The organism is Pseudomonas sp. NBRC 111123, from assembly GCF_001320205.1.
Lineage (GTDB): Bacteria > Pseudomonadota > Gammaproteobacteria > Pseudomonadales > Pseudomonadaceae > Aquipseudomonas > Aquipseudomonas putida_J.
In genome coordinates this window covers 1-55,728 of sequence record NZ_BCAZ01000010.1, presented here as the reverse complement: position 1 = coordinate 55,728, position 55,728 = coordinate 1, and the positions used below count along the sequence as shown (strand labels likewise).

59 protein-coding genes (1 of these 59 only partly in view) are annotated in these 55,728 nt (G+C 62.4%); 49 read left to right on the top strand and 10 right to left on the bottom strand.

Going from position 1 to position 55,728, the window contains the following annotated elements:
• From rseP to ispD, 15 genes are all read left to right on the top strand, one after another.
• Positions 1–149, top strand: partial view of a sigma E protease regulator RseP gene (rseP, locus tag APH27_RS07830; protein ID WP_060484490.1) — the final stretch only. It extends 1,204 nt beyond the left edge of the window; only the last 149 of its 1,353 coding nucleotides appear in the window; the start codon falls outside the window, past its left edge; it ends in the stop codon at positions 147–149.
• 74 nt (positions 150–223) lie between these two features.
• Positions 224–2,584, top strand: a complete 2,361-nt coding sequence (gene bamA, locus APH27_RS07825) for an outer membrane protein assembly factor BamA (protein ID WP_060484489.1) — start codon at positions 224–226, stop codon at positions 2,582–2,584.
• A gap of 44 nt (positions 2,585–2,628) precedes the next feature.
• Positions 2,629–3,132, top strand: a complete 504-nt coding sequence (locus APH27_RS07820; protein ID WP_003252311.1) for an OmpH family outer membrane protein — start codon at positions 2,629–2,631, stop codon at positions 3,130–3,132.
• A 1-nt stretch (position 3,133) separates the two neighbouring features.
• Positions 3,134–4,189, top strand: a complete 1,056-nt coding sequence (gene lpxD / locus APH27_RS07815; RefSeq protein WP_027920028.1) for a UDP-3-O-(3-hydroxymyristoyl)glucosamine N-acyltransferase — start codon at positions 3,134–3,136, stop codon at positions 4,187–4,189.
• A 113-nt stretch (positions 4,190–4,302) separates the two neighbouring features.
• The gene (fabZ, locus tag APH27_RS07810; RefSeq protein ID WP_003252314.1) at positions 4,303–4,743 is read left to right on the top strand and encodes a 3-hydroxyacyl-ACP dehydratase FabZ; all 441 of its coding nucleotides are present in this window, start codon (positions 4,303–4,305) and stop codon (positions 4,741–4,743) included.
• A complete protein-coding gene (gene lpxA / locus APH27_RS07805; protein ID WP_027920027.1) occupies positions 4,740–5,516 on the top strand; it encodes an acyl-ACP--UDP-N-acetylglucosamine O-acyltransferase in 777 nt (258 codons plus the stop codon). Before fabZ ends, lpxA begins: the two co-directional genes overlap by 4 nt.
• Before the next feature lies 1 nt (position 5,517).
• Positions 5,518–6,645 carry a lipid-A-disaccharide synthase gene (lpxB, locus tag APH27_RS07800; RefSeq protein WP_060484488.1) on the top strand — a complete coding sequence of 376 codons (1,128 nt, stop codon included), beginning with the start codon at positions 5,518–5,520 and terminating at the stop codon, positions 6,643–6,645.
• Between the two features lies 1 nt (position 6,646).
• Complete coding sequence (gene rnhB / locus APH27_RS07795) at positions 6,647–7,270, top strand: ribonuclease HII (protein WP_027920025.1); 624 nt, start codon at positions 6,647–6,649, stop codon at positions 7,268–7,270.
• Between the two features lie 206 nt (positions 7,271–7,476).
• Positions 7,477–11,001, top strand: a complete 3,525-nt coding sequence (dnaE, locus tag APH27_RS07790) for a DNA polymerase III subunit alpha (RefSeq protein ID WP_027920024.1) — start codon at positions 7,477–7,479, stop codon at positions 10,999–11,001.
• 105 nt (positions 11,002–11,106) lie between these two features.
• A complete protein-coding gene (accA, locus tag APH27_RS07785) occupies positions 11,107–12,054 on the top strand; it encodes an acetyl-CoA carboxylase carboxyl transferase subunit alpha (protein WP_027920023.1) in 948 nt (315 codons plus the stop codon).
• A gap of 144 nt (positions 12,055–12,198) precedes the next feature.
• Positions 12,199–13,482, top strand: a complete 1,284-nt coding sequence (gene tilS, locus APH27_RS07780) for a tRNA lysidine(34) synthetase TilS (RefSeq protein ID WP_060484487.1) — start codon at positions 12,199–12,201, stop codon at positions 13,480–13,482.
• Between the two features lie 269 nt (positions 13,483–13,751).
• The gene (locus tag APH27_RS07775; RefSeq protein WP_027920021.1) at positions 13,752–15,380 is read left to right on the top strand and encodes a CTP synthase; all 1,629 of its coding nucleotides are present in this window, start codon (positions 13,752–13,754) and stop codon (positions 15,378–15,380) included.
• A 199-nt stretch (positions 15,381–15,579) separates the two neighbouring features.
• Entirely contained in the window at positions 15,580–16,869 is a 1,290-nt protein-coding gene (eno, locus tag APH27_RS07770) for a phosphopyruvate hydratase (RefSeq protein WP_027920020.1), read from the top strand.
• Between the two features lie 156 nt (positions 16,870–17,025).
• A complete protein-coding gene (gene ftsB / locus APH27_RS07765; RefSeq protein ID WP_023534037.1) occupies positions 17,026–17,307 on the top strand; it encodes a cell division protein FtsB in 282 nt (93 codons plus the stop codon).
• The gene (gene ispD, locus APH27_RS07760; protein WP_027920019.1) at positions 17,304–18,011 is read left to right on the top strand and encodes a 2-C-methyl-D-erythritol 4-phosphate cytidylyltransferase; all 708 of its coding nucleotides are present in this window, start codon (positions 17,304–17,306) and stop codon (positions 18,009–18,011) included. The genes ftsB and ispD overlap by 4 nt, the downstream gene beginning before the upstream one ends.
• A 120-nt stretch (positions 18,012–18,131) precedes the next feature.
• On the opposite strand, the gene APH27_RS07755 is transcribed toward ispD, so the two are convergent.
• Positions 18,132–19,028, bottom strand: a complete 897-nt coding sequence (locus tag APH27_RS07755) for a LysR substrate-binding domain-containing protein (protein WP_027920018.1) — start codon at positions 19,026–19,028, stop codon at positions 18,132–18,134.
• Positions 19,029–19,138: 110 nt separating this feature from the next.
• Between APH27_RS07755 and APH27_RS07750 the strand changes: the two genes are divergently transcribed.
• The 8 genes from APH27_RS07750 to rpoS all read left to right on the top strand — a co-directional run bounded on the left by APH27_RS07750 (position 19,139) and on the right by rpoS (position 26,384).
• Entirely contained in the window at positions 19,139–20,251 is a 1,113-nt protein-coding gene (locus APH27_RS07750) for an S-(hydroxymethyl)glutathione dehydrogenase/class III alcohol dehydrogenase (RefSeq protein WP_060484486.1), read from the top strand.
• An 8-nt stretch (positions 20,252–20,259) separates the two neighbouring features.
• The gene (fghA, locus tag APH27_RS07745) at positions 20,260–21,114 is read left to right on the top strand and encodes an S-formylglutathione hydrolase (protein ID WP_060484485.1); all 855 of its coding nucleotides are present in this window, start codon (positions 20,260–20,262) and stop codon (positions 21,112–21,114) included.
• A gap of 190 nt (positions 21,115–21,304) precedes the next feature.
• Positions 21,305–21,778, top strand: a complete 474-nt coding sequence (ispF, locus tag APH27_RS07740; RefSeq protein ID WP_027920015.1) for a 2-C-methyl-D-erythritol 2,4-cyclodiphosphate synthase — start codon at positions 21,305–21,307, stop codon at positions 21,776–21,778.
• The gene (gene truD, locus APH27_RS07735) at positions 21,775–22,833 is read left to right on the top strand and encodes a tRNA pseudouridine(13) synthase TruD (RefSeq protein ID WP_060484484.1); all 1,059 of its coding nucleotides are present in this window, start codon (positions 21,775–21,777) and stop codon (positions 22,831–22,833) included. Before ispF ends, truD begins: the two co-directional genes overlap by 4 nt.
• The gene (surE, locus tag APH27_RS07730; RefSeq protein ID WP_027920013.1) at positions 22,821–23,570 is read left to right on the top strand and encodes a 5'/3'-nucleotidase SurE; all 750 of its coding nucleotides are present in this window, start codon (positions 22,821–22,823) and stop codon (positions 23,568–23,570) included. The genes truD and surE overlap by 13 nt, the downstream gene beginning before the upstream one ends.
• Positions 23,571–23,611: 41 nt before the next feature.
• Positions 23,612–24,250, top strand: coding sequence for a protein-L-isoaspartate(D-aspartate) O-methyltransferase (locus APH27_RS07725; protein ID WP_177326721.1), 639 nt, complete (start codon positions 23,612–23,614; stop codon positions 24,248–24,250).
• Between the two features lie 160 nt (positions 24,251–24,410).
• The gene (locus APH27_RS07720; RefSeq protein ID WP_027920011.1) at positions 24,411–25,268 is read left to right on the top strand and encodes a peptidoglycan DD-metalloendopeptidase family protein; all 858 of its coding nucleotides are present in this window, start codon (positions 24,411–24,413) and stop codon (positions 25,266–25,268) included.
• A 108-nt stretch (positions 25,269–25,376) separates the two neighbouring features.
• Positions 25,377–26,384, top strand: coding sequence for an RNA polymerase sigma factor RpoS (gene rpoS / locus APH27_RS07715; RefSeq protein ID WP_016392283.1), 1,008 nt, complete (start codon positions 25,377–25,379; stop codon positions 26,382–26,384).
• 609 nt (positions 26,385–26,993) lie between these two features.
• On the opposite strand, the gene fdxA is transcribed toward rpoS, so the two are convergent.
• Together fdxA and mutS are read right to left on the bottom strand one after the other, a co-directional pair.
• Positions 26,994–27,317 (bottom strand): ferredoxin FdxA, encoded by a 324-nt coding sequence (fdxA, locus tag APH27_RS07710; RefSeq protein WP_060484483.1) that lies wholly within the window; start codon positions 27,315–27,317, stop codon positions 26,994–26,996.
• Between the two features lie 140 nt (positions 27,318–27,457).
• Entirely contained in the window at positions 27,458–30,031 is a 2,574-nt protein-coding gene (mutS, locus tag APH27_RS07705) for a DNA mismatch repair protein MutS (protein WP_027920009.1), read from the bottom strand.
• Between the two features lie 140 nt (positions 30,032–30,171).
• Between mutS and APH27_RS07700 the strand changes: the two genes are divergently transcribed.
• The 21 genes from APH27_RS07700 to recX all read left to right on the top strand — a co-directional run bounded on the left by APH27_RS07700 (position 30,172) and on the right by recX (position 46,571).
• The gene (locus APH27_RS07700) at positions 30,172–30,918 is read left to right on the top strand and encodes a S24 family peptidase (RefSeq protein ID WP_027920008.1); all 747 of its coding nucleotides are present in this window, start codon (positions 30,172–30,174) and stop codon (positions 30,916–30,918) included.
• A 479-nt stretch (positions 30,919–31,397) separates the two neighbouring features.
• Positions 31,398–31,736, top strand: a complete 339-nt coding sequence (locus APH27_RS07695) for a phage holin family protein (protein ID WP_027920007.1) — start codon at positions 31,398–31,400, stop codon at positions 31,734–31,736.
• An 11-nt stretch (positions 31,737–31,747) separates the two neighbouring features.
• Positions 31,748–32,245 (top strand): hypothetical protein, encoded by a 498-nt coding sequence (locus APH27_RS07690; protein WP_027920006.1) that lies wholly within the window; start codon positions 31,748–31,750, stop codon positions 32,243–32,245.
• A complete protein-coding gene (locus APH27_RS07685; RefSeq protein WP_027920005.1) occupies positions 32,242–32,802 on the top strand; it encodes a phage baseplate assembly protein V in 561 nt (186 codons plus the stop codon). Before APH27_RS07690 ends, APH27_RS07685 begins: the two co-directional genes overlap by 4 nt.
• A gap of 72 nt (positions 32,803–32,874) precedes the next feature.
• The gene (locus tag APH27_RS07680; protein ID WP_027920004.1) at positions 32,875–33,201 is read left to right on the top strand and encodes a GPW/gp25 family protein; all 327 of its coding nucleotides are present in this window, start codon (positions 32,875–32,877) and stop codon (positions 33,199–33,201) included.
• Positions 33,198–34,079 (top strand): baseplate J/gp47 family protein, encoded by an 882-nt coding sequence (locus tag APH27_RS07675; protein WP_060484482.1) that lies wholly within the window; start codon positions 33,198–33,200, stop codon positions 34,077–34,079. The genes APH27_RS07680 and APH27_RS07675 overlap by 4 nt, the downstream gene beginning before the upstream one ends.
• A 1-nt stretch (position 34,080) precedes the next feature.
• Positions 34,081–34,689: a phage tail protein I gene (locus tag APH27_RS07670; RefSeq protein WP_060484481.1), complete on the top strand. Its 609-nt coding sequence runs from the start codon at positions 34,081–34,083 to the stop codon at positions 34,687–34,689.
• Positions 34,682–36,643: a phage tail protein gene (locus APH27_RS07665; protein WP_082435051.1), complete on the top strand. Its 1,962-nt coding sequence runs from the start codon at positions 34,682–34,684 to the stop codon at positions 36,641–36,643. Before APH27_RS07670 ends, APH27_RS07665 begins: the two co-directional genes overlap by 8 nt.
• A 16-nt stretch (positions 36,644–36,659) precedes the next feature.
• Complete coding sequence (locus tag APH27_RS26810; protein WP_256250565.1) at positions 36,660–37,067, top strand: phage tail assembly chaperone; 408 nt, start codon at positions 36,660–36,662, stop codon at positions 37,065–37,067.
• A gap of 86 nt (positions 37,068–37,153) precedes the next feature.
• Positions 37,154–38,320, top strand: a complete 1,167-nt coding sequence (locus APH27_RS07660; RefSeq protein ID WP_060484480.1) for a phage tail sheath family protein — start codon at positions 37,154–37,156, stop codon at positions 38,318–38,320.
• A 13-nt stretch (positions 38,321–38,333) separates the two neighbouring features.
• Entirely contained in the window at positions 38,334–38,843 is a 510-nt protein-coding gene (locus tag APH27_RS07655; protein WP_027920000.1) for a phage major tail tube protein, read from the top strand.
• 10 nt (positions 38,844–38,853) lie between these two features.
• Positions 38,854–39,156 carry a phage tail assembly protein gene (locus APH27_RS07650; RefSeq protein ID WP_060484479.1) on the top strand — a complete coding sequence of 101 codons (303 nt, stop codon included), beginning with the start codon at positions 38,854–38,856 and terminating at the stop codon, positions 39,154–39,156.
• A 125-nt stretch (positions 39,157–39,281) separates the two neighbouring features.
• Positions 39,282–41,084, top strand: a complete 1,803-nt coding sequence (locus APH27_RS07645) for a hypothetical protein (RefSeq protein ID WP_060484478.1) — start codon at positions 39,282–39,284, stop codon at positions 41,082–41,084.
• Positions 41,085–41,093: 9 nt separating this feature from the next.
• Positions 41,094–41,939: a phage tail protein gene (locus APH27_RS07640; RefSeq protein WP_060484477.1), complete on the top strand. Its 846-nt coding sequence runs from the start codon at positions 41,094–41,096 to the stop codon at positions 41,937–41,939.
• Positions 41,914–42,120: a tail protein X gene (locus APH27_RS07635; RefSeq protein WP_027919996.1), complete on the top strand. Its 207-nt coding sequence runs from the start codon at positions 41,914–41,916 to the stop codon at positions 42,118–42,120. The genes APH27_RS07640 and APH27_RS07635 overlap by 26 nt, the downstream gene beginning before the upstream one ends.
• A 4-nt stretch (positions 42,121–42,124) precedes the next feature.
• Positions 42,125–43,159 carry a phage late control D family protein gene (locus APH27_RS07630; RefSeq protein ID WP_060484476.1) on the top strand — a complete coding sequence of 345 codons (1,035 nt, stop codon included), beginning with the start codon at positions 42,125–42,127 and terminating at the stop codon, positions 43,157–43,159.
• A 28-nt stretch (positions 43,160–43,187) separates the two neighbouring features.
• Positions 43,188–43,736 (top strand): glycoside hydrolase family 19 protein, encoded by a 549-nt coding sequence (locus APH27_RS07625; RefSeq protein WP_060484475.1) that lies wholly within the window; start codon positions 43,188–43,190, stop codon positions 43,734–43,736.
• A 35-nt stretch (positions 43,737–43,771) separates the two neighbouring features.
• Positions 43,772–44,215, top strand: coding sequence for a lysis system i-spanin subunit Rz (locus APH27_RS25735; RefSeq protein ID WP_082435053.1), 444 nt, complete (start codon positions 43,772–43,774; stop codon positions 44,213–44,215).
• Between the two features lie 219 nt (positions 44,216–44,434).
• Positions 44,435–44,917: a CinA family protein gene (locus APH27_RS07610; RefSeq protein ID WP_060484472.1), complete on the top strand. Its 483-nt coding sequence runs from the start codon at positions 44,435–44,437 to the stop codon at positions 44,915–44,917.
• A gap of 104 nt (positions 44,918–45,021) precedes the next feature.
• A complete protein-coding gene (gene recA, locus APH27_RS07605) occupies positions 45,022–46,089 on the top strand; it encodes a recombinase RecA (RefSeq protein ID WP_027919991.1) in 1,068 nt (355 codons plus the stop codon).
• A gap of 11 nt (positions 46,090–46,100) precedes the next feature.
• Positions 46,101–46,571, top strand: coding sequence for a recombination regulator RecX (recX, locus tag APH27_RS07600; protein WP_027919990.1), 471 nt, complete (start codon positions 46,101–46,103; stop codon positions 46,569–46,571).
• A gap of 163 nt (positions 46,572–46,734) precedes the next feature.
• On the opposite strand, the gene APH27_RS07595 is transcribed toward recX, so the two are convergent.
• Positions 46,735–47,853, bottom strand: coding sequence for an LOG family protein (locus APH27_RS07595; RefSeq protein ID WP_027919989.1), 1,119 nt, complete (start codon positions 47,851–47,853; stop codon positions 46,735–46,737).
• Between the two features lie 292 nt (positions 47,854–48,145).
• Between APH27_RS07595 and APH27_RS07590 the strand changes: the two genes are divergently transcribed.
• Positions 48,146–48,349 (top strand): hypothetical protein, encoded by a 204-nt coding sequence (locus APH27_RS07590; RefSeq protein ID WP_027919988.1) that lies wholly within the window; start codon positions 48,146–48,148, stop codon positions 48,347–48,349.
• Here APH27_RS07590 and APH27_RS07585 read toward each other — a convergent pair whose 3' ends face one another.
• A complete protein-coding gene (locus APH27_RS07585; RefSeq protein ID WP_027919987.1) occupies positions 48,350–48,769 on the bottom strand; it encodes a quorum-sensing-regulated virulence factor family protein in 420 nt (139 codons plus the stop codon).
• 225 nt (positions 48,770–48,994) lie between these two features.
• Between APH27_RS07585 and APH27_RS07580 the strand changes: the two genes are divergently transcribed.
• The 3 genes from APH27_RS07580 to APH27_RS07570 all read left to right on the top strand — a co-directional run bounded on the left by APH27_RS07580 (position 48,995) and on the right by APH27_RS07570 (position 50,974).
• On the top strand, positions 48,995–49,705 hold the full coding sequence (locus APH27_RS07580) for a tRNA-uridine aminocarboxypropyltransferase (protein ID WP_060484471.1): 711 nt from the start codon (positions 48,995–48,997) through the stop codon (positions 49,703–49,705).
• A 179-nt stretch (positions 49,706–49,884) separates the two neighbouring features.
• On the top strand, positions 49,885–50,535 hold the full coding sequence (erdR, locus tag APH27_RS07575; protein WP_027919985.1) for a response regulator transcription factor ErdR: 651 nt from the start codon (positions 49,885–49,887) through the stop codon (positions 50,533–50,535).
• A gap of 73 nt (positions 50,536–50,608) precedes the next feature.
• Positions 50,609–50,974 (top strand): diacylglycerol kinase, encoded by a 366-nt coding sequence (locus APH27_RS07570; RefSeq protein ID WP_060484470.1) that lies wholly within the window; start codon positions 50,609–50,611, stop codon positions 50,972–50,974.
• Here APH27_RS07570 and finR read toward each other — a convergent pair.
• Positions 50,971–51,897, bottom strand: coding sequence for a LysR family transcriptional regulator FinR (finR, locus tag APH27_RS07565; RefSeq protein WP_027919983.1), 927 nt, complete (start codon positions 51,895–51,897; stop codon positions 50,971–50,973). The genes APH27_RS07570 and finR overlap by 4 nt on opposite strands.
• A gap of 118 nt (positions 51,898–52,015) precedes the next feature.
• Here finR and fpr point away from each other — a divergent pair, with 118 nt between their 5' ends.
• Entirely contained in the window at positions 52,016–52,795 is a 780-nt protein-coding gene (fpr, locus tag APH27_RS07560; protein ID WP_060484469.1) for a ferredoxin-NADP reductase, read from the top strand.
• 64 nt (positions 52,796–52,859) lie between these two features.
• Here fpr and tsaA read toward each other — a convergent pair whose 3' ends face one another.
• The 4 genes from tsaA to APH27_RS07540 all read right to left on the bottom strand — a co-directional run bounded on the left by tsaA (position 52,860) and on the right by APH27_RS07540 (position 55,356).
• Entirely contained in the window at positions 52,860–53,555 is a 696-nt protein-coding gene (gene tsaA / locus APH27_RS07555; protein ID WP_027919981.1) for a tRNA (N6-threonylcarbamoyladenosine(37)-N6)-methyltransferase TrmO, read from the bottom strand.
• A gap of 6 nt (positions 53,556–53,561) precedes the next feature.
• Positions 53,562–54,023 carry a DUF1456 family protein gene (locus APH27_RS07550; protein ID WP_027919980.1) on the bottom strand — a complete coding sequence of 154 codons (462 nt, stop codon included), beginning with the start codon at positions 54,021–54,023 and terminating at the stop codon, positions 53,562–53,564.
• Positions 54,024–54,070: 47 nt separating this feature from the next.
• Positions 54,071–54,781, bottom strand: a complete 711-nt coding sequence (locus tag APH27_RS07545) for an rRNA pseudouridine synthase (RefSeq protein WP_060484468.1) — start codon at positions 54,779–54,781, stop codon at positions 54,071–54,073.
• A gap of 119 nt (positions 54,782–54,900) precedes the next feature.
• The gene (locus APH27_RS07540; protein WP_060484467.1) at positions 54,901–55,356 is read right to left on the bottom strand and encodes a GNAT family N-acetyltransferase; all 456 of its coding nucleotides are present in this window, start codon (positions 55,354–55,356) and stop codon (positions 54,901–54,903) included.
• Positions 55,357–55,728 lie beyond the last annotated feature (372 nt).

Genomic DNA, 55,728 nt, shown 5'->3' with positions numbered 1-55,728 from the left:
ATGGGGGGCATTTGCTGTTTTACCTCGTCGAGTGGGCGCGCGGTCGTCCGCTGTCGGAACGGGTGCAAGGTTGGGGGATCCAGATCGGTATCAGTTTGGTCGTAGGGGTGATGTTGCTCGCCCTGATCAACGATCTGGGTCGACTTTAAAAGATTCGCTCAATTGCGAACCTGCCGCCTTCATGCGGCGGGTTGTTTATTGCCAGTTGGAATAAAAGGACTTCATGAAACGTCTGCTGCTAACTGCGGTCATGTCCGCACTGATGATCGCTGAAGTTCACGCCGAGTCCTTCACCATCTCCGATATTCGTGTCAACGGCCTGCAGCGGGTATCCGCTGGCAGCGTGTTCGGCGCGTTGCCGCTCAACGTCGGCGACCAGGCTGACGACCGCCGCCTGGTCGACTCCACCCGTTCGCTGTTCAAGACCGGCTTCTTCCAGGACATCCAGCTCAACCGCGATGGCAACGTCCTGATCATCAACGTGGTCGAGCGCCCATCGGTGTCGAGCATCGAGATCGAAGGCAACAAGGCGATCAGCACCGAAGACCTGATGAAAGGCCTGAAGCAGTCGGGCCTGGCCGAAGGCGAGATCTTCCAGCGTGCCACCCTCGAAGGCGTGCGCAACGAGCTGCAGCGCCAGTACGTGGCCCAGGGCCGCTACTCGGCCGAGGTCGACGCCGAGGTGGTGCCGCAGCCGCGCAACCGCGTGGCCTTGAAGATCAAGATCAACGAAGGCACCGTCGCTGCCATCCAGCACATCAACATCGTTGGCAACACCGTGTTCAGCGATGACGAGCTGCAGCAGCTGTTCGAGCTGAAGACCACCAACTGGCTGTCGTTCTTCAAGAACGATGACAAGTACGCCCGCGAAAAGCTTTCCGGTGACCTGGAACGCCTGCGTTCCTACTACCTGGACCGCGGCTACATCAATATGGACATCGCTTCCACCCAGGTGTCGATCACCCCGGACAAGAAGCACGTCTACATCACTGTCAACGTCAACGAAGGCGAGAAGTACACCGTTCGCGACGTCAAGCTCTCGGGTGACCTGAAGGTGCCGGAAGACCAGGTCAAGTCGCTGCTGCTGGTGCAGCCGGGCCAGGTGTTCTCGCGCAAGGTGATGACCACCACTTCCGAGCTGATCACTCGCCGCCTGGGCAACGAAGGCTATACCTTCGCCAACGTCAACGGCGTGCCACAGCCGAACGACCAAGACCACACCGTCGACATCATGTTCGTGGTCGACCCGGGCAAGCGAGCCTACGTCAACCGCATCAACTACCGCGGCAACACCAAGACCGAAGACGAAGTGCTGCGTCGCGAAATGCGCCAGATGGAAGGTGGCTGGGCTTCGACCTACCTGATCGACCAGTCCAAGACCCGCCTCGAGCGCCTGGGCTTCTTCAAGGAAGTCAACGTCGAGACCCCGGCGGTGCCAGGCACCGACGACCAGGTCGACGTCAACTACAGCGTCGAAGAGCAGGCCTCCGGCTCGATCACTGCCAGCGTCGGTTTTGCCCAGAGCGCCGGCTTGATCCTGGGTGGTTCGATCAGCCAGAGCAACTTCCTCGGTACCGGTAACAAGGTGTCCATCGGCCTGACCCGTTCGGAATACCAGACCCGCTACAACTTCGGCTTCGTTGACCCCTACTTCACTGCCGACGGCGTGAGCCTGGGTTACAACGCCTTCTACCGCAGCACCGACTACAGCGACCTTGATGTCGACGTGGCCAGCTATGCCGTAGACAGCCTGGGTGCCGGTGTGAGCCTTGGCTATCCAATCAGCGAAACCTCGCGTCTGACCTATGGCTTGAGCGTTCAGCAGGACAAGATCAAGACCGGTAGATACACCGTTGACGAGATCTTCGACTTCCTCCAGCAGGAAGGTGACAGCTTCACCAACTTCAAGGCATCGGTCGGCTGGTCCGAGTCGACCCTGAACAAAGGTGTGCTGGCGACCCGCGGTCACTCCCAGAGCCTGACGCTCGAGACCACCATCCCGGGCAGCGACCTGTCGTTCTACAAACTCGACTACCGCGGCCAGCTGTTCAAGCCAATCACCAACGACTACACCCTGCGCCTGCACACCGAACTGGGCTATGGTGATGGTTTCGGTAGCACTTCGGGCTTGCCGTTCTACGAGAACTACTTCGCGGGTGGCTTCAATTCTGTCCGTGGCTTCAAGGACAGCAGCCTGGGTCCACGCAGCACGCCTAGTCGTGGTGCCGCGGTTACTGGCAACCAAGGTACCATCGAGGACCCGGATCAGGATCCGCTGCCGTTCGGTGGTAACGTGCTCGTGCAAGGTGGTGTCGAGCTGCTGTTCCCGCTGCCGTTCGTCAAGGACCAGCGTTCCCTGCGCACCTCCGTGTTCTGGGATGTGGGTAACGTGTTCGACACCAACTGCGGCAGCAAACCGGATTGCGAAAAGGTCGGTTTCTCGGGCATGGCCAGTTCGGTCGGCCTGGGTGTGACCTGGATTACTGCTCTGGGCCCGTTGAGCTTCAGCCTGGCGATGCCGGTGAAGAAGCCGGACGATGCTGATACCCAGGTGTTCCAATTCTCTCTGGGCCAGACCTTCTAAGGTCGGCCCTTGCTTAACGACAACGGTTTTTCCAGGAGTGCATCGTGCGTAAATTGGCTCAACTGGCCGTAGTGGCCGCGGCGCTGGTCGCCACCCCGGCTTTCGCCGAAATGAAGGTCGCCGTGCTGAACTATCAGATGGCTCTGCTCGAATCCGATGCCGCCAAGAAGTACGCGGTCGATGCCGAGAAGAAGTTCGGCCCGCAACTGACCAAGCTGAAAAGCCTGGAAAGCAGCGCCAAGGGCATCCAGGACCGTCTGATCAAGGGCGGTGACAAGATGCAGCAGCAGGAGCGTGAACGCCTGGAGCTCGAATTCAAGCAGAAAGCCCGTGACTTCCAGTTCCAGTCCAAGGAACTGAACGAGGCCAAGGCCGTTGCCGACCGCGACATGCTCAAGCAGCTGAAGCCCAAGCTGGACGGTGCTGTCGAGGAAGTGATCAAGAAGGGCGGCTACGACCTGGTTCTCGAGCGCGGCGCGGTCATCGATGTCAAACCTCAGTACGACATCACCCGCCAAGTCATCGAGCGCATGAACCAAGCGCGTTGATATGACCGTGACCATGACGCTCGGCCAGCTGGCCGAGGCCCTCGGGGCCACACTCAAAGGCCCTGAGGCGCTGCCGATTACCGGGCTGGCCACCTTGCAGGAGGCCGGCCCCGGTCAATTGAGCTTCCTCGCCAACCCGCAGTACCGCAAATACCTGGACAACTGCCAGGCCGCTGCGGTGCTGCTCAAGGCTGCGGACGCCGAAGGCTTTGCCGGCAATGCCCTGATCGTGGCCGACCCGTACCTGGCGTATGCGCGCATTTCCCACCTGTTCGACCCCAAACCCAAGGCTGTGGCGGGTATACATCCCAGCGCCGTGGTGGCGGATGATGCCCAGGTGGATGCCAGCGCCAGTATCGGGCCGTTTGCGGTCATCGAAAGCGGTGCGCGCATCGGCGCCAATGTCAGCATTGGCGCACATTGCTTCGTCGGTGCCCGTTGTGTGGTCGGTGAAGGCGGCTGGCTGGCACCGCGGGTCACGCTGTATCACGACGTGACCATCGGCAAGCGTGTGGTCATTCAGTCGGGTGCCGTGATCGGTGGCGAGGGCTTCGGCTTCGCGAACGAAAAGGGCATCTGGCGCAAGATCGCCCAGATTGGCGGCGTCACCCTTGGTGATGACGTGGAAATCGGTGTCAATACTGCGGTTGACCGTGGCGCGCTGTCCGACACGCGGATCGGCGACGGGGTCAAGCTCGACAACCAGATCCAGATCGCCCACAACGTGCAGATCGGTGATCACACGGCCATGGCTGCTTGTGTGGGTATCTCCGGTAGCACGCGCATCGGCAAGCATTGCATGCTGGCAGGTGGCGTTGGCCTGGTGGGGCATATCGATATCTGCGATAACGTATTTGTCTCCGGGATGACCATGGTGACCCGCTCGATCACCGAACCAGGCTCCTATTCATCCGGCACGGCCATGCAGCCTTTGGCTGACTGGCGCAAGAGCGCGGCGCGTATCCGCCAGCTCGACGACATGGCCAAGCGTCTCCAGCAGCTGGAAAAACGTGTCGATACCGTGACCTCAGGTGGCCAGCCGACATCAGAAGGCTGATACCATTTCCTGAGCAAGAGTGAACAGTCGCTAGCTGGCTCCTCTTTGGACTGCAAAAGGAGCGTGTGGTCAGCACCTGCGCTCCCTATTCTTATTACAGGCTTCCCCCCGAAATGATGGACATCAACGAGATTCGCGAATACCTGCCTCACCGCTACCCGTTTCTGCTGGTAGATCGCGTGACGGATCTGGACTTCGAGGCCCAGAGCATTCGTGCCTACAAGAATGTCAGCATCAACGAGCCGTTCTTCAATGGCCATTTCCCGGCGCACCCGATCATGCCGGGCGTCCTGATCATCGAAGCCATGGCCCAGGCGGCCGGCATCCTTGGTTTCAAGATGCTCGATGCCAAGCCGGCCGATGGCACCCTGTACTACTTCGTCGGTTCCGACAAGCTGCGTTTCCGCCAACCGGTTCTGCCGGGTGACCAGTTGGTACTGGAAGCCAAGTTCCTCAGCCGCAAAAGCATGATCTGGAAGTTCGAGTGCCGTGCCCTGGTCGACGGCAAGCCGGTATGCTCGGCCGAGATCACCTGTGCGGAACGCTCCCTATGAGTTCGATTGATCCGCGGGCGATCATCGATCCGTCGGCCAAGCTGGCCGACGGCGTCGAGGTTGGCCCGTGGTCGATCGTCGGCCCGGATGTCGAAATCGGTGAGGGTACGGTCATTGGCCCGCACGTGGTGCTCAAAGGGCCGACCCGGATTGGCAAGCACAACCGCATCTACCAGTTTTCCTCGATTGGCGAAGACACCCCTGACCTCAAGTACAAGGGTGAGCCGACGCGTCTGGTGATCGGCGACCACAACGTCATCCGTGAAGGTGTGACCATTCACCGTGGTACGGTCCAGGATCGTGCGGAAACCACGCTGGGTGATCACAACCTGATCATGGCCTATGCCCACATTGGTCACGACAGCGTCATTGGCAACCACTGCATCCTGGTCAACAACACGGCGCTGGCCGGGCATGTGCACGTGGGCGACTGGGCGATCCTGTCCGGTTTCACCCTGGTGCACCAGTACTGCCATATTGGCGCCCATGCGTTCTCCGGCATGGGTACGGCGATTGGCAAGGATGTACCTGCCTTCGTCACGGTGTTCGGCAGCCCTGCCGAGGCCCGCAGCATGAACTTCGAAGGCATGCGCCGCCGTGGCTTCAGCGACGAGGTCATCCATGCCCTGCGTCGTTCCTACAAGATCGTCTATCGCCAGGGTTTGACCGTGGAAGAGGCAATCAAGGAACTGGACGAGCTGGCCGCCAAGTATGAGCAGGTCGAGCTGTTCCGCCAGTCGATCGTGAACTCCGCCCGCGGCATTACCCGCTGACATGGCGCAGCTTTGCGTAGCCCTGGTCGCGGGTGAGGCCAGCGGCGATATTCTCGGTTCCGGGCTTATGCGCGCCCTCAAGGCGCGCCATCCCGATGTCCGCTTTATCGGTGTGGGTGGCCCGTTGATGGAGGCCGAAGGCCTTCAGTCATACTTCCCCATGGAGCGCCTCGCGGTCATGGGGCTGGTCGAAGTGCTGGGGCGCCTGCGTGAGCTGCTAAAGCGCCGCAAGGCATTGATCCAGACCCTGATCGGCGAAAAGCCCGATGTGTTCATTGGTATCGACGCCCCCGATTTCACCCTCAATATCGAACTGAAACTGCGCCAGGCGGGGATCAAGACCGTCCATTACGTCAGCCCGTCGGTCTGGGCCTGGCGGCAGAAGCGCGTGCTGAAGATTCGCGAAGGTTGCGACCTGATGCTCACGCTGCTGCCGTTCGAAGCACGCTTCTATGAGGAACAGGGCGTACCGGTGCGGTTCGTCGGCCACCCGCTGGCCGATACCATTCCGTTGGCGGCAGACCGTCAGGCAGCGCGTAGCGAGTTGGGCCTGGCCGATGGGCCGCTGGTGGCTTTGATGCCGGGTAGCCGTGGTGGTGAGGTCGGGCGCCTGGGGGTACTGTTCCTCGACGCCGCCCAGCGCCTGCGCGAGCTGGTACCTGGCGTGCGTTTCGTATTGCCGTGCGCCAACGCGGCGCGGCGTGCCCAGGTCGAGCAGATGCTCGAAGGCCGCGATCTGCCGTTGACCTTGCTCGATGGTCAGTCGCACCGGGCGCTGGCTGCTTGTGACGCGGTGCTGATCGCCTCTGGTACCGCCACGCTGGAGGCGTTGCTGTACAAGCGCCCGATGGTCGTTGCCTATCGCCTGGCCCCGCTGACCTACTGGATTCTCAAGCGTCTGGTGAAAAGCCCTTACGTATCGCTGCCCAACCTGCTCGCCCAGCGCGAGCTGGTGCCTGAGCTGCTGCAGGAAGCCGCGACCAGCGAAGCCCTGGCACAGACCTTGGCACCGCTGGTCACCGACGGCGCCCAGCAAACCGAACGCTTCGACGCGATACACCGTACCCTGCGCCGCGACGCCTCCAATCAGGCGGCCGACGCGGTGCTGGCCCTGCTCAAGGACCGCTGACATGCAGATTGGACTGGACTTCAACCTGGTCGAAGACCTGGTTGCCGGCGTAGACGAAGTAGGCCGCGGCCCCCTGTGCGGTGCAGTGGTCACGGCTGCGGTGATTCTCGACCCGGCGCGGCCGATTGTCGGTCTCAACGATTCGAAGAAGCTCACCGAAGCCAGGCGCGAGGCGCTGTTCGACGAGATCTGCGAAAAAGCCCTGAGCTTCTGCATCGCCCGCGCCGAAGTCGAGGAAATCGACCGGCTCAACATCCTCCAGGCCACCATGCTGGCCATGCAGCGAGCGGTGGAAGGGCTGCACGTTACCCCGAAGCTGGCACTGATCGACGGCAACCGTTGCCCGAAACTGGCGGTCCCGGCAGCACCAGTGGTCAAGGGAGATAGCCAGGTGCCGGCGATTGCCGCAGCGTCGATCCTGGCCAAGGTTACCCGCGACCGGGAGATGAGCGCGTTCGAGCTGATCTATCCGGGGTATGGGATAGGCGGGCACAAGGGCTACCCTACGCCGGTGCACCTCGAAGCCCTGGCGCGCCTTGGGCCTACCCCCATTCATCGGCGTTCCTTCGCCCCGGTGCGGGCAGCCTGGGAAGCCCGCGAGAGCATCACCGATTCCCTGATCTGATTAACTGGGGCCGCTATGCGGCCCAATCGCTTTTGTAGGAGCGGCTTCAGCCGCGAACGCCGGCATAGCCGGTGCCAACCACCGCGCGCCTGATTCGCGGCTAAAGCCGCGCCTACAGAGATCGTGTTGCAAAGCAGCCGCCAAATCCCCCACTCAATTACGCTACAATCCCGCCCTTGTCGTTAAGCATTGCTACAGGACTTTCCATGTCGGTTCCCTTCGTTCACCTGCGCGTCCATTCCGAATTCTCGCTGGTAGACGGCCTGGTGCGGATCAAACCGCTGGCCAAGGCACTGGCGGGGATGAACATGCCGGCGGTGGCGATCACTGACCAGAGCAACATGTGCTCGCTGGTCAAGTTCTACAAGACCGCCATGGGCGCCGGGATCAAGCCGATCTGCGGTGCCGACCTGTGGCTGGCCGGGGCCGATCCGGAAGCACCGCTGTCGCGTATCTGCTTCCTGGCCATGGACCCCAAGGGCTACCGCAACCTCACCGAGCTGATTTCGCGCGGCTGGACCGACGGCCAGCGCAACGGCCTGGTGATCCTTCAGCGTGAGTGGATCGCCCCCGCCAGCGAAGGGCTGATTGCCCTGTCCGCGGGCAAGGAAGGCGATATCGGCATGGCCCTGATGAATGGCCGCCAGGATGAAGCCCAGGCCCTGCTGCGCGACTGGATGGGCATGTTCCCGGAGCGCTTCTACGTTGAGGTGCAGCGCACCAACCGCGCCGGCGACGAAGAGTACGTGCACGCCGCCGTGGCCCTGGCTGACCAGCTTGGCGCGCCGCTGGTGGCTACCAACGATGTCCGTTTCATCAAGCAGTCTGACTTCGATGCCCACGAAACCCGCGTCTGTATCGGGGAGGGTTGGACCCTCGACGATCCGCGCCGCCCGCGTTGCTACAGCGACCAGCAGTACCTGAAGTCGGCCGAGGAAATGGCCGAACTGTTCAGCGACCTGCCTGATGCCATTGCCAACACCGTCGAGATCGCCAAGCGTTGCAACATCCAGGTGCAGCTGGGCAAGTACTTCCTGCCCGATTTCCCGACGCCCAATGGCATGAGTATCGACGACTACCTGCGCCATGTGTCCCATGAGGGCCTGGAAGAACGCCTGGCGGTGCTCTGGCCGAAGGAGACCACGCCCAATTACGAAGAGAAGCGCCAGGTCTATCTGGACCGCCTGAAGTTCGAGCTGGACATCATCATCCAGATGGGCTTCCCCGGTTACTTCCTGATCGTTATGGACTTCATCAAGTGGGCCAAGAACAACGACGTGCCGGTCGGCCCAGGCCGGGGTTCGGGTGCCGGTTCGCTGGTGGCCTACGTGCTGAAGATCACCGACCTCGACCCGTTGGCCTACGACCTGCTGTTCGAGCGCTTCCTCAACCCTGAACGTATTTCCATGCCCGACTTCGACGTCGACTTCTGCATGGATGGCCGTGACCGGGTGATCGATTACGTGGCCGAAGCCTATGGCCGCAACGCCGTGAGCCAGATCATCACTTTCGGTACCATGGCCGCCAAGGCGGTGGTGCGCGACGTGGCGCGGGTGCAGGGCAAGTCCTACGGCCTGGCCGACCGCCTGTCGAAGATGATCCCGTTCGAAGTGGGCATGACCCTGGAGAAAGCCTACGAGCAGGAAGAGATCCTGCGCGACTTCCTCAAGGGCGACGAGGATGCCCGCGAAATCTGGGACATGGCGCTCAAGCTCGAAGGTGTCACCCGTGGTACCGGCAAGCATGCCGGTGGCGTGGTGATTGCCCCGACCAAGCTCACCGACTTCTCGCCGATCGCCTGTGACGAAGAGGGCGGCGGCCTGGTAACCCAGTTCGACAAGGATGACGTCGAGGCTGCGGGCCTTGTGAAGTTCGACTTCCTCGGCCTGCGCACCCTGACCATCATCAAGTGGGCGATGGAGATCATCAACCGCGAGCAGGCCAAGCGGAACCTGCCCGATCTGAACATCGACTTCATCCCGCTGGACGACCGCAAGACCTACGAGCTGCTGCAGAAAGCCGAGACCACGGCGGTGTTCCAGCTCGAATCCCGCGGCATGAAGGAGCTGATCAAGAAGCTCAAGCCTGACTGCCTGGAAGACCTCATCGCACTGGTGGCACTGTTCCGCCCGGGCCCGTTGCAGTCGGGCATGGTGGACGACTTCATCAACCGCAAGCACGGCCGCGCCGAGCTGGCCTACCCGCACTCGGACTACCAGTACGAAGGCCTCAAGCCCGTACTGGCCCCGACCTACGGCATCATCCTGTACCAGGAACAGGTGATGCAGATTGCCCAGGTGATGGCGGGCTATACCCTCGGCGGCGCCGACATGCTGCGCCGGGCGATGGGTAAGAAAAAGCCTGAAGAAATGGCCAAGCAGCGCGGCGGTTTCATCGAGGGTTGCGTCGCCAACAATATCGATGCGGATCTCGCAGGTAACATCTTCGACCTGGTAGAAAAGTTCGCCGGCTACGGCTTCAACAAGTCCCACTCCGCCGCCTATGGCCTGGTGTCGTACCAGACTGCCTGGCTGAAGACCCACCACCCGGCACCGTTCATGGCCGCAGTACTCTCGGCGGACATGCACAACACCGACAAGGTGGTGGTGCTGGTCGAGGAAGTGCGCAGCATGAAGCTGCGCCTCGATGCGCCGGACGTGAACTTCTCCGATTTCAAGTTCACCGTGAACAACGACGGCCGTATCGTCTACGGCCTGGGGGCAATCAAAGGCGTCGGCGAAGGCCCGGTGGAAGCCATCGTCGAGGCGCGTGCCCAGGGTGGCCCGTTCAAGGATCTGTTCGACTTCTGCGAGCGCATCGACCTCAAGCGAGTCAACAAACGTACCCTCGATGCGCTGGTGCGCAGCGGTGCGCTGGACCGCCTGGGCCCGCATTTCCATGATGAGATCAAGGCCTACCACGCCAACATCGACCTCAACCGTGCGACCTTGCTCTCGGCACTGGGCGAAGCCATCAAGGCAGCCGAGCAGGCGGCCCATACCGCTGACAGTGGTCACGTCGACCTGTTCGGCGGCATGTTCGACGAGGCGGATGTCGACGTCTACGCCAACCACCGCAAGGTGCGCGAGCTGACACTCAAGGAGCGCCTGAAGGGCGAGAAGGACACTCTGGGCCTGTACCTCACAGGTCACCCTATCGATGAATACGAGACCGAGATCCGCCGTTTTGCCCGCCAGCGCATCGTCGACCTCAAACCGTCGCGCGAGACCCAGACCATTGCCGGCATGATCATTGCCCTGCGGGTAATGAAGAACAAGAAGGGCGACAAGATGGGCTTTGTCACCCTGGATGACCGCTCTGGGCGCATCGAGGCGTCGCTGTTTGCCGATGCGTTCATGGCGGCACAGTCCTTGCTGCAGGCCGATGCGATGGTGGTGGTCGAAGGGGAGGTCAGCAACGATGACTTCTCCGGTGGGCTGCGCCTGCGGGTGAAGCAGGTGATGACCATGGAAGACGCACGCACCAAGCTGGCCGAGAGCCTGCGCCTGAAGGTGGCACACGAGGCGCTCAAGGGCGACCGCCTGAAGTGGCTGGGCGAATTGATCACCCGCCACCGTGGTGCCTGCCCGATCACGCTGGAGTACACCGGCAGCGATGCCAAGGCCATGTTGCAGTTTGGCGAGCAATGGTCGATCGACCCGGCCGATGGCCTGATTCAGGCACTGCGTGACCAGTTCGGGCGTGAGAACGTCTTCCTGCAATATCGTTGAATCGACGAAATTTAATCTCGACCTATATGCGCCTGATCCCTTAAGGTAGGGCGCCAAACGGATCAACCGGCCGGCCGCCTGGCCGTAGACCCAAGACGGATGACTATGAACCCGAATTTTCTCGATTTCGAACAGCCGATTGCCGACCTGCAAGCCAAGATCGAAGGCCTGCGCCTGGTGGGTAACGACAACTCGCTGAACATCAGCGATGAAATTGCCCGTCTGCAAGACAAGAGCAACACCCTGACCGAAAGCATCTTCGGCAACCTGACCAGCTGGCAGATCGCCCGCCTGGCCCGTCACCCACGTCGTCCGTACACCCTGGACTACCTGGAGCACATCTTCACCGAGTTCGAAGAACTGCACGGCGACCGTCACTTCTCCGATGATGCTGCCATCGTCGGTGGTACCGCACGTCTGGACGGCAAGCCCGTAATGGTCATCGGCCACCAGAAGGGCCGCGAAGTGCGTGAAAAGGTTCGCCGCAACTTCGGCATGCCGCGCCCTGAAGGCTACCGCAAGGCCTGCCGCCTGATGGAAATGGCCGAGCGCTTCAAGATGCCGATCCTGACCTTCATCGACACCCCGGGCGCTTACCCGGGCATCGACGCCGAAGAGCGCAACCAGAGCGAGGCGATCGCCTGGAACCTGCGCGTCATGGCCCGCCTGAAGACCCCGATCATTGCCACCGTGATCGGTGAGGGCGGTTCCGGCGGTGCGCTGGCCATCGGTGTGTGCGACCAGCTGAACATGCTGCAGTACTCCACCTACTCGGTGATCTCGCCAGAAGGCTGCGCCTCGATCCTGTGGAAGACGGCCGACAAGGCTGCCGACGCCGCCGAAGCCATGGGCATCACCGCCGAGCGCCTCAAGAGCCTGAACATCGTCGACAAGGTCATCCAGGAGCCGCTGGGCGGCGCCCACCGTGACCCGGCCAAGATGTCCGAAAGCATCCGTGCCGATCTGGTGCAGCAACTGGACATGCTCGGCAAGCTCGACAACGACGCGCTGCTGGCCCGTCGTTACGACCGCCTGATGAGCTACGGTCTCTGATAGATCCCGGGGCCGCTGCGCGGCCCCTGTGGGAGCGGGTTTACCCGCGAAGAAGGCGACGCGGTGCACGGCACCGGCTTCGCCGGTGTTCGCGGGTAAACCCGCTCCCACGGGGATTTGGTTATCAAGCCGAGTGAGGCGCACATGATCAACCTCACCCCCTGGCTCAACGCCCCCACCTGGTACATCGCCTTCTCCGGCGGCCTCGATTCCACTGTCCTTCTGCACCTGCTGGCTGAGCACGCCCGCAACTCCGCAACCCCGCCACTACGCGCCCTCCATATCCATCACGGTCTGCAACCTGCTGCCGACACCTGGCCCGCTCACTGCCAAGCCATCTGCGACAAGCTCGGTATCGATCTCCAGGTCATCCGCGTCCAGGTCCCCCCCGGCGCCAGCCTCGAACAGGCTGCCCGCGACGCTCGCTACGCCGCCTTCACGAACGTGCTAGGTCCCGGTGACATCCTGTTCACCGCCCAGCACCGCGACGACCAGGCCGAAACCTTGCTCTTCCGCCTGCTGCGAGGTGCCGGCTTGCGTGGCCTTGCGGCGATGCCCGAACAGCGCGCCCTAGGGCAGGGCAGCCTGGTCCGGCCGTTGCTGGCCACCTCGCGCCAGCAGCTGCATGACTACGCCCAGGTCCAAGGGCTGGTGTGGATCGAAGATCCAACGAACGCTGATTGCGCCTTCGACCGCAACTATCTGCGCGCGCAGGTGTTCCCGCACTTGCAACAGCGTTGGCCGCAGGCCAGCCAGAACTTCGCCCGTTGTGCAGAGCACCTGGGCGAGGCGCTGGGGCTGCTCGATGAACTGGCGCTGGGCGATCTGGCCAAAGCCGGGGAGGGCGGCGCGCCGGCCTGGGCTGCCCTGCAGTCGCTCGATCTGGCGGTGCTCACCCGTTTGTCACCTGCGCGGCAGCGCAATGCCTTGCAGCACTGGCTGAGCCAGCGAACCCGCCTGCCCGATACCCGTCATTGGGCAGGTTGGGCGGACCTGCGCGATGCCGCGGCAGATGCACAACCGATCTGGCGGCTTGCCGATGGTCGGTTAATACGCAGTCACGGTCGCATCTGGTGGCTGAGTGGCGACTGGTTGAAGCAGCCGGCGGGCGAGGTGCCCTGGCGCGATCCTGGCGAGGCCCTGGCACTGCCGGGCAACGGCAGTGTGCGTCTAGATGTCGCCCAGCCGCCGGGCGAACTGCGTATCGCCTATCGCCAGGGCGGCGAGGTCCTGGATATCCCCGGCCGCGGCCGACGCGACCTCAAGCGGCTGCTCAACGAGCTGCAGGTCCCGCACTTCGTGCGTCCGCGCCTGCCACTGCTATATCGCGGCGAGCGCCTGCTGGCGGTGGCCAATCTGCCTTCGCTGGCGCAGGCCGATTGCCAGCTTCATTGGCAGCCGCCGACGAACGCGCAAGGTTTGAGCTGAAGGGTACATTCCGGTAGACTACCCTCCCTTCTTGATACAACTTCTGTGGCTTCCCCGGAAACACAGCAGTTGCCGATTACCAAGCAGTTTTTTGCTGGGCTGATTCTGGAAATGACGAGCGAGCTCCATGCCGGGGATACCCCTGGTCTGTACAGACGCGGCAGTTTTTCGAGATGCACTGTGATTGACGCAGGTGATCGGGGGCTTCGGCCTTCCTTCGCTTTCTCCGGCGGCGCTGGCCGCCTTAACGCAGACTTCTAGGGTTTTTCATGACGCGCTACATATTCGTCACGGGCGGTGTTGTTTCTTCATTGGGGAAAGGCATTGCCTCGGCTTCCCTGGCGGCCATCCTGGAAGCGCGGGGCCTGAAGGTCACCATGCTCAAGCTGGATCCGTACATCAACGTCGATCCGGGCACCATGAGCCCGTTCCAGCATGGTGAAGTGTTCGTCACCCACGATGGCGCCGAGACCGACCTCGACCTGGGCCACTACGAGCGGTTCATCCGCACCACCATGACCCAGAACAACAACTTCACCACCGGCCGCATCTACGAGCACGTGCTGCGTAAAGAGCGTCGTGGTGACTACCTGGGCGCGACCATCCAGGTGATCCCGCACATCACCGACGAGATCAAGCGTCGCATCATCAAGGGCGCCGGCGATGCCGACGTGGCCCTGGTGGAAATCGGCGGTACCGTGGGTGACATCGAGTCGCAGCCGTTCCTCGAGGCGATTCGCCAGCTGCGTGTCGAAGTAGGCTCCAAGCGCGCCATGCTGATGCACCTGACCCTGGTCCCGTACATCGCCACTGCCGGTGAGACCAAAACCAAGCCGACCCAGCACTCGGTCAAGGAGCTGCGCTCCATCGGCCTGCAGCCTGACGTGCTGATTTGCCGTTCCGACCACCCGGTCGACGCCTCGTCGCGCCGCAAGATCGCGCTGTTCACCAACGTCGAAGAACGTGCGGTGATTTCGCTGGAAGACGTCGACACCATCTACAAGATCCCAGGTGTTCTGCACGCCCAGGGCCTGGACGACTTCGTCGTCGAGCGCTTCGGCCTGCAGTGCAACAGCGCCGACCTGTCCGAGTGGGACAAAGTGGTCGATGCCAAGCTCAACCCTGAGCAGGAAGTGACCATCGCCATGGTCGGCAAATACATGGAGTTGCTGGATGCGTACAAGTCGCTGATCGAAGCGATGAGTCACGCCGGCATCACCAACCGTACCAAGGTCAACCTGCGTTACATCGATTCCGAAGACATCGAGAACCAGGGCACCAGCCTGCTCGAAGGTGCCGACGCCATTCTGGTCCCGGGCGGTTTCGGCCTGCGTGGCGTGGAAGGCAAGATCACTGCGGTACAGTACGCCCGTGAGAACAAGGTTCCGTACCTGGGCATCTGCCTGGGCATGCAGGTGGCCGTGATCGAGTTCGCCCGTAACGTGATGGGCTGGAAAGACGCCAACTCCACCGAGTTCGACCGCAACAGCGGCCACCCGGTGGTCGGCCTGATCACCGAGTGGGCCGACGCCACCGGTGCCGTCGAGACCCGTACCGAAGCGTCCGACCTGGGCGGCACCATGCGCCTGGGCGCACAGGACTGCCAACTGGCTGCCGGTTCCAAGGTGCACGACTGCTACGGCAAGGACGTCATCACCGAGCGTCACCGCCACCGTTACGAAGTCAACAACAACCTGCTGCCACAGCTGGTCGATGGCGGCCTGGTGGTTTCCGGTCGTTCCGAAGACGGCGCGCTGGTCGAAGTGGTCGAGGCCAAGGATCACCCATGGTTCGTTGCCTGCCAGTTCCACCCGGAGTTCACCTCCACTCCGCGTGACGGTCACCCGCTGTTCAGCGGCTTCGTCAAGGCGGCCCTGGCCCAGAAGAACAAGGCCTGATTTTTTCAGGTCTTTGGTGAGTTTTCCGACGGTTAAAGCCGCGCAAGGCTCATTTCTCGGGTAAAGTACGCCCCGATCTACCCCTGACCGCTCGGTCAGGGGTTGCTTCTGCCAGGCCTGCCTGCTGCGTCCCCGCCTGGTGCAAGGCAAGAATTCCCTAAGCTGCGTTGTTTTCGTCAATTCTGGAGTGCTTACAACAATGGCAAAAATCGTCGACATCAAAGGTCGTGAAGTTCTCGATTCGCGTGGCAACCCCACTGTGGAAGCCGATGTACTGCTCGACAACGGCATCATCGGCAGCGCTTGCGCGCCGTCCGGTGCTTCCACCGGCTCGCGCGAAGCGCTGGAGCTGCGTGATGGCGACAAGAGCCGTTACCTGGGCAAGGGCGTGCTGAAGGCCGTCGCCAACATCAACGGCCCGATCCGCGACCTGCTGCTGGGCAAGGATCCTTCCGACCAGAAGGCCCTGGACCGCGCCATGATCGAGCTGGACGGTACCGAGAACAAGGCCAAGCTGGGCGCCAACGCCATCCTGGCGGTGTCCCTGGCTGCCGCCAAGGCTGCTGCACAGGATCAGGACCTGCCGCTGTACGCGCACATCGCCAACCTGAACGGCACCCCGGGCCAGTACTCGATGCCGGTTCCGATGATGAACATCATCAACGGTGGCGAGCACGCCGACAACAACGTCGACATCCAGGAGTTCATGGTTCAGCCGGTGGGCGCCAAGACCTTCTCCGATGGCCTGCGCATGGGCACCGAGATCTTCCACCACCTCAAAGCTGTGCTGAAGGCCCGTGGCCTGAACACCGCCGTAGGTGACGAAGGTGGCTTCGCTCCGAACCTGGCCTCCAACGAAGACGCCCTGGGCGCCATCGCCGAAGCCGTTGAAAAAGCCGGCTACAAGCTGGGCACCGACGTGACCCTGGCCCTGGACTGCGCGGCTTCCGAATTCTACGAAGACGGCAAGTACAACCTGTCCGGTGAAGGCAAATCGTTCGATGCCGAAGGCTTCGCCGAGTACCTGAAAGGCCTGACCGAGCGTTTCCCGATCATCTCGATCGAAGACGGCCTGGACGAGTCCGACTGGGCTGGCTGGAAGATCCTGACCGACAAGATCGGCGAGAAGGTGCAACTGGTCGGCGACGACCTGTTCGTGACCAACACCAAGATCCTCAAGGAAGGCATCGAGAAGGGTATCGGTAACTCGATCCTGATCAAGTTCAACCAGATCGGCTCGCTGACCGAAACCCTGGAAGCCATCCAGATGGCCAAGGCTGCCGGCTACACTGCGGTGATCTCGCACCGTTCCGGTGAAACCGAAGACTCGACCATCGCTGACCTTGCCGTGGGTACCGCTGCCGGCCAGATCAAGACTGGCTCGCTGTGCCGCTCCGACCGCGTCTCGAAGTACAACCAGCTGCTGCGCATCGAAGAGCAACTGGGCGCCAAAGCGGTTTACCGTGGTCGTGCCGAGTTTCGCGGTTAAGCAAGAGATGGTAAAAAGACAGCAGCCAAGGCTGTCGGAACTTTCGATCTGAAATTTCTGACGCTTCATGCGGGTTTCTGTCAACGAAGCCTGGCCTCGGCCAGGCTTCGTGCTATATGACGCCCGTGTGCGGCGGTCTTTAACCTGGATACCTTGATGCGCAGTCCCTATTGGTTGTTCCTTGTCCTGCTCCTGCTGCTCGGTGGCCTGCAGTACCGCCTTTGGGTGGGTAACGGCAGCCTGGCGCAAGTGGCCGAGCTCAAGCAGCAGATCGACGAACAGCACGCCGAGAACGAGCGGCTGCTGGAGCGTAACCGCGTGCTCGATGCCGAGGTGCTGGAGTTGAAGAAGGGTATGGAGACCGTCGAAGAACGGGCTCGTCATGAACTGGGAATGGTCAAAGAGGGCGAAACCCTCTTCCAGCTGCCGCAAAAATGAATGAATCTTTGCCGGCCTTCTGGGCCGTAATTCCTGCTGCGGGCGTCGGTGCCCGCATGGCTGCCGACCGCCCCAAGCAATACCTGGAGCTGGCCGGGCAGACCCTCCTTGAGCACAGCCTCGACTGTTTTCTTGGCCACCCCTCGCTCAAGGGCGTGGTGGTCAGCATTGCCGAAGATGACCCGTACTGGCCTGGCCTGCGTTGCGCCAGCGACCCGCGCATCCAACGTGCAGCGGGTGGTGACGAACGTGCCGACTCGGTGCTCAATGCCTTGTTGCTGCTGCATGCCCAGGGGGCGTCGGACAACGACTGGGTGCTGGTGCACGATGCGGCTCGGCCGAACCTGGCGCGTAGTGACCTGGATAAGCTGCTGTCGGAGTTGGCTGACGACCCGGTAGGCGGGCTGCTGGCGGTGCCGGCGCGCGATACCCTCAAGCGCGCCGATGCCAATGGGCGGGTCGCCGCGACGGTGGACCGCAGTACCATCTGGCAGGCCTATACACCGCAGATGTTCCGCCTGGGCGCGCTGCATCGGGCCTTGGCCGAAAGCCTGGTTTCGGATGTGGTGGTGACCGACGAGGCGTCGGCCATCGAGTGGTCGGGGCAGGCGCCGCGGCTGGTCGAAGGGCGCAGTGACAACATCAAGGTCACCCGGCCAGAAGATCTGGAGTGGCTGCGCCAGCGCTGGGCGGGCAGGCGCTGAGATTGCAGGGGCCGCTTTGCGGCCCTCTCGCGACACAAGGCCGCTCCTACAGGAGATCGCATTTCCCTGTAGGAGCGGCCTTGTGTCGCGAAAGGACCGCGCAGCGGCCCCGGCATTCGATCAGGTCACCCGATACTCAGGCAACTCCGCCAACCCTTCCTTCAGGTAATCCACCAACCGCCTTACCTTCGGCGATAAGTGCCGCTGCTGCGGATACAACGCCCAAACCGCCGTATTCGGCGGCTGATGCCCCTCCAGCAACGAAACCAGTGCGCCGCTGTTCAAGTGCTCGAGCACGTAATAGTCCGGCAACTGGCACAACCCCATCCCCAACAGCGCCGCATCCAGCACGGCCTGGCCACTGTTGCAGCGCCAGTTGCCCTGCACCCGCTGGCTGATCTCGCGGCCATCCTGCTGCAGCCCCCACAGGTCAGAGCTACCGATCAGGCAATTGTGCCGGGCCAGTTCCGACAGGCTGTGCGGCCGCCCGTAGCGCTCCAGGTACGCTGGCGAGGCACACAGGTACATGCGCCGCGGCGCAAGGCGCGTGGCCACCAGCCGCGAGTCGGCCAGCCGGCCCAGGCGAATCGCCAGGTCCATGCCTTCGTGCAGCAGGTCGAGGGTGCGGTTGCTCAGTTCAACTTCGACCCGCAATTGCGGATACAGCGCCATGAAACGCGTTACCAGCGGCACGATGAACCGTTCACCATAGGCCACCGCACAGGTCATGCGCAGCAGGCCCTTCGGCTCGCTGGCCAGGTCACCCATGGCGCGCAGCGCTTCCTCGCGACCGTCCTGGAGGCGCTGACAGTGCTGCAGAAAGGTCTGCCCGGCTTCACTCAAGGCCACCCGGCGGGTACTGCGGTACAGCAAGCGGGTTTGCAGGCGCTCTTCAAGGCGGGCGATCTGCCGGCTGATGTGGGATGACGACACGCCCAGGCGCTCGGCCGCAGCCGTGAATTGACCCGACTCGGCCACGGCGACGAACTCGTCGATGCCTTCCCAGCGGCTGCTCATGGATTATCCCTGTATGGCAATAATGTTTTGGCTTTTACTGGATTATTCATCAAAAGCGCGTGGATTACACTGCTGGACTGAATCGATCCCCATTGTCTGGAGACCCTGTGATGATCAAGTCCCGTGCCGCCGTTGCCTTCGAGGCCAAGAAACCCCTGGAAATCGTCGAAGTCGACGTGGCCATGCCCAAGGCCGGTGAGGTGTTGCTGCGCGTGGTCGCCAGCGGTGTCTGCCACACCGACGCCTACACCCTCTCCGGCGCCGACCCGGAAGGCATCTTCCCGTCGATCCTCGGCCATGAAGGCGGTGCGATCGTCGAAGCCGTGGGCGAGGGCGTTACCTCGGTGGCAGTGGGCGATCATGTGATCCCGCTGTACACCCCGGAATGCGGCAAGTGCAAGTTCTGCCTCTCGGGCAAGACCAACCTGTGCCAGGCCATCCGTGCCACCCAGGGCAAGGGCCTGATGCCGGATGGCACCACCCGCTTCTCGTACAAGAGCCAGCAGCTGTTCCATTACATGGGCACCTCGACCTTCTCCGAGTACACCGTGCTGCCGGAAATTTCCGTGGCCAAGATCCAGAAAGAAGCACCGCTGGAGAAGGTCTGCCTGCTCGGTTGCGGCGTCACCACCGGTATCGGCGCGGTGCTCAATACCGCCAAGGTCAAGCCAGGTGACACCGTGGCCATCTTCGGCCTGGGTGGCATCGGGCTGTCGGCCGTAATTGGTGCGGTCAAGGCCAAGGCCTCGCGCATCATCGCCATCGACATCAACCCGGCCAAGTTCGAAATCGCCCGCCAGCTGGGCGCTACCGACTGCATCAACCCGAAAGACTACGACCGCCCGATCCAGGAAGTGATCGTCGATCTCACCGACGGTGGCGTGGACTTCTCCTTCGAGTGCATCGGCAACGTGCAACTGATGCGCGCGGCCCTGGAGTGCTGCCACAAGGGCTGGGGCGAGTCGGTGATCATCGGCGTCGCCGGTGCCGGCCAGGAAATCGCCACCCGTCCGTTCCAGCTGGTGACCGGCCGTGTCTGGCGTGGTTCGGCATTCGGCGGCGTGCGTGGCCGCAGCGAGCTGCCAAGCTACGTGGACATGGCCGAGAAGGGCGAGATCCCGCTGGATACCTTCATCACCCACACCATGGGCCTGGAGGACATCAACAAGGCCTTCGACCTGATGCACGAAGGCAAGAGCATCCGCAGCGTGATCCACTTCTGAGGTCAGCCATGAGCCTGGATAACATCTCCTGCCAGAAAAGCTTCGGCGGCTGGCACAAGCGTTACCGGCATCACTCCAAGGTGCTGGGTTGCGACATGGTGTTCGCCGTCTACCTGCCACCACAGGCAGAGCAGGGTGAGAAGCTGCCAGTGCTGTACTGGCTCAGCGGCCTCACCTGCACCGACGAGAACTTCATGCAGAAGGCGGGTGCCCAGCGCCTGGCCGCCGAGCTCGGCTTGATCATTGTCGCCCCCGACACCAGCCCGCGTGGCGAGCAAGTGGCGGGCGACCCTGATGGTGCGTGGGACTTCGGCCTCGGCGCCGGGTTCTACCTCAACGCTACCCAGCAACCCTGGGCCCAGCACTATCGCATGCACGACTATGTGGTGCAGGAGTTGCCGGCCCTGATCGAGGCGCACTTCCCGGCGTCCGAGCAGCGCAGCATCAGCGGCCACTCCATGGGGGGGCATGGCGCGCTGGTGTGCGCCTTGCGCAACCCGGGGCGCTATCGTTCGGTGTCGGCATTTTCGCCGATCAGCAACCCGATGGATTGCCCGTGGGGTGAGAAAGCCTTCAGCCGTTACCTGGGTGAAGACCGTGCGCGCTGGCGTGAATGGGATGCCAGTGTGCTGCTGGCGCAGACGCCTGCAGGCGAGTGCCCGCCGCTGCTGGTGGACCAGGGCGACCGTGATGACTTCCTCGAGAAGCAGCTCAAGCCTGAAGCGCTGGAGCAGGCCGCACGCAAAGGCGGGCATGAACTGACCCTGCGCTTGCAGCCTGGCTATGACCACAGCTACTACTTCATCGCCAGCTTCATCGACGAGCACCTGCGCCATCATGCGAAGGCATTGGGGCGCCTGTAGGAGCGGCCTTGCCGGGGCGCCGGACCGGTCGGAAAGGGCCGCAAAGCGGCCCCAGGATTTCGGCGCCACTGCCTCTATCGCCAGGGCTGCTGCGCAGCCCTTTCGCGACGCAAGGCCGCGCCTACATGGCGGCCCCAATAGTGGCTAAAGCAGGTAGAATCACGCCCTGACTCAATCAGGGCGTTTTTCTATGCGTATTGGCCACGGCTACGATGTGCACCGTTTCTGCGACGGTGATTTCATTACCCTGGGTGGGGTGCGTATCCCCCACAAATACGGCCTCCTGGCCCATTCCGACGGTGACGTGCTGCTGCACGCCCTGAGCGATGCCTTGCTCGGCGCTGCTGCGTTGGGCGACATCGGCAAGCATTTCCCCGACACCGACCCGCAGTTCAAGGGCGCCGACAGCCGCGTGCTGCTGCGTCACGTGGTCGCTATCGTCAAGGCCAAGGGCTGGCAGGTCGGCAACGTCGACGCCACCATCGTCGCCCAGGCCCCGAAAATGGCCCCGCACATCGAAACCATGCGCCAGCTGATTGCCGAAGACCTGCAGGTCGAACTCGACCAGGTCAACGTCAAGGCCACCACCACCGAAAAGCTCGGTTTTACCGGCCGCGAGGAGGGCATCGCCGTGCATGCGGTTGCCCTGCTGCTGCCAGCATGACCGAACTGGACCTGCTGGGCCCGCGCGCGTCGGGCGAATCGTTGGGTAGCGCCGTGCTAAAGGCCGTGGCTGATGACTTCCAGGTCGACGAAGTGCTGGACATCCCGCTGTCCGGCCAGGGCGAGCACCTGTGGCTGTGGGTCGAGAAGCGCGACCTTAACACCGAAGAAGCTGCCCGCCGCCTGGCCCGCGCCGCCGGTGTACCGGTGCGCGCCATCAGCTATGCCGGCCTCAAGGACCGCCAGGCCCTGACCCGCCAGTGGTTCAGCCTGCACCTGCCGGGCAAGGCCGACCCGGATCTGTCGCGTGCCGAAGATGACACCCTGCGGGTGCTGAAGCAGGTGCGTCACCAGCGCAAGCTGCAGCGCGGTGCCCATTCAGCTAACGGTTTCACCCTGCGTCTGACCGCCCTGGCGGCTGACCGCCAGGCCCTGGATGCTCGCCTGGAGCAACTCAAGCAACAGGGCGTGCCGAACTACTTCGGCAGCCAGCGTTTCGGTCACGGTGGCGGCAACGTCCACGACGCTCAGGACTGGGCCGCGCGCAAGGCTCTGCCGGAACAGCGCAACGTGCGTTCGCGCCTGCTTTCGGCAGCGCGCAGCTACGTGTTCAACCAAGTGCTGGCGGCGCGGGTCGCTGATGGCAGCTGGCAGCGCGCCCAGGTCGGGGACCTGTTGGCGTTCACCGATAGCCGTAGCTTCTTTCCTGCTGGAGAGCAGGAATGTTCCGATCCTCGCCTGGCGATTCTTGATTTGCATCCGACTGGTCCGATGTGGGGGGAAGGCCCTTCGCCCGCGGCTGGCGCGACCTCCGGGCTTGAGACGGCGGTCGGCGAGCGTCACCTGGCACTGTGCCAGTGGCTCGCATATGCGGGCATGAGTCACGAACGGCGCATCCTGCGGCTCCCTATTGGCGGCCTGACGTGGCATTATCCCGAGCCTGATATCCTGCAACTGGAATTCGTCCTTCCGGCCGGATGCTTCGCCACCGTGGTGGTGCGCGAACTCGTCGATCTGGTGCCGGCAGGGCAGACGGACAGCCCATGCGTATTCTGATTTCGAATGACGACGGTGTTACGGCACCGGGCCTCGCCGCGCTACACAGTGCGCTGGCGGATTATGCCGAGTGCGTGGTGATCGCCCCGGACCAAGACAAGAGCGGCGCTGGCAGTTCGCTGACGCTGGACCGGCCGCTGCACCCGCAGACCTTGGCCAACGGCTTCATCAGCCTCAACGGCACACCTACCGATTGCGTGCACCTGGGGCTCAACGGTCTGTTGCCGGAGCCTGTGGACCTGGTCGTCTCGGGCATCAACTTGGGGGCCAACCTGGGTGATGACGTGATTTATTCCGGTACGGTCGCCGCCGCACTGGAAGGCCGGTTCCTGGGCGGCACCTCGCTGGCGTTCTCGCTGCTGTCGCGGCTGCCCGACAACCTGCCGACCGCCGCCTACATAGCCCGCCGCCTGGTAGAGGCGCTGCCGCGCCTGCACCTGCCGCCGCGCACTGTACTCAATGTCAATATCCCCAATCTGCCGCTGGAGCACATCCGCGGCATCCAGCTTACCCGCCTCGGTCACCGGGCGCGGGCGGCGGCGCCGACCAAGGTGGTCAACCCGCGTGGCAAGGAAGGCTACTGGATCGCCGTGGCCGGTGATGCCGAGGATGGCGGGCCAGGCACCGATTTCCATGCTGTCATGCAAGGTTACGTGTCGATCACCCCGTTGCAGCTGGACCGCACGTTCAACGATGCCTTCGAACAGCTCGACGGCTGGCTGGAGGGCCTGCTCTGATGCGTGAACAGGACGATCTGCAGCGCCGTGGCGGTATCGGCATGACCTCGCAGCGGACCCGCGAGCGGCTGATCCAGCGCCTCTATGAGGAAGGCGTGTCGAACGCCAAGGTGCTTGACGTGATTCGCCGTACCCCACGCCACCTGTTCGTCGACGAGGCCCTGGCGCACCGGGCATACGAAGACACGGCGCTGCCGATCGGGCACAACCAGACCATCTCCCAGCCGTTCATGGTGGCGCACATGAGCGAGCTACTGCTGGAGGCGGGGCCGCTGGACAAGGTATTGGAGATCGGCACTGGTTCCGGCTACCAGACCGCGATCCTGGCCCAGCTGGTCGAGCGGGTGTTCTCGGTGGAGCGGATCAAGGTGTTGCAGGATCGGGCCAAAGAACGCCTGGTCGAGCTCAACTTGCGCAATGTGGTGTTCCGTTGGGGCGACGGCTGTGATGGCTGGCAGGCGCTGGCACCCTACAACGGCATCATCGTTACTGCGGTGGCCCCGGAAGTGCCGCAGGCGCTGCTCGACCAACTGGCACCGGGAGGGCGGATGGTGATTCCGGTCGGCCCGGCCGGCGAGGTGCAACAGCTGATGCTGATCGTGCGCGAAGAGCACGGCTTCTCCCGTCGCGTGCTGGGTGCAGTGCGTTTCGTGCCGCTGCTCAATGGCCCGCTGGCCTGAGGCGGCAGGAATATTTGCAGCCGCAACGAATTCTTGCAGCATGGCCCTGTCTATCTGGCGGGGCCTGGGCCCTGCCAATGCCGCCTGGCTTGGTTATAATTGCAACAATATTGCATTTCATATCGTATTATCGATTTTCGGCACCATGAGGGGAGCGCGGGTGGGGCACACAGTCATTCGGCAGCGAAAGGATCGGTCGGTTTTCAAGCTTCTGGTGATTGCACTGGCCATGGGCACCCTGCTGACAGGTTGCTCCAGCACAGGCTCCAGCGGTGCGCGCGTGGTCGATCGCAACACTGCTGCGCCCAAGCGACCTGCAGTGACCTCGGGGCAGTACGTCGTCAAACCTGGCGATACCCTGTTCTCCATCGCGTTCCGCTATGGCTGGGACTACAAGGAGCTGGCCGCGCGTAACGGCATTCCCGCCCCCTATACCATTCGCCCAGGCCAGGCGATCCGTTTCAGCAGCGGGTCTGCCAGCAGTACCACGGTGGTCTCCAGCCCGTCCTCCTCGAGCCGAACAACGGTCATTCGTCGCCCTGCCGGAACGCCTATCAACACCCCGCAAAACGGCGGAAAGCCGACGCCAACAACGCCCGCCACGCCTGCTCCGGTGGTTGCCACGGTGCCCGCGGCAGAGCGGGCGGTGGGCAACTGGGCGTGGCCAGCCAATGGCGTGCTGATTGGAAAATTCGCTTCAAACGGTAGTTTGAATAAAGGCATTGATATCGCCGGTGATTTGGGACAGCCTGTTTTTGCTGCGTCTGATGGTGCGGTGGTCTACGCCGGGAGTGGCTTGAGGGGCTACGGCGAACTGATCATCATCAAGCACAGCGATACCTACGTCAGTGCCTACGGTCACAACCGCAGGCTGTTGGTTCGGGAGGGGCAGCAGGTCAAGGCAGGGCAGTCGATTGCTGAAATGGGGTCCACGGGCACTGATCGGGTGAAGCTGCATTTCGAGATTCGCCGCCAGGGTAAACCCGTCGATCCACTCCAGTTCCTGCCACGTCGTTGATCGTTGTGCCCGGCCTGTTCCTGTGACGTAAAGGGGACAGGCTCCTGCGTTGCCAGGGAGACAGGCGCCGCATGAGTCTGAGTTCGAACTCAGCAAAGGACTATAACAATGGCTCTCAGTAAAGAAGCGCCGGAGTTTGACATCGACGATGACGTCCTCCTCATGGAGACGGGCATCGTTTTGGAAACGGATGTGGTGTCAGACGAACCTGCTGTACCTTCGGTTCGGACCAGGGCCAAATCAGGCTCTTCGCTCAAGCAACACAAGTACATCGATTACAGCCGGGCGCTCGATGCCACCCAGCTGTATCTCAACGAGATTGGATTCTCGCCTCTGCTTTCGCCGGAAGAGGAAGTGCACTTTGCGCGCCTGTCGCAAAAGGGTGACCCTGCCGGCCGCAAACGCATGATCGAAAGCAACCTGCGTCTGGTTGTGAAAATCGCCCGTCGTTATGTGAACCGTGGTCTGTCGCTGCTCGACCTGATCGAGGAGGGCAACTTGGGGTTGATCCGTGCGGTGGAAAAGTTCGACCCGGAGCGCGGTTTCCGCTTCTCGACCTATGCGACCTGGTGGATCCGCCAGACCATCGAGCGGGCGATCATGAACCAGACCCGCACCATTCGCCTGCCGATCCACGTGGTCAAGGAGCTCAACGTCTACCTGCGGGCCGCGCGCGAACTGACCCAGAAACTCGACCACGAGCCGTCGCCGGAAGAAATCGCCACGCTGCTGGAAAAACCGGTCGCCGAGGTCAAGCGCATGCTGGGCCTGAACGAGCGTGTGTCTTCGGTGGACGTGTCGCTCGGCCCGGACTCGGACAAGACCCTGCTCGACACCCTGACCGACGATCGCCCGACCGATCCGTGCGAACTGCTGCAGGATGACGACCTGTCGCAGAGCATCGATCAGTGGCTGGGTGAGCTGACCGACAAGCAGCGCGAGGTGGTCGTGCGTCGCTTTGGTCTGCGCGGGCATGAGAGCAGCACCCTGGAGGATGTTGGCCTGGAGATCGGCCTGACCCGCGAACGTGTGCGGCAGATCCAGGTGGAGGGGCTCAAGCGCCTGCGCGAGATCCTCGAAAAGAACGGGCTTTCCAGCGAGTCGCTGTTCCAGTAAGCCAGGCTGTACCGTATGCAAACGCCCCGATGACCTCGGGGCGTTTTTTATTTTCGGTATTTCGGTAACCCAGTACTGGCCTCTTCGCGGGCAAGCCCGCTCCCACAGGATCATCACAGGGCTCAGGTCTGCGCCCTCTCTGGGGTGACGGGCTTGCCCGCGAAGAGGCCGGTAGAGATGGGATAAATCTGGTGGCGAGCAATGTGTACGGCGCTACCCCTGATGCATGGCGTGTAAGCCTTTGCTTACTCTTTATGTAAGCCATCTGTGCAACTACCAGTAAATCAAAGTCGATTTCAGCTCTGGTTTATTCGTAAATCACTGAAATCTAAGTGATTTTTAGCTATGTGGAAATGTGTCCCCAGTAACATCCTGAGAAATCTCGCAGTTGCCCGGCTCAGGGAACTCGCTAGTATTCGAACTGTGCACACGGACATGCACAGGCTTTCAGGGAGAAGGCCAAGGACATCGCAAGACGCGATTTCATCAGGATGATGTTTGGGACAAGCAGGGACTACGGAAAAAATGTGGGCGGGTCAAACCGCCCCTTTTTTTTGCCCGCAGAAAACTAAAAAAGGCCCGTTGCGGGCCTTTTTCGTATCCGGGCGCTTAGCGCTCCAGGTGGGCGATCTTGCCGGTCTTGCCATCCCACTCTTCAGCGTCGGGCAGGGCGTCCTTACGCTCGGTGATGTTCGGCCAGATTTCTGCCAGCTCGGCGTTGAGCTCGATGAAGTTTTCCATGCCAGCGGGGATCTCGTCTTCCGAGAAGATCGCCTGGGCCGGGCACTCAGGCTCGCACAGTGCACAGTCGATGCACTCGTCCGGGTGAATCACCAGGAAGTTCGGGCCTTCGTAGAAGCAGTCCACCGGACAGACTTCCACGCAGTCGGTGTATTTGCATTTGATGCAGTTGTCGGTGACGACGAAGGTCATTTCTAGTTCTCTCCTCAGGCGACGGCGGCGGCCCTTCCTCTCAGGGCCGCGCGGTTTACGGGCATGTGGCTGCAGGCCAGGCTAATAACCTGCAGCACCAGCAAACCGCGGCGGATTCTACCAGCTTGTAGTGGGCGCCGTTATAACAGGTTCTTTAGTTGATATAGCATTTCGATAGCTTGACGCGGGGTCATGTCATCCAGGTCCAGTTTGCCCAGCTTCTCGATGGCCGGGTGTGGCAGGCTGGCGAACAGGTCGCTCTGGTGCGGGACTTGCGGCTCGTCCTTGGCCTTTTTCGTCACCGGTGCTTCATGGGGCAGGCTGGTGGTTTCCAGCCGGCCCAGGTGCTCGCGAGCGCGCAGGATCACTGGCGCTGGCACGCCCGCCAGCTGCGCCACTGCCAGGCCATAGCTTTGGCTGGCTGGGCCAGGCAGCACGTGGTGCAGGAAGACGATACGCTCGTTGTGCTCGGTGGCGTTCAGGTGCACGTTGGCAACCAGCGGTTCACTCTCCGGCAGTACGGTCAGCTCGAAGTAGTGGGTGGCGAACAAGGTATATGCACGCAGCTGGGCCAGGCGCTCGGCGGCGGCCCAGGCCAGCGACAGGCCGTCGAAGGTGCTGGTACCACGGCCGACTTCGTCCATCAGCACCAGGCTACGGTCGGTCGCGTTATGCAGGATATTGGCGGTTTCGCTCATCTCGACCATGAACGTCGAACGCCCGCCGGCCAGGTCATCGCTGGAGCCGATACGGGTGAAGATGCGGTCGACCAGCGACAGCTCGCAGCTGGCTGCCGGGACGAAGCTGCCGATGTGCGCCATCAGCACGATCAGGGCCGTCTGGCGCATGTAGGTGGACTTACCGCCCATGTTCGGGCCGGTGATGATCAGCATGCGCGTGCTGTTGTCCAGGCCCAGGTCGTTGGCCACGAACGGCGTGGTCAGCACCTGTTCGACCACCGGGTGACGGCCCTGCTCGATACGCAGGCACGGCTCGTCAGTGAAGCGCGGGCAGTTCAGGTCGAGGTTCAGCGCACGCTCGGCAAGGTTGCTCAGCACGTCGATTTCGGCCAGGGCGGCAGCGCTGTCCTGCAGCGGTGCCAGGTGGCTGATGAGGGTTTCCAGCAGCGCGTCGTAGAGCATCTTTTCGCGCGCCAGGGCGCGGCTCTTGGCCGACAGCGCCTTGTCCTCGAAGGCCTTGAGCTCGGGTGTGATGAAGCGCTCGGCTCCCTTGAGGGTCTGGCGGCGGATGTAGTCGCCCGGCGCCTGCTCGGCCTGCTTGGTCGGCAGCTCGATGAAGTAGCCGTGCACACGGTTGTAGCCGACCTTGAGGTTGGCCAGGCCGGTACGGGCCTTCTCGCGGGTTTCAAGGTCGATGAGGAACTGGCCGGCGTTTTCGCTGATTGCCAGCAGCTCGTCCAGTTCGCTGTCGTAGCCCGCCTTGAGCACACCGCCATCGCGAATCACCGCCGGCGGGTTGTCGATGATTGCACGCTCCAGCAGGCTGGCCAGTTCCGGGTAGGTCCCGGTGATGGCAGCCAGGCGCGCCAGGTGCGGCGCCTCCAGCTCGCTCATGGCGTTCTGCAGTTCGGGCAGGGCGCCAAGGGCGTCGCGCAGGCGCGCCAGGTCACGCGGGCGGGCATTGCGCAGGCCGATACGGGCGAGGATCCGCTCGATATCGCCGATTTCCTTGAGTTGCGGCTGCAGCTTTTCGAAGCGGTAGCCGTCGAGCAGGCAGCGGATCGAGTCCTGGCGCGCCTGCAGTACCTTGAGGTCGCGCAGCGGGCGGTTCAGCCAGCGGGTCAGCAGGCGGCTGGCCATGGCGGTCTGGCAGCGGTCGATCACCGATTGCAGGGTGTTGTCGCGCCCACCGGCCAGGTTGACGTCCAGCTCCAGGTTGCGGCGGCTGGCGCCATCCAGGATGACCGTGTCGTCCAGGCGCTCGTGGCGCAGGCTGCGCAAGTGTGGCAGGGCCGTGCGCTGGGTTTCCTTGGCGTAGGTCAGCAGGCAGCCGGCAGCGCCGATGGCCAGGGTCAGCTTGTCGCAGCCAAAGCCTTTCAGGTCCTTGGTCGCGAATTGCTGGCACAGGGCCTTGCGCGCCGAATCTCGGTCGAAGTCCCACGGCGCGCGGCGACGGGCCCCTGGGCGCTTCTCGGCGGGCAGGTCGCGTGGCCAGTCGTCGGGGATCAGCAGCTCTACCGGGTTCAGGCGCTCGAGTTCGGCCAGCAGGTTTTCCCAGCCCTTGATCTCCTGCACGCTGAAGTTGCCGCTGGTGATGTCCAGCACCGCCAGGCCGAACAGGCGTTCGTCACCGAGCAGGGCGGCAATCAGGTTGTCGCGGCGCTCGTCGAGCAGGGCCTCGTCACTGACCGTGCCGGGGGTGATGATGCGCACCACCTGGCGTTCCACCGGGCCTTTGCTGGTGGCCGGATCGCCGATCTGCTCACAGATCACCACCGATTCGCCAAGCTTGACCAGCTTGGCCAGGTAGCCCTCCAGCGAATGGAACGGAATGCCGCACATGGGGATCGACTGGCCGGCCGACTGACCGCGCGCGGTCAGGGTGATGTCCAGCAGTTTCGCGGCTTTCTTCGCATCTTCGTAGAAGATCTCGTAGAAATCGCCCATGCGGTAGAACATCAGCTGGTCCGGGTGCTGGTTTTTCAGCTTCCAGTACTGCTGCATCATTGGTGTGTGTGCGGAAAGATCAGACATTCAGGGCCTTACAGCGGGTGATCTGGTTGGCGATTATGAAACCGGCAATGGTACAGGCTTTTTCAACCAGATGCAGGCGCGGGCCATGGGGCATGCGCGCGCAGCCAGGCGCATTGCATTTGCCGGCGCATGCCTGCATTATGCATGTTATGCAAAAACGCAATGTAGCCACCGTACTCAGAGAACTGCTCGACCGCCACGGCCTGTCCCCGACGGAGCTGTACCGGCGCACGGGCGTCCCTCAATCCACCTTGTCGCGGATTCTCGGCGGCAAGATCGTCGACCCTTCAGACAAACACGTGTCGAAGATTGCCGAATACTTCGGTGTAAGCACCGAGCAGCTGCGTGGCCGCGCCGAGCTGGGCGAGTCGCGCGAAGCGGCGTTGCCGGCCCACGGCCATGCTGACCTCAGCGATATCAGCTTGTGGGACGATGAAACCCCCGTCGAGGATGACGAGGTGTCGGTACCTTTTCTTCGCGAGGTCGAATTGGCAGCAGGATCAGGAAGGTTCGTCATCGAAGAAAGCGAGCGAGCGCGGCTGCGGTTCGGCAAGCGCAGCCTGCGTCACAACGGCGTGCAGTTCGACCAGGCCAAGTGTGTGACCGTGCGCGGCAACAGCATGCTGCCGGTGCTGCGCGATGGCGCGACGGTCGGTGTGAACACAGGCAAATGCTCGATCGGCGATATCATCGATGGCGACCTCTACGCCATCAACCATAACGGCCAGCTGCGGGTTAAGCAGGTTTACCGCCTGCCTACCGGTATCCGCCTGCGCAGCTTCAACCGTGACGAACACCCCGATGAGGACTACAGCTTCCAGCAGATGCAGGACGAACAGATCAGCCTGCTCGGGCATGTGTTCTGGTGGGGCATGTACGCTCGCTGACGCCTCACGCTCCCCAGAAACCCGCCTCGGCGGGTTTTTTTTCGCCTGCAGAAAATCCCTACAAAGCAAGCCATGCATGGCCTGCATGCATATCAGCAAAAATCAGTGCATAGAAATTTGAAAAAATGCATTGACTGCATATGCATGAATGCATAGCCTGTGTCTCAAGCCGGACGGAAACCGGTTGTTACACAGGCAGCGATGGACAGGCCTCAACTGTCCAGAGGGTTGGCAACTGGCCCGGGTGTGCAGCGTAAAGCACCACGATCAGTTATCCGGCGGGCAGGCGGCCGCGGTCGGAGTCACCAATTTGTAGTGCAACCGTGCGGCGTCACCAGTCGTGGCCGGCGGTTCGACAACGCATTACTGAAAAGCCTGGCGAGCCGGGCTTTTTGGAATGCCGAGGTTTTTGAAATATGCAGCGTACCCACAACCCGCCTGTTGGCCCCGTCAACAGGCATTACACAGGAGACAGGACAGTGACGAACGAGCAACAAGCGTTACTGGAGATGCCGCTCTGGCTGGTAATCGTCCTGGCATTGCTGGGCGGCCTGAGCGGCGAAATGTGGCGGGCCGACAAGGCCGGAGCCACCGGTTGGTCGTTGCTGCGCCGGCTGGCGCTGCGCTCCGGGGCCTGCATGGTCTGCGGCGTGTCGACCGTGATGCTGCTGTATGCGGGCGGCCTGTCGATCTGGGCGGCCAGTGCATTTGGCTGCATGACCGCCGTCGGCGGCGCCGATGTCGCCATGCGCCTTTACGAACGTTGGGCGATACGGCGCCTGGGCTTGCGCGACACCACGCAGGCCGACGAGCAATAAGGAGAATATGCATGAGCGAATTGGCCACTTTGCATGCGGCCGTGACCGCAACGATTCGTGAGGCGATGCCGGAACTGGCCTCGGTCGATGCTTATACAGCTGTAGGAAATGCCCCAGAGCGACCGGCGCTGCGCCACGGCATTGTGCAAATGACGGCGGATGCGGCACCGCGCGATGGCCGCTCGGTGCTGATCGCCACCTTCGAGGCGGATATCACCGCTGATAGCGCCAACCCCGAAGCGCGTCTGCAGGGCAGCCTGCTTGCCGCACAACTGATGGATCTGCTGCGTCAGCAGCATTGGGCACTGGACTTCGTCGAAGCCAGCCGCAACGTGCAGGCGCAATTCGAGGGCAGCGCCTGGACCGTGCGCTGGGACCAGCCGGTGCTGCTTGGCGAGGCACGCTGGAGCTGGCCGGACCAGCCTCCCGGCAACCTGGTATTGGGCTTTGCGCCAGATATTGGCTTGGGCAACGAGGCGCACTACATCGCCCCGGAGGACCTGACATGAGCTACGTCAGCGCCATGCATGACCGCATGCTGGCGTGCATGGTCATTCCCTGCCGGGTGGTTGCGGTGGACCTTGCAGCCGCTCGGGTGCGGGTATCCGATGGCAGTGGCTGGACCAGCGCCTGGCTGCGCTGGCATGCCCAGGCTGCCGGCCAGGCCCGGCACTGGCGAGCACCCAGCCTGGGCGAGCAGGGCGTGCTGCTCAGCCCCAGTGGCGAGCCGGCCCAGGGCACGTTCCTCCCCGGCCTGTATGGCAATGCTGGCAGTGCGGCGGATAACCGTGAGCATGCCGAGGTCTGGCGTTTCGCCGATGGGGGTTCGCTCAGCTATGACTGGCAGGCCAGCCATTACGACATCCAGCTGCCTGGCGGCAGCGCGACCATCAAGGTCGGCGCCAGCACCGTGCAGGTCAGCGACGCTGCGATCAGCCTTGAGGCGGCAGCGATCAACCTCACTGGCAACGTCACCATCGACGGCGCGCTGCAGGTCAGCGGCGATATCAACGGCGGTGGGCGGATTATCGATACCGCCGGCAACACGGCCAATCACAAACACTGAATCAAGCCCGCCCACGCGGGCTTTTTCATATCAGGAGAATGCCATGCATACCCATGAACAGGGCGGTGCACCATGATCGGCATGGACCGCCGCACCGGCCAGCCATTGGCCGGCATCGATCATTTGCGCCAGTCCATCGAAGACATCCTCACCACGCCGCTGGGCAGCCGTCGCATGCGCCCTGAATACGGCAGCCAGCTGCGGCGCTTCGTCGACCTGCCAGTCAACGAGGGCTGGAAAAGCGCCGTGCAAGCCGAAGTGGCCCGCGCGCTGGGCCGTTGGGAGCCGCGCCTGCAATTGCAGCGGGTCAAGGTCGTCGCGGTGCTAGACGGCCAGGTCAGCCTGGCTTTGAGCGGTCGCTACCTGGGCGACGACGCGTTGGTGGAGGTGAGCGTATGAGCCAGGTCGACCTGTCGAAACTGCCTGCACCACAGCTGTTGGAGGACCTCGACTACGAAGCCCTCTATCAGGCCGACCTGGACACCTTCCGCGAATACCTGGGCGACGCCTGGAGCGCCAATCTGGAGAGCGACCCGGTCACCAAGCTGCTCGAAGTCGGTGCCTACCGCAAGCTGCTCAACCGGGCGCGCATCAACGATGCCGCCAAGGCGCTGCTGCTGGCCTACGCCCAGGGCTCTGACCTGGACCAGCTGGCGGCAAATGTCAGCCTGCAGCGCCTGGTGATCCAGGCCGAGGACCTGGCCAGCGTCCCGCCCGTCGAGGCCCTGCTGGAGGCGGACGATGCCCTGCGTGAGCGGGTGCAGCTGGTCTACGAAGGCCTGACCACCGCGGGCCCGCGCAACAGTTACATCCTGCATGCCCGCAACGCTTCGGGGCAGGTGGCTGACGCCACCGCCGAAAGCCCGTCGCCGGCCGTGGTGGATGTCACCGTGCTGGGCCTGGAAGGCAATGGCGAGGCCAGCCCCGAGCTGCTGGCGCAGGTGGCGGCTTATCTCAACGATGACGACATACGCCCGGTCGCCGACCGGGTCAATGTACGCAGCGCCGAAATCCTGCCCTATCGCATCGATGCCGTGCTGTACCTGGCCGACAGCGGCCCTGAGTACGAGGCGATCCTCGCCGAGTGCCAGCGTCGCCTGGAGGCCTGGATCAACCCGCGACGGCGGCTTGGCGTGGAAGTGGCCCGTTCGGGCATCGATGCCCAGCTGCATATCGATGGTGTCAGCCGGGTCGAGCTGAGCGGTTGGGCGGATATTCGCCCGAGCAAGGCCCAGGCAGCGTGGTGCAGCGGTTTCACCTTGAAGCGGGGTGGCTGACATGCAGAGCCTGTTGCCGCTCAATCGCTCAGCGCTGGAGCGGGCCATCGAAGTGGCGGCCGATGAGGACCTGAAGGTCAGCCTGCGCCGGCTCTACAGCCCCAACAGCTGCCCCGCGCAGTTGCTTTATCACTTGGCCTGGGCCTGGTCGGTGGACCGCTGGGAAGACAGCTGGAGTGACGAGATCAAGCGTTCGGTGATCCGCGCGGCGTTCTTCGTCCACGCCCACAAAGGCACCCTCGGTGCGCTCCGGCGTGTGGTGGAGCCGTTCGGCTACCTGATCGAGGTGCAGGAGTGGTGGCAAGCCACGCCGCCTGCACAGGCGGGCACCTTTGCACTGAAGATCGGCGTTTCCGATGCGGGCATCAGCGAAAGCACCTATCAGGAGCTGTCATCGCTGATCGACGACGCCCGCCCGGTCAGCCGCCACCTGACCGGCCTGGTCATCAGCCTCGAAAGCCGTGGCGCCCTTCATGTCGGCTGCGCGATCCAGGACGGCGACGAACTGGACATCTACCCGCTGGCACCCCGTGACATCGAAGTCATCGGTGCCATAGGTCGTGGCGGCCGCGAACATACAATCGATACCTTGGATATTGCACATGGTTGACCAGACTTCTCAGTTCTACGCCATCCTCACCAATGTCGGCGCGGCGAAACAAGCCAACGCGGATGCCTTGGGCATCGCATGGAAAATCACCCAGATGGGTGTCGGCGACGCCAACGGCACCGACCCCACCCCCAACGCCACCCAGACCAGCCTGATCAACGAATGGCGACGCGCGCCGTTGAATCAGCTGAAAGTGGACGATAAAAATAGCGCAATCATCATTGCCGAGCAGGTCATCCCGGCGGATGTCGGCGGCAAGTGGATCCGCGAGATCGCGCTTTACGATGCCGATGGCGACATGGTGGCCGTGGCCAACTGTGCGCCTACTTATAAGCCGCTGCTCAGCCAGGGCTCGGGACGTACCCAGGTGGTGCGGATGAACCTGGTGGTGAGCAGTGCCAGCAACGTGCAGTTGAAGATTGATCCGGCGGTGGTGCTGGCTACGCGGGAGTGGGTGACCGAGGAGCTGGCACGGCAGGATTTTAAGCATTCTGTGTTGGCTGCAACTACAGCGAACATCAACTTGAGCGGTTTACAGACGATAGATGGCGTGGCGCTGGCTGCTGGGGCGCGGGTGCTGGTGAAGAACCAGACAGCGGCCAAGGACAATGGTCTGTATCTGGTGGTGGCGAGCGGCGCATGGACTCGCTGCGGTGATGCGGATAGCAGTGCCAAAGTTACGCCCTGTATGTTGGTGCTGGTCGAGCGAGGGACGGTCAATGGGGACAGTGCATGGCAACTGGTGACCGATGCACCGATCAGTCTGGGCGTCACTGCCCTGGCGTACGAAATGGCTTTCGGGCGAACTGGCGTGGCTACGGGCACCTATCGTAGCGTTTCGGTGGATGCCTATGGCCGCGTAATGGGAGCCACCAATCCGACTACGGTAGCGGGATATGGTCTCACCGATGTGTACACCAAGACCCAGGTCGATCAGTCGCTGGCGTTGAAGGCACCTCTGGCCAGTCCCGTGCTGACCGGAACACCGACGGCGCCTACACCAGCGGCGGGCAACAATTCAACTCAGCTGGCTAACACTGCCTTTGTGCAAGCGGCCATCTCGGCGCTGATTGCTTCAGCGCCAGGTGCGCTGGATACGCTCAATGAACTGGCCGCGGCGCTGGGCAATGATCCGAACTTTGCCACGACAATGACCAACGCCTTAGCGCTCAAAGCAGCCTTGGCCAATCCTAACTTCACGGGGCTTCCGACTGCGCCGACAAGGCCCCGATTTACCGCCGACACGACATTGGCGACGACGGATTTCGTCCAATCGAGGGGCGTGCAGTTCAATACGTTTGCAGCGTCAAATCAGGCCGGTACATACCCCGGCACTATTGCACATATTGGCGGGGTGGTGCATTTCTGGGGTGACGCCCAGATGGCCTATACCGTTCCGAACTCGGCAACCACTGGTGCTGCCATGGGTGCAGTTGTCAGGGTGCACAACTGGTCTACTGGGCGACTACAAATCACACCACAAGGCAGCGATAAGTTGCAGGAAGGCAGTGCGTATGCGGCATCCAATGCCGCCCGCACAATACCGTCCGATACCTTTGTAGATTTACTACACATCGGCTCGGGCGTTTGGATCATGCATGGAAGCGGCGTGGACTATTTGAGAGTGCCTTGGACCAAGGTTACAAATAACGTTGGATACGCGTTCTCCCCTAGCGGCATGTTGGAGCAGTGGGGGTCGGTGAGTATGGTGGCGCCCGCAGATGCCCTGCAAGTTAACGTGACATTTCCACTTGCATTTCCTAATGCTTGCCTGAATCTGCAGACCAGTATTGGAGTAGATATCGTTGATTACGATGAAAACGCTGCCTACCGGTTGTGCAAGCAACAAATACATGCAGGCCGTCCTACGAAAGTGGGTTTTGAAGGTCAGGCGATTATGGACAACTACCCAGACCAGAGCCGTGTTGTTAAATGGCGAGCAATAGGGTACTGATAATTAGGTGGACAGAGTGGCAATTTATGTAGTGAAAGATGAGAAGGGTTTCTGGCGTGAGGATAACAGGCCGGAAGGCGCTCAACCAATCGACGACGGTCTCTACCAAAAGCTCTTGGCAGGGGAAGCGTCGGGTAGATGGATCAACTGGAATACTTCGCCGCCATCGCTGAAAGATCCAGAAGTTGATGGCGGGCCAGCAGCAGAGCGCGCTTGGCGCGACGCTGCAATGATGAAGCCTTGCGCGGCGCGCGACCGTCATCGCGACGAACAAGAACTATTCAGACGCACTAGCCTCACCCCTGAACGCTATGTGGAATTGCTGGAATATATCCAGAAGTTGCGCGATTGGCCCCAGTCGACCGACTTCCCAGACATCTCGCAGCGCCCCACGGCCCCGGCCTGGTTCCCTGAACAAACTTAAGACGCCCCGAATTAATGGGGCGTTTTCGTTTTTGCTGTACCACAAAGCCCCGAATGCGGGGCTTTTTAACATCTGGAGATTAATTCATGAGTGGATTCTTCCACGGCGTCACCGTAACCAACGTCGACACCGGCGCCCGCAGCATCGCGTTGCCTTCTTCCTCGATCATCGGCCTGGTCGACACCTTCACCGAAGGCGCTGGCGTCACGGCCAAGGCCAACGACCTGGTGCTGATCACCAGCGAACGCGAAGCGGTCGCCGCATTCGGCGAAAACGCGGCCATCACCAAGGCCTGCCGGGCCATCTACACCCGCGCCAAGGCGGTCATTGTCGCCTGTGGCGTGGCCAAGCTGGACGATGCAGCGGAGCAGACCGCCGCGATCATCGGCAGCGTTCAGGCCGACGGCAAACGCACCGGCCTGCAGGCGCTGCTCGACGGCAAGAGCCGTTTCAACGCCCAGCCGCGCCTGTTGGCCGCACCACGCCACAGCGCCACCCAGGCGGTCGGCACCGCATTGGTAGCCCTGGCCGACAAGCTGCGCGGCATCGCCATCATCGACGGCCCCAACACCACTGATGAGGCAGCCCTCGACTACGCCAAGCACTTCGGCGCCAAGCGCGCCTTCCTGGTCGACCCGGGCGTGCAGTACTGGGACAACGGCGAGGAGGCCACCGTCGATGCGCCGGGCTCAGCCTGGGTCGCCGGCCTGTTCGCCTGGACCGACAGCGAATACGGCTTCTGGGCCTCGCCGTCGAACAAGGAGTTCGTCGGCGTCACCGGCACCGTCCGCCCGGTGGAGTTCCTCGATGGCGACGACAGCTGCCGCGCCAACCTGCTGAACAACGCCAACATCGCCACCATCATCCGCGATGACGGCTTCCGCCTGTGGGGTAACCGCACCCTGTCCAGCGACCCGAAATGGGCGTTCGTCACCCGTGTGCGAACCATGGACATCGTCATGGACGCGATCCTCTACGGCCACAAGTGGGCGGTCGACCGCGCCATCACTGCCACCTACGTCAAGGACGTCACCGAAGGCCTGCAGGCCTTCATGCGCGACCTGAAGAACCAGGGCGCGATCATCAACTTCGAGGTCTTCGCCGACCCGGAGCTGAACACCGCCAGCCAGCTCGAGCAGGGCAAGGTGTACTGGAACATCCGCTTCACCGACGTGCCGCCTGCCGAAAACCCCAATTTCCGCGTTGAAGTCACTAACCAGTGGCTGACCGAAGTTCTCGATTCCGCCGCTTAAGGAGCGCATCTACATGGCAATGATTCCCGAAACCCTGGCCAACCTGAACCTGTTCGTCGATGGCGTCAGCTTCCAGGGCGATGTACCCAGCCTGACCCTGCCCAAACTCACCCTGAAGATGGAAGAACACCGCCCCGGCGGCATGGACATGCCGGTCGAGATGGACCTGGGCATGGAAAAGCAGGAAGCCGCTTTCACCACCACTGGCGTGCGCCGTGAAGCGCTGAAATTCTTCGGCCTGGCCGATGGCAGCGGCTTCAATGGCACCTTCCGCGGCGCCTTCAAGGGCCTCAAGGGCAAGATCAACCCGGTGGTGGTGACCCTGCGTGGCACCCTGAAGGAAATCGACATGGGCGACTGGAAGTCCGGCGACAAGGCCGAGATCAAGCACAGCGTCGGCCTGACCTACTACAAGCTCGAAGTCGATGGCCGCCTGATCTACGAGATCGACGCACTGGGCATGAAGCGGGTGATCGATGGCGTCGACCAGTTGGCCGCCCAGCGCGCTGCGCTCGGCTTGTAAGGGGGCGACCATGGCTCAATCGAAAAAGCAGCCACAGTGGCTGACCCTCAGTGCCGACCGCGTCACCGTGCGCCTGTCGCGCCCCAGCGAAGCCAATGGCGTGCAGGTCGACAGCCTGTCGCTGCGGGCGCCGACCGTGCGCGATATCCGCAATGCCCAGGCCGGTGGTGCGGCTGATGACGAGCAGCGCGAACTTAACCTGTTCGCGTCGCTGGCCGAGGTTGGCATCAAGGACCTCGAAGGCCTTGCCCTTAAGGACTATGGCCGCCTGCAAAGCGGCTATTTTCGCCTGGTGCAGGACGACGAACTTTGACCCGGCCCGGCAGAAGGCCGCAGCAAAGCGGCTGGCCAAGGAGCTGAACTTTTCCGCGAGCGAAATCATGACCATGTCGTACGGCGACATGGTCTGGTGGCTCGCGCCGTGACAAGGAGGAACCTATGGCGAACACACAGGTGTTCACCCTCGGGCTCGGCGTCACCGTCACCAACCCCTTGGGCCATGCCATCGAGCAGCTGCGCCAGGATGTCGAACGCCTGCGCAGGCAGGCGGATGGCACCCGGCTTGGCAGGCTCATCGGCGAGGTGATCCGCCTGGGGTTGGAGCTCGGCAAGGTACGCCAGGTCGAACGCCAGCTGGCGCTGGACCAGGAGCAGCAACACGAAGGCCAGATCACCCGGTTGTGGAGCGAGGCTGAGGCGGTCGAGCGTTTGCGCCAGCACTACCTGATGCTGGATCAGGTGATCGCAGGGTTGGCGAAGTTCAAGACGTTGACCGTTGACGGAGCAAAGCGTGGGCAGTCATCGGGCTCTGGTTCCAAGACCCCGGATGCTGCACCTGAGGCTTCATCCCGAACGCGTAGAAGCGCGGCCGAAAGTGCCATGGTCCTCACGTCGGTATTGGGTGGAGGCTTGATTGTCGGCGCTCGTACTGCCTATGAAGTTGACCGTCACCTACCCCCAGAGAGACGGCAACGAGCGCGCAAGGCAGTCAGCATTCGCAGGGAGACAGGGGTTGTCAACGCGGTAGTCTCTGGTGCCAAGGCTTGGTTGGAAGGCGATTCACCTGAAGACAAGGCCAAGGGTGTTGGGGCCGCTGCCGGAGAGTTGGGTGGCAGCCTGTTGGGTGCCGCATTGGGGGCAACGCTTTCCAAGAACTCGCGTGTGCAGGAATACGCCAGCATGGCGGGCGGCTTTATTGGCGAATGGGTCGGCGGAGTGCTTGGCGGCGGTCTGTATGACCTGGCCATGTACGAAGACAAGCCAGGGCCGAGAGCAAAAAGCTCGACAACTGCAGCGGCGAGCATCACCGATGGCAATGCCAAGGGCTCAGTGAGTCGCGACAAAGCGCCGCAATCCAACGAAAGGCAAGCGAATGAGGACGAAGAGGAGGAGCTAGAAGAAGAAGAGGAGGAAGAGGAAGTTGACGAGGGCCTAGAGGAGGAGCGCGAAACGCGACAACCGCAGCCATCTGCTCCCTATTCCGGTGCCCCATCCCTGGAGCAGGCCAGCCTTGCTGCCTCTTCTGCAAGGACTCAGCGAGCAGTGCGGGGCTTTGGGCTTGCTCCTCTCTCGCCTTCGCCCGGGCAGGGTGGCAGTAGCGGCTTCGGCGTGGTCAAGGGGTTGGTGAGGCGAGTACCCGTCGGTGCGCTCCTGGATGCCTCCCTGCAACTGGCTGACACCTACAGCAGCAACGCGACGCCGGCACAAAAGATGGAAGGTTACGGCAGCGCGGCAGGGGGGCTGGGAGGCTCCCTGGCGGGTGCCGCTGCCGGTGCTGCGATCGGTTCTGTCGTGCCGGTCATCGGTACTGCGGTGGGGGGGCTGATTGGTGGCGTGATAGGCAGCATGGGGGGAGAAAGTCTCGGCAACTGGTTGGGCAAAGCCTTGGGCGTGGGGCTTAGTAATGAAGGCGCTTCCACCAGTGCGCCTGCTGTATCTGCTTCGAGTCATTTGGGCATCACCTCGTCGGTTGTTGGGCAGGCCCCGAGGGCACAAGCCCCGGCGGGCAGTGGTGTTCGCGTCTCGGAGGCCGCTACTGCGCAATCGGCGCCCACCCTTGCGACACCACCAGCGCCCACCAACCAGCAGTTCACCTTCACCGCCAACATGCCGGTGACCTTCAACAACAGCTTCGACGACCCGACCACCCTGCAACAACTGGAAGCCATCGCCCGCCGCGTGCTCGACGACCTGATGCGCCAGGCGCGTTCGGTGCAGATGGCCGATCAACCACAACCATGAGGAGGACCCATGACCTACCTGGAACAGTTGCAAGGCGGCTTGCATGCACTGGTCAAGGCGGGCGAGGAGGGGCGTCGGCGTGCCGACGCCATGCTCGACCCGATGAACCAGGCGGTCGGCCATGCCAGGGAGGCGGCCGCCGAGCTCGAAGCACTGCCCTGGATCGGCCCGGAAATCGGCAAGCGCCTGCAACGCACGATGCGCGCCATCGACTCGGCCAAGCAGCGTGTCGACAAGGTCATTGCCAAGTATGACCAGACCCTCGACGTGGTGCGCAAGGTACGCGACCGCGTCGATGCCTTCGCCGAACACCTGGGCAAGGCCGGAGCGGCCATTCGGCGAGTGATCGGCGATGCACGTTCGGTGGCCAGTGGTGTGCTTTCGACCTTCGGTTTCGCGCCGGATGTTACCCCGGCGGCAGAAGCGATCACGCCGTTCCCGCACCTGCTGGTGCTGCAGCCACTCAAGGCCAACGCTGCACCGTACTACTTCAACCTGGACACCGCCGCTTTCGACCAGCTGCGCCGGCAAACCCGATTTCGTTGGGCAGGGCAAGAGCGCCTGAGCCGCGAGAACGCCCAACAGGCAGTGAGCCTGGGCGAAGAAAGCATCAGCATCCGTGGCGCGATCTTCCCGGGTTTCAAGGGTGGGCTGGGCCAGCTTCAGGCGCTGCGCGGTATCGGCCGGCAACTGTTGCCGCTGTCGTTGACCACCGGTTATGGCGAAGTGCTCGGCACCTGGTGCCTGACCAGCGTCGAGGAAGAGCAGGGCGCCTTGCTGGCCGGCGGCATTCCCCGCAAACAAGGATTCTCACTGGAGTTCGTCAGCTATGGACAAGACCTGCAAAACGTCTGAGGGGGACGTGCTCGATACCCTCTGCCACCACTATTACGGGCATCTCGACGGTAGCGTCGAGGCGGTATTGCAAGCCAACCAGGGGCTGGCCGATGAGGCCCAGCCGTTTCGCAGTGGCGTGACGATCCGCTTGCCGACGCTGGCGCCGGCTGCGGCCAACGTCGTGCAACTGTGGGACTGATGCCATGCAACCGGTATTTCGCATCCAGGCCGATGGCAAGGACATTACTGCGCTGATCAACGACCGCCTGTTGCTGCTGCGTACCACCGACAAACCGGGCATGGAATCGGATGACTTCGAGCTGCGCATCGACGCGCGCGATGGCGCTGTGGCGTTGCCGGCGCGCGGCGCACTGATCGAGGTGCATCTGGGTTACGCCGGCCAGCCGCTGACCCGGTTGGGGCGTTACACCGTCGATGAGGTCGAACTGTCTGGCCCGCCCGATACCCTGGTGATTCGCGGCAAGGCCAGTGACCTGCGTGGCAGCGGCAGGAGCATCCGCAGTGGCAGCTGGGAGGCCGTGCCTTTGCAGCGCATCGTCGCCGAGATCGGCGCGCGTAATGGTTGGCAAGTGGTCTGCCCGGTGTTCATTCAGGTGCCACGGGTCGATCAGTGCAACGAGTCGGATTTCAATTTCATCACGCGCCTGGCCCGCCAGTACGACTGTACCGCCAAGCTCGCCGATGGGCAGCTACTGGTGCTGCCGCGCCAGTCAGGGCAAAGCGCCAGCGGCAAACCCTTGGGCGTGGTCGGCATCGCCCGCAACGAGGTCAGCCAGTGGCATTTTCGCCTGGACGATAAAGCTGCGCGCCGAGCCGTGCGCACTCGTCATTGGGACATTGCCAGTGGTGAGTCGCAAACCATCGAGCTGGTCAACGAGGAGGCCGTTGACGGCCAGCGGCCGGTGCACACCGACCGCCACCTTTATCCCAACCGCGCGGCTGCCGAACAGGCGGCCAGGGCACGCCTGGCCAGCTTCAACCGCGACACTGCCCAGGTGCGCCTGGACCTGCCGGGGCGTACCGACCTGTTCGCCGAACGCAGCATCGACCTGTTGGGCTTCGTCGATGGCCTCGACGGGCAATACCAGATCGATTCGGTGGAGCAGGTGTTCACCAGCTCGGGCTGGCGCACCACGGTGCAGGGCAACGGTGGCAAGGCGGGCAAGGTACAGGCCAAGGGCGCAGCGTCCCGCCGCCGGCCCGCGATCAAGGCTTGAGGAACGAGACAGGGAAGGAGTGCCAGACATGCTCACTGAAACGCAATTGCTACAGATTTTGCCGAACGCCCGCCCCGTTGCGGGCGTTTTTCTTTCTGCATTGAACGTCACCCTGCCACGCTGGGAAATCGACAACCCCAAGCGTGTGGCGGCGTTCATCGCCCAGGTCGGCCACGAGTCCGGCCAGTTCCGCTACGTCAAGGAGCTGGGCAGTGACCGCTACCTTGCGCGCTATGACACGGGCAGCCTGGCCTTGCGCCTGGGCAATACGCCGCAGGCTGATGGCGATGGCCAGCTGTACTGCGGGCGCGGCCTGATCCAGGTCACCGGGCGCAACAACTACCAGGCATGCAGCCGCGCGCTGTTCGGCGACGAACGCCTGCTTGCGCACCCTCATCTGCTCGAACAGCCGCGCTGGGCCTGCGAGTCGGCGGCCTGGTTCTGGCATTCGCGTGGGCTGAATGCCCTGGCGGACCGCGGCGAGTTCAACCGCATCACGCGCCACATCAATGGTGGGCTCAATGGCTTGGAGGACCGTCTCAAGCTCTGGGCACGGGCGCGCGAGGTGTTGTGTTGAGCCGATTGCAACTTGGCCTAGGCGCCGTGTTGCTGATGGTGTCCGCAGGGCTGGCCTGGCAGGTGCAGGGTTGGCGCTGCGGGCGGCAACTGGCACTGCAGGCGCAAGCCCAGGCAGATGCCGAGGCTGCCCGGCTGCTCATCGAGCAGGGGCAGCGCCAGGCGCTCGAGCAACGCCTGGAGGAAAGTGAAACCCGTCATTTCAAGGAGCTTGCCGATGCGCAACACTCTCAGGCTCGCCTGCGTGATCGCCTCGCTACTGCCGATCTGCGCCTGTCAGTCCTGGTCCAACGCGACACCCTCTGTAACGCAGTGCCTGCCACCGCCAGCGCCGGCAGCGTGGATCATGCAACCGTACGCGCCGAACTTGAGCCAGCGCATGCTCGACGAATTGTCGCCATCACCGATGAAGGCGACCGGGGGTTGATTGCGTTGCGGGCTTGTCAGGCGTATGTGCGGGAGGTGAGTAGGGGGTATTAGTGCAGGGCATGAGGTTTTTAGCGCTTGTGATAGGTGCTTGGCTTGAATTTTTCAGCGCCTGTGAGATCGAGCGCCGCGCTCGATCTCACAGGCGCTGAAAACCTTATGGCATGCCCCCAGAGCACGTCGATCAATCAAGCGTTGGACCATCAAGACCATCCCCATCGCCCTTTCCAGATGCTAGGGTGTCCCATCCTCCCAAGGCCTCAAGGACCCCTCATGGACCCGATCACCGTCCTCTCCACCCGCCTCGGCGAACACCTGCGCCGCTTCAACGCCCAGGTAACCACCGCCGAATCCTGCACCGGCGGTGGCATCGCCGAGGCCATCACCCGTGTGCCTGGCAGTTCGGCCTGGTTCGAGGCCGGCTACGTAACCTATTCCAACACCCAGAAAACCCGCCAGTTGAACGTGCCTGAGGCGCTGTTCGCCGAGGTTGGCGCTGTCAGCCAGGAAGTGGTCGAGGCCATGGTCCGTGGTGCCCAGGCCGCCAGCGGCGCACGCTTTGCCGTGGCGGTCAGTGGTGTGGCCGGACCGGACGGCGGTTCGCCGGCCAAACCGGTGGGGACGGTGTGGCTCGCCTGGGCCGATGGCAGCCACGTGAGCAGCGAGTGCCGGCACTTCGACGGTGACCGCGAAGCCGTGCGCCGACAGACGGTGACCGCCGCGTTAGACGGCTTGTTACAGCTTGGTGCCGAGTAAATCGACGACAGGGGTTTGCTCGCGCGTCTGCCTGTGGAATAATACTGGCTACTTATACAGGTATTCCGGCCGTTCAGGGCCAAGTCGAACACGTGAGGATTTCAATGGACGACAACAAGAAGCGCGCCTTGGCTGCGGCCCTGGGTCAAATCGAACGCCAATTCGGCAAAGGCGCGGTCATGCGCATGGGCGACCACGAACGTCAGGGTATCCCGGCCATTTCCACCGGCTCCCTGGGCCTGGACATCGCGCTCGGCATCGGTGGTCTGCCAAAAGGCCGCATCGTCGAAATCTACGGCCCGGAGTCCTCGGGTAAAACCACGCTGACCCTGTCGGTCATCGCCGAAGCCCAGAAGAACGGCGCGACTTGCGCCTTCGTCGACGCCGAACACGCCCTCGACCCTGAATACGCCGGCAAGCTGGGCGTCAACGTCGACGACCTGCTGGTTTCGCAGCCGGACACCGGCGAACAGGCCCTGGAAATCACCGACATGCTGGTGCGCTCCAACGCCGTTGACGTGATCATCGTCGACTCCGTGGCTGCACTGGTACCGAAGGCCGAGATCGAAGGCGAAATGGGCGACATGCACGTCGGCCTGCAGGCCCGTCTGATGTCCCAGGCGCTGCGCAAAATCACCGGTAACATCAAGAACGCCAACTGCCTGGTTATCTTCATCAACCAGATTCGTATGAAAATTGGCGTTATGTTCGGTAGCCCGGAAACCACCACCGGTGGTAACGCCCTGAAGTTCTACGCCTCGGTGCGCCTGGACATCCGCCGTACCGGCGCGGTCAAGGAAGGCGACGAGGTGGTCGGCAGCGAAACCCGCGTCAAGATCGTCAAGAACAAGGTCTCGCCTCCGTTCCGTCAGGCCGAGTTCCAGATCCTCTACGGCAAGGGTATCTACCGCAACGGCGAAATCATCGACCTGGGTGTTTCCCAAGGCCTGGTGGAGAAATCCGGTGCGTGGTATGCCTACCAAGGCAACAAGATCGGCCAGGGCAAGGCTAACGCGGCCAAGTACCTGCAGGAGAACCCTGCTATTGGCGCCGAGATCGAGAAGCAGATTCGTGAGAAGCTGCTCAAGGCTGGTGCTGTAGCCGAGGCCGGCAAGGCCGCTGCTGCTGACGCCAACGCAGACGACGTAGCCGACGCCGACGCCGGTTATTGATAGCTGCTGGTATGTCCGTCGTACTCGACACCCCCGTCGCCGTCAGGCGGACAGCCATGGACCTGCTCGCGCGCCGCGAGCATGGTCGCGTCGAACTGACGCGCAAGTTGCGTCAGCGCGGTGCCCCGGATGAACTGATCGAGCCTGCGCTCGATCGGCTCACAGAAGAAGGGCTGCTCAGCGAAGCCCGCTATCTCGAGAGCTTCATCCGATACCGTTCCGGTGCCGGCTATGGTCCGGCGCGCATTCGCGAGGAGCTTGGTCAGCGCGGGCTGAACCGTAGCGATATCGAACAGGCCCTGCGTGAAAGCGAAGTGGACTGGACGACGCTATTGCGGGATACCTGGCAGCGCAAATTCGCGGGGCAACGCCCCCAAGATCCACGAAGTCGCGCCCAGCAGACCCGCTTCCTTGCCTACCGTGGTTTCCCCATGGACATGATCGGCCGCCTGCTCAGTGGCAGGGATCTGGACGATTACTAACCCTGCATTGCCCTGTAGGGGCGGCATTGCCGGGGCGCCGGACCGGTCGGAAAGGGGTACGTAGCGCCCCCAGTATTTCAGCGCTAACACTGAAACTGCTGGGGGCGCTACGCACCCCTTTTCGCGACAAGGCCGCTCCTACAACGACCGCACCATGCAGCGATCAACTGACCTTCAGTGCCTCCCGCGCCCGCTGGGTGGTATGCATCGGCTCTGGCTTGGCCCAGTTTTCCGGCAGGTTGATGAAGTCGACCAACTCCCGCAGTCGCCCCTGGTCACGACCATTGAAGGCAAAGGTCAGCCGCGTCAGATGGCTGAAGTTGCCCACCTCGTGTTCGGCGCCGCTATCGGCGTGTTGGTGATAACGGCCACTCAGGCGCAGGTCGGCAAACCCCTCCTGGATGTCATGCAGTGCGGCCTCGCTGAGCCGATGGTGCATGCGGATCACGAACTGGTTCTTCAGCCAGCGACTGGAGTGATAGTTGCTGTAGAACTGGTTGATTTCCTCAACGGCCTCATCGGCGCTGTGCACCAGGCGCAGCAGTTTCAGGTCGCTGGGCAGGATGTAGCGGTTTTCCTCGAGCTGGTGGCTAATGAACGCCAGGCAATCGCGCCAGAAGGTGCCACCCGGTGAGTCCAGCAGCACCACCGGCACCAGCGGGCTTTTGCCGGTCTGGATCAGTGTTAACACTTCTAGCGCTTCATCCAGGGTGCCGAAGCCACCAGGGCAGAGCACCAAGGCGTCTGCTTCCTTGACGAAGAACAGCTTGCGAATGAAGAAGAAGTGGAAGGGCAGCAGCTTGTCGGTACCATCCACCGTGGCATTGGCATGCTGCTCGAAAGGCAGGGTGATGTTGAAGCCCAAGCTATGATCACTGCCGGCGCCTTCGTGGGCCGCCGCCATGATGCCACCGCCGGCCCCGGTAATGACCATCAGCTCGGAGCGGGCGAGTGTTGCCCCCAGCTCGCGAGCCAGGGCGTACATCGGGTGTTCCACAGGGGTGCGTGCCGAGCCGAACACGGTGACTTTGCGTCGCCCCCGGTAACGCTTCAGCATGCGGAACGAGTGGTCCAGTTCGCGCAGGGCCTGCAAGGTGATCTTGGCGTTCCAGCGGTCGCTGTCGTCATGGGCCATGCGCAAGACCGTGAGCATCATGTCGCGGTAAAGCGGCAGGTTGGGGCTGTTCGGTGCGACCAGTTGCAGTTGCTGGTCGATGTTGCTCAGGTCGATGTTGTGATCCCGGAAGTGATTGAACAGGTGTTCATTCGATTGATAAGGCATTCAACGTCTCCTTCTGCAGCAAAACCTCTGACCGGGCCGATGATGTGGCTCGGCCGCGACACTACGTGTGTCGCTGGCTGCCGTGACTCGAGTGTGCATCTCGAGCATTGCAGTAGGCCTTCAAGGCCGTGGTGCAGGATCTTGTCGATTTGCGGGTCCTCGCTATCAATCTAGACCGTAGCGCCTGATCGTGCAGGCGCGATCACCGTGGCCACTCGTCGGGCTGCGAACAGCCTCGGCGAGGGTTTGGTTAACTGGAGAAGCGAAACGTGTCGATGCAGGAGGTGGCGGTATGCATCGCTTGGTCATCGAGGTAGACCGGCAGCTCTATCAGCAGCTGGAAAATGCAGCCCAGGATCACCATGTGAGCCTGGAAGCAGAGTGCCGCCGAAGGCTGGCAGCACTTGAGTGCCAGTCACGCTATGTGCAGGCGTTGCTGGCGGAGATGCGCGCCGACGAAGAGCCGCGGCGCGCTGAAGGGGAGCAGGTAATCTAGTTACTTCTTCTTGTTGCCGGCGGTGCAGCTGGCAGCATCAAAGGCCTGGTCCATCACCGGCTGGTTGGTCTTGTAAACACTGAAGCGATAGACCATCACCGCACCTTTGGACATCAGGTTACGGAAACCACTGTTGCGGCACACGCTGTCGCCCAACTGGCTGCGGACTTGCGCCGGGTTTTGCTGCATGCGTGCCGCATGCTCGGCACGTACGCTGAGGTGGTTGACCAGCGCCTTGCCTTCAACGGTATAGCCCTGATCGAGAATGTCTTCGTTGATGGCGCGTGGGGTGCCGGCACTGCTTTCCGTGGCGACCTTCTGAAGCAGTTTGTTGAGCTCGAACTCCTGCTTGGAGGCAGCCTGGGCTGCGAGTGGCAGGGTGAGCAACAGGCTCAGGGCCGGGACGATAAAACGCAGCATGAATCTCTCCTGGTTCGATGACTGGCGCTTTGACATGCGCCGGCGGCGGGCGTTCCATGAAACCCGCTGCATCGCGGGCAAGTTCACGGCGGCCAAAGATGTCGATTATAAGGGACCGATTGGCTCCGCTGCACGGCCAAATGGCGCCTGCTCTGATAGACTGGCGCTTTGCTTCTGCCGAGTCCCTGCAGTGTCCAGTCACAACCCTTCCACAGGCTTGCCAGCATGAGCCATGCGGTAGCACGCCTGCGTGCCGAGCGCCTGGCGCGCAGCATCAAGCCTTTCATTGCCCGTGGTTCGCGCGCCGAGCGTTGCCCCGATTGCCGGGTGATCGCCACCCACTGCCTGTGTGCGTGGAAGCCCAAGGTGCAGGCCGACTCCGGGGTGTGCCTGATCATGCATGACACCGAGCCATTGAAACCTACCAACACCGGCTGGCTGATCGCCGATCTGATCGAAGACACGTACGCCTTCGGCTGGTTGCGCACCTCCGTGGACGAGCGGCTGCTGGCGCTGCTCGACGACCCTCAGTGGCAGCCCTTTATCGTCTTCCCCGGCGAATTCGTTGCCCAGGAGCGGGTAGTCAGCGAGGTTGCGCGGGAACCCGGCAAACGCCCGTTGTTCATCCTGCTCGATGCCACCTGGACCGAAGCCCGCAAGATGTTCCGCAAGAGCCCGTATCTTGATCGTTTCCCGGTGCTGAGCCTGCAAGCCGAGCAGATGTCGCGATATCGCCTGCGCCGGTCCAAGCGCGACGACCATTTCTGCACTGCCGAAGTGGCGGCCATGTGCCTGGACCTGGGGGGTGACAATCTGGCTTCCCAGGCACTGGATGCCTACCTGGACGTGTTCAGCCTGCATTACCTCAGCGGCAAGCGTCGTCTTCCGCTGGATGATCAGGATGACACCCACCAGCGTTTGCATACCTTCCTATAGTCCAAGGGGCATAAGTCCCACTTTGGTTCATAATGACGGGGCTGGCAGCCAGGGTGGGCGAGACGGCAGGGTAGATGGTTTGACCACCTGCAGCCGTGCTCGGCATCCTTGGCGCCGATTCCCCGCCAGGCGCCTCACTCCCCCGCATGCGCCTGGCATAGAACAGGATCCATAGATCGATGGCCACATACGAAATCCTGATAGCCGATGACCACCCGCTGTTTCGCAGCGCTCTGCGCCAAGCCGTTACCCTCGGCCTGGGCACGGATGTGCGCCTGGTTGAAGTGGCGAGTATCGCCGAACTGGAAACCCGCCTGAGCGAAAAAGCCGACTGGGACCTGGTCCTGCTGGACCTGAACATGCCAGGTGCCTATGGCTTCTCCGGGCTGGTCCTGCTGCGCGGCCAGTACCCGCAGATTCCGGTGGTGATGGTCTCGGCGCAGGAAGAGGCCGCCGTGGTGGTCAAGTCCCGCGAGTTCGGTGCCAGCGGCTTCATTCCGAAGTCCAGCGGCCTTGAAGTCATTCAGGATGCCGTGAGAAAAGTGCTCGATGGCGACGTCTGGTGGCCACCGCAGGCCTTCGAAAAGGTCGATGTCTCGGCCGAAGCGAAGGCCGCCAGCGAAGGCTTGGCCAGCCTTACCCCGCAGCAGTTCCGCGTGCTGACCATGGTCTGCGAAGGCTTGCTGAACAAGCAGATCGCCTATGAGCTGAGTGTGTCGGAAGCGACCATCAAGGCCCACGTAACGGCTATCTTCCGCAAGCTCGGTGTGCGCACCCGCACCCAGGCTGCGCTGTTGCTGCAACAACTTGAATCGGTTGCCAGCAACTGACAGCGTCTGGATTCACGCTTTTTTGACCCGCGCCGCACTAGTCTGCTGGCCTTTCTGTTGTGAAGTGACTCACATGACATCGCCATTCAAAGGCCAGACCGGCCTGAAACGCATCTTCAACGCCGCCGGCTACTCGCTGGACGGCCTGCGCGCCGCCTTCAAGGGTGAGGCCGCCTTCCGCCAGCTGGTGCTGCTCAACGTGCTGCTGATCCCGATTGCCTTCTGGCTGCCGGTCAGCCGCGCGGAGCGGGCAATCATGATCGCCGTGTGCCTGCTCGGCCTGATCGTCGAGTTGTTCAACTCGGCAGTGGAGGCAGCCATCGATCGCATCTCGCTGGAGCGCCACCCGTTGTCGAAGAACGCCAAGGACATGGGCAGCGCCGCGCAGCTGGTGGCGCTGAGCATGGTCGCGCTGGTGTGGGGCGTAATCCTGCTTTAAGCGATCGCTGGCAAGACGATTTCATCACTGCGGGTAAAGCCCGCAGTGAAGTTGCGGCACAACTCCAGGAATTCACGCATCGCTGAAGTCTGGTACTTCTGCTTGTGCCAGATGAAGTAGAACTGGCGCATCAGGTCCAGCGCCGGCGTCTCCACGGGTACCAGGCTGCCGCGGCGGAAGGCATCGCGCAGTGCCAGCCGGGAAATGCAGCCGATACCCAGGCCAGATTCCACGGCACGCTTTATCGCCTCGGTGTGCTCCAGCTCCAGGCGGATGTTCAAGCTGGTGCGGTGATGGCGCATGGCCTGGTCGAAGGTCAGGCGCGTGCCAGAACCCTGCTCGCGCAGGATCCATGCCTCCTGCGAAAGGGCCTCGACATCGGCGCGCCCGGCCTTGGCCAGTGGGTGTTGCGGTGCGCAGAACACCACCAGCTCATCCTCGACCCACGGCTGCACCTCCAGATCCGGGTGGTTGCAGTCACCTTCGATCAGACCTAGATCAATTTCGTATTGCGCGACCTGGTGCACGATATGCGCTGTGTTCTGCACATGCAGTTTCACCTGGCTCTCCGGGTGTACCTGCATGAAGCTGCCGATCAACAGGGTGGCCAGGTAGTTGCCGATGGTCAGCGTGGCACCTACCGCCAGCGAGCCGAAGCCGGACTTACCGTTGAGCAGGTCTTCGATTGCCTTGGCCTGGTCAAGCAGGGCGACGGCCTGGGGCAGCAACTGATGGCCCAGGGCATTGAGGGCCAGGCGCTTGCCGGCACGGTCAAACAGCTGGCAGCTCGATTGCCGCTCAAGTTCGGTAATGGAAGTACTCGCCGCCGATTGTGAAAGCGCAAGCACGCTGGCAGCCCGCGACACGCTCTGGTGCTGGGCCACGGCGACGAATACCTGAAGCTGACGAAGTGTAAATCGCATATCTATATAACCGATAACACATATCTTGATAATTCAGTTAACAGATATTGTGGCTGCCCCTAAACTATCGCGCAACTGCGCGTCTTGCGCGCTGCGTTTTTCTTCAGGAGCCCTTTAGATGAGCAACATGAACCACGAACGTGTCCTCAGTGTGCACCACTGGAACGACACCCTGTTCAGCTTCAAGTGCACCCGCGACCCGGGCCTGCGCTTCGAGAACGGTCAGTTCGTGATGATCGGCCTGCAACAGGGCAACGGCCGTCCGCTCATGCGCGCCTATTCCATCGCTTCGCCGAACTGGGAAGAGCACCTGGAGTTCTTCAGCATCAAGGTCCCTGACGGCCCGCTGACCTCGCAGCTGCAGCACCTGAAGGAAGGCGACGAGATCATCATCAGCAAGAAGCCAACCGGTACCTTGGTCCTCGACGACCTGAAACCGGGCAAGCACCTGTACCTGCTGAGCACTGGCACTGGCCTGGCGCCTTTCATGAGCGTCATCCAGGACCCGGAAACCTACGAACGCTTTGAAAAAGTGATCCTGGTTCACGGTGTGCGTTACGTGAACGAAGTGGCCTACCGCGAGTTCATCACCGAGCACCTGCCGCAGAACGAGTTCTTCGGCGAGTCGGTCCGTGACAAGCTGATCTACTACCCGACCGTGACCCGCGAGCCGTTCGAAAACCAGGGCCGCCTGACCGACCTGATGCGCAGTGGCAAGCTGTTCAGCGATATCGGCCTGCCACCGATCAACCCAGAAGACGACCGCGCGATGATCTGCGGCAGCCCGAGCATGCTCGACGAGACCAGCGAAGTGCTCGACAGCTTCGGCCTGAAGGTGTCCCCACGTATGCGTGAGCCGGGTGACTACCTGATCGAGCGTGCCTTCGTCGAGAAGTAAGACGAACGCAACGAAAAAACGCAGACCTGGGTCTGCGTTTTTTTATGCCTGCAAGGCGGTGATATCAACCTTCCCGAACGACTTCCAGCACCTGGATCTGATCCAGTTGCGGGTAATGCCAGCGCACCTGCACGTCCCAGAACTTCACCCCATACACCCGTTCCGGCGGTGGCACCTGATAGGCCGGGCGCGGATCCTGTGCCAGGCATTGCTCGATCAGCTCCACCAACGGCTCGCCAAGCCGCAGCCCATGCTCGTGGGCCTGGGGCAGGGCACTGTCGCTCCAGCCAACGTCAATCGCGGCCGGCGCATCGCTGGCCATCCGGTTGCTCGCCCCTGCAACACTGTCGGCGTAGGGGACATACGGTTTGATATCCAGTACCGGCGTACCGTCGAGCAGGTCGATCCCGGACAGCAGCAGACGCCCTGGCTCCACGGCCTCCAGGCGCACCACCGATTGGCCGATGCCGTTGGGGCGGTGAGTGGCGCGGGTGGCGAATACGCCCATGCTCTTGTTGCCGCCCAGGCGCGGCGGGCGCACTTTCAGGCGTGGCTTGTCTTCCAGGGCCTGGTGGAACAGGAACAGCAACCAGACATGGCTGACCTGCTCCAGCCCAGCCACCGCATCGCCTTGATCGAACGGCGGCAGCAGCTCCAGCACCCCGCGGGCGGCTGGCGCCAGCTGGGGCTGGCGCGGGATGGCGAACTTCTCCTTGAAGCAGGAGCGGACGATGCCGACCGGTGCAACCGTATGCTGCATGGCCACTCAGCCGCGCACGCGCAGGGTCAGGCCCTTGAGGAAGTTGCGCAGCAACTGGTCGCCGCATGGGCGATAGTTGTCATGCCCGACCTTGCGGAACAGCGCGCTCAGTTCAGGCTTGGACACCGGGAAATTGACCGCCTTGAGGATGGTGTGCAGGTCTTCTTCCTTGAGTTCGAAGGCCACGCGCAGCTTTTTCAGGATGGTGTTGTTGGTCACTGGCAGTTCGACCGGCTGCGCTGGGCGGCTATCGTCCTTGCCACGGCGGTGGATCACCAGGCCGTCAAGGAAGTGCGCCATGACCCGCTCCGGGCAGCGCACGAAGCCGGCTTCATCTTCCTTCTTCAAGTAGGTGGCGAGCACGATCGGGTTAACTTCGAGGCCGGACAGCGCGATGATTTCGGCCATCTTGGCGTCGTTCACCTTGAGCATGTAGCGCAGGCTGCGCAGGACATCGTTGTGGTTCATTGCTGCAAAATCCTGTTCAGTAGCCACGCCAGGGCGTGGCGCATTGCTTAGAAACGTTCGGTGGCTGCCAGGTAACGCCACTGCCCCACGGGCAGTTTGCCCATCGATACACCACCCAGGCGAATCCGGCGCATGCCCAGCACCTCCAGGCGCAGGTAGGCACACAGCTCGGAGATCTGCCCGGGTTGCGGGTTTTTGACGACCAGACGCAGGTGGGTCTCGTTCTGCCAGCTGGCCTTGGCCCTGGGCAGCTCCCGGTCATTGCGTGTGGCGCCGCGCGCCAGGCGCTCCAAGGCCTGGGGCGTGGTCTCGCCGCGTACTTCGATGATGTATTCCTGTTCCATGCGGCGCAGGTCGGCGTCGATCTTGCGGGTGACCCGCCAGTCCTGGGTGAACACCTGCAGGCCGCTGGCACCCCGCTCCAGCGGAGCCAGGCAGGACTGCCGGGCAAAATGCCCGTGCAACGGCCGGACGCCTTCACGGTGGGCCTCGCTGAGGCTGCCCATGTTCATGCTGATGCGCGCGGTCTCGCTGTCGACACCGGCCGCTTGATGCATCAGCAGGGTGACGGGGTCCAATGCCTCGGCACGGGCACCCGGCAGCAGTTCGACGCGCTGGTGGTCGACCTTGAACTGGGGTTGCTCGACCACCACGCCATCGACCGTGACCCAGCCCCCTTCGATGTACAGCTCGGCCTCGCGGCGGGAGCAACCAAGCTGCTCGATGAGGCGTTTGGACAGGCGGACGGGTTCGGACATGGGGCAATTCGCAAGGCAGGGAAAGACTCACATTGTACCTGCCTGCAGGCGGTTGATGAGGGGAATCTGTGTCAGATGCGCCATTTTGGGCGCAGAGCACGGCATATTCGGACGCGGCCCTAGGACGCTGTAGGAATCAGCCTCATGTGCAGCAGGGGATACGGCTGCCCCAAGCCATCCGTTTCCGAGCGTCCGACCACTTCGAAACCTTCATGTAAATAGAAACCCAGGGCTTGCGGGTTCTGCTCGTTGACGTCCAGGCATTCGGCATTCAGTTCTTCGATCGCATATCGCAACAAGCGCCTGCCAACCCCCTTGCCACGGTAGTCCGGTGCGACGAACAGCATGTGCACGTAGCCGTTGGCAACACCCGCGAAGCCGCAGATGCGTTGGCGATCACGGCAGCAGATCAGCATCACTGCGTCGAGGTACCGGCGTAGCACTTGCTCGCGCAACAGCAGGATGTAGGCATCGGGAAGGAAGTGATGGGTTGCGCGCACCGAGTCCTCCCAGAGCTGTACCAGTTCGCCGTAATCGCTGTAGCGCGGGGTTTGCAGCGTCAGGGCTGTATGCATGCCGGCATCTCTCCAGAACGATAGGAAAAACATAGCAGGCCAGCCACTGGTCGGCTTTCGCGTGCGCCGCTTGAAGCATGGTTCGCAGAGGTCTATTAATTAGGCGTGGGAAAAAATCCCACGAAATAAGAAAGTAAAACTTACAACAGATTCTCGGTTTGATTTGGCGTTCTCATGGCGAAGACCTGGAGACGGAAAATGCAAATTCACATGCTGTTCAAAAGGGCTCTACTGGCGGCTGCCGTTGCAGGCGTGCTGTCGACGGCCATCGTATTCGTTCCTGACTCGATTTCTCATGGCTCTAGCGCTTATGCCAAGGATGGTGGCGGTGGCGGTGGCGGTGGCGGTGGCGGTGGCGGTGGCGGTGGCGGT

Bases quoted from the DNA above. Each gene is read 5' to 3' on its own strand.
- bamA (WP_060484489.1), top strand. From the start codon at position 224: ATGAAACGTCTGCTGCTAACTGCGGTCATGTCCGCACTGATGATCGCT.
- lpxD (WP_027920028.1), top strand. From the start codon at position 3,134: ATGACCGTGACCATGACGCTCGGCCAGCTGGCCGAGGCCCTCGGGGCC.
- fabZ (WP_003252314.1), top strand. From the start codon at position 4,303: ATGATGGACATCAACGAGATTCGCGAATACCTGCCTCACCGCTACCCG.
- lpxA (WP_027920027.1), top strand. From the start codon at position 4,740: ATGAGTTCGATTGATCCGCGGGCGATCATCGATCCGTCGGCCAAGCTG.
- lpxB (WP_060484488.1), top strand. From the start codon at position 5,518: ATGGCGCAGCTTTGCGTAGCCCTGGTCGCGGGTGAGGCCAGCGGCGAT.
- rnhB (WP_027920025.1), top strand. From the start codon at position 6,647: ATGCAGATTGGACTGGACTTCAACCTGGTCGAAGACCTGGTTGCCGGC.
- dnaE (WP_027920024.1), top strand. From the start codon at position 7,477: ATGTCGGTTCCCTTCGTTCACCTGCGCGTCCATTCCGAATTCTCGCTG.
- accA (WP_027920023.1), top strand. From the start codon at position 11,107: ATGAACCCGAATTTTCTCGATTTCGAACAGCCGATTGCCGACCTGCAA.
- tilS (WP_060484487.1), top strand. From the start codon at position 12,199: ATGATCAACCTCACCCCCTGGCTCAACGCCCCCACCTGGTACATCGCC.
- APH27_RS07775 (WP_027920021.1), top strand. From the start codon at position 13,752: ATGACGCGCTACATATTCGTCACGGGCGGTGTTGTTTCTTCATTGGGG.
- eno (WP_027920020.1), top strand. From the start codon at position 15,580: ATGGCAAAAATCGTCGACATCAAAGGTCGTGAAGTTCTCGATTCGCGT.
- ftsB (WP_023534037.1), top strand. From the start codon at position 17,026: ATGCGCAGTCCCTATTGGTTGTTCCTTGTCCTGCTCCTGCTGCTCGGT.
- ispD (WP_027920019.1), top strand. From the start codon at position 17,304: ATGAATGAATCTTTGCCGGCCTTCTGGGCCGTAATTCCTGCTGCGGGC.
- APH27_RS07755 (WP_027920018.1), bottom strand. From the start codon at position 19,028: ATGAGCAGCCGCTGGGAAGGCATCGACGAGTTCGTCGCCGTGGCCGAG.
- APH27_RS07750 (WP_060484486.1), top strand. From the start codon at position 19,139: ATGATCAAGTCCCGTGCCGCCGTTGCCTTCGAGGCCAAGAAACCCCTG.
- fghA (WP_060484485.1), top strand. From the start codon at position 20,260: ATGAGCCTGGATAACATCTCCTGCCAGAAAAGCTTCGGCGGCTGGCAC.
- ispF (WP_027920015.1), top strand. From the start codon at position 21,305: ATGCGTATTGGCCACGGCTACGATGTGCACCGTTTCTGCGACGGTGAT.
- truD (WP_060484484.1), top strand. From the start codon at position 21,775: ATGACCGAACTGGACCTGCTGGGCCCGCGCGCGTCGGGCGAATCGTTG.
- surE (WP_027920013.1), top strand. From the start codon at position 22,821: ATGCGTATTCTGATTTCGAATGACGACGGTGTTACGGCACCGGGCCTC.
- APH27_RS07725 (WP_177326721.1), top strand. From the start codon at position 23,612: ATGACCTCGCAGCGGACCCGCGAGCGGCTGATCCAGCGCCTCTATGAG.
- rpoS (WP_016392283.1), top strand. From the start codon at position 25,377: ATGGCTCTCAGTAAAGAAGCGCCGGAGTTTGACATCGACGATGACGTC.
- fdxA (WP_060484483.1), bottom strand. From the start codon at position 27,317: ATGACCTTCGTCGTCACCGACAACTGCATCAAATGCAAATACACCGAC.
- mutS (WP_027920009.1), bottom strand. From the start codon at position 30,031: ATGTCTGATCTTTCCGCACACACACCAATGATGCAGCAGTACTGGAAG.
- APH27_RS07700 (WP_027920008.1), top strand. From the start codon at position 30,172: ATGCATGTTATGCAAAAACGCAATGTAGCCACCGTACTCAGAGAACTG.
- APH27_RS07690 (WP_027920006.1), top strand. From the start codon at position 31,748: ATGAGCGAATTGGCCACTTTGCATGCGGCCGTGACCGCAACGATTCGT.
- APH27_RS07685 (WP_027920005.1), top strand. From the start codon at position 32,242: ATGAGCTACGTCAGCGCCATGCATGACCGCATGCTGGCGTGCATGGTC.
- APH27_RS07680 (WP_027920004.1), top strand. From the start codon at position 32,875: ATGATCGGCATGGACCGCCGCACCGGCCAGCCATTGGCCGGCATCGAT.
- APH27_RS07675 (WP_060484482.1), top strand. From the start codon at position 33,198: ATGAGCCAGGTCGACCTGTCGAAACTGCCTGCACCACAGCTGTTGGAG.
- APH27_RS07670 (WP_060484481.1), top strand. From the start codon at position 34,081: ATGCAGAGCCTGTTGCCGCTCAATCGCTCAGCGCTGGAGCGGGCCATC.
- APH27_RS07665 (WP_082435051.1), top strand. From the start codon at position 34,682: ATGGTTGACCAGACTTCTCAGTTCTACGCCATCCTCACCAATGTCGGC.
- APH27_RS07660 (WP_060484480.1), top strand. From the start codon at position 37,154: ATGAGTGGATTCTTCCACGGCGTCACCGTAACCAACGTCGACACCGGC.
- APH27_RS07655 (WP_027920000.1), top strand. From the start codon at position 38,334: ATGGCAATGATTCCCGAAACCCTGGCCAACCTGAACCTGTTCGTCGAT.
- APH27_RS07650 (WP_060484479.1), top strand. From the start codon at position 38,854: ATGGCTCAATCGAAAAAGCAGCCACAGTGGCTGACCCTCAGTGCCGAC.
- APH27_RS07645 (WP_060484478.1), top strand. From the start codon at position 39,282: ATGGCGAACACACAGGTGTTCACCCTCGGGCTCGGCGTCACCGTCACC.
- APH27_RS07640 (WP_060484477.1), top strand. From the start codon at position 41,094: ATGACCTACCTGGAACAGTTGCAAGGCGGCTTGCATGCACTGGTCAAG.
- APH27_RS07635 (WP_027919996.1), top strand. From the start codon at position 41,914: ATGGACAAGACCTGCAAAACGTCTGAGGGGGACGTGCTCGATACCCTC.
- APH27_RS07630 (WP_060484476.1), top strand. From the start codon at position 42,125: ATGCAACCGGTATTTCGCATCCAGGCCGATGGCAAGGACATTACTGCG.
- APH27_RS07625 (WP_060484475.1), top strand. From the start codon at position 43,188: ATGCTCACTGAAACGCAATTGCTACAGATTTTGCCGAACGCCCGCCCC.
- APH27_RS25735 (WP_082435053.1), top strand. From the start codon at position 43,772: ATGGTGTCCGCAGGGCTGGCCTGGCAGGTGCAGGGTTGGCGCTGCGGG.
- APH27_RS07610 (WP_060484472.1), top strand. From the start codon at position 44,435: ATGGACCCGATCACCGTCCTCTCCACCCGCCTCGGCGAACACCTGCGC.
- recA (WP_027919991.1), top strand. From the start codon at position 45,022: ATGGACGACAACAAGAAGCGCGCCTTGGCTGCGGCCCTGGGTCAAATC.
- recX (WP_027919990.1), top strand. From the start codon at position 46,101: ATGTCCGTCGTACTCGACACCCCCGTCGCCGTCAGGCGGACAGCCATG.
- APH27_RS07595 (WP_027919989.1), bottom strand. From the start codon at position 47,853: ATGCCTTATCAATCGAATGAACACCTGTTCAATCACTTCCGGGATCAC.
- APH27_RS07590 (WP_027919988.1), top strand. From the start codon at position 48,146: ATGCATCGCTTGGTCATCGAGGTAGACCGGCAGCTCTATCAGCAGCTG.
- APH27_RS07585 (WP_027919987.1), bottom strand. From the start codon at position 48,769: ATGCTGCGTTTTATCGTCCCGGCCCTGAGCCTGTTGCTCACCCTGCCA.
- APH27_RS07580 (WP_060484471.1), top strand. From the start codon at position 48,995: ATGAGCCATGCGGTAGCACGCCTGCGTGCCGAGCGCCTGGCGCGCAGC.
- erdR (WP_027919985.1), top strand. From the start codon at position 49,885: ATGGCCACATACGAAATCCTGATAGCCGATGACCACCCGCTGTTTCGC.
- APH27_RS07570 (WP_060484470.1), top strand. From the start codon at position 50,609: ATGACATCGCCATTCAAAGGCCAGACCGGCCTGAAACGCATCTTCAAC.
- finR (WP_027919983.1), bottom strand. From the start codon at position 51,897: ATGCGATTTACACTTCGTCAGCTTCAGGTATTCGTCGCCGTGGCCCAG.
- fpr (WP_060484469.1), top strand. From the start codon at position 52,016: ATGAGCAACATGAACCACGAACGTGTCCTCAGTGTGCACCACTGGAAC.
- tsaA (WP_027919981.1), bottom strand. From the start codon at position 53,555: ATGCAGCATACGGTTGCACCGGTCGGCATCGTCCGCTCCTGCTTCAAG.
- APH27_RS07550 (WP_027919980.1), bottom strand. From the start codon at position 54,023: ATGAACCACAACGATGTCCTGCGCAGCCTGCGCTACATGCTCAAGGTG.
- APH27_RS07545 (WP_060484468.1), bottom strand. From the start codon at position 54,781: ATGTCCGAACCCGTCCGCCTGTCCAAACGCCTCATCGAGCAGCTTGGT.
- APH27_RS07540 (WP_060484467.1), bottom strand. From the start codon at position 55,356: ATGCATACAGCCCTGACGCTGCAAACCCCGCGCTACAGCGATTACGGC.